This is a genomic window from Cohnella thailandensis (assembly GCF_014212135.1).
Taxonomy (GTDB): Bacteria; Bacillota; Bacilli; order Paenibacillales; family Paenibacillaceae; genus Cohnella; species Cohnella thailandensis.
Map to the genome: position 1 here is coordinate 1 of NZ_JACJVQ010000032.1, position 57065 is coordinate 57065.

The following is a 57065-nucleotide window of genomic DNA, read 5'->3' on the forward strand; positions in this document are numbered from 1 at the left end:
CACAATTATATGGACTCTACTTTTTTTGGAGGTCAATTCAGTTTTTATACATGAAATATCACCTACAGCAACGGAGTTAGCATGAAGTTAAAGACCTAAAAATGTAAATGTTACCTTAAATATCGAAACGGCCCTAGAAGAATTGCAATAGCCAATGTAAAATATAGGATAAAGTCTAGATCGTAAATAATCGAAATTTTGTAGGAAATATGTAGTTCGTAGAAAAGACGTTATGTGCAATTCGATTAATACTAAATAGGTTCCTAAGAAATGAGGATAATAATGGATTACTCTCACCTTCAGGAATGGTTCGAAAAAGAAAGAGAATTGAATGAATTTGAAATAGAAATATTAACATTATTATTAAGTAAACCTTTCAAAGGTAGAAACATACTAAAAGAACAGATAGTCAAAACAAAGGTTAATGGACGCTGTAAATGTGGGTGTTTAAGTATCAATCTTACTGTTCCACATGATATAAATAAGTTCCCACATCATATTCGAGTGCCAGTTGAAATTAATGTGAAAGAACGAAATGAACCAGTTATGATCCTGTTACACGTAGTTGATGGATATATTAACGAATTAGAGATATTAAGAGCTGATTCAGAGCCTATAATAGAAAAATTAGATATTACAAATTATGAATTGATTATTAGAAGGGAACTCGAAGAAGAATCGAACAGCACATAACATCATATCCACGCTTCGGAGCCTGGTGGCTCCTCGGTCCGCCCGAAGAAGAAAGGCATGGAAGTGGAATCTGGCGGACACATCCACACCGACAAACTGCGCAAGCGCAGCCGGCTCCTAACGGAGCCTTAAGTCGGTGGGACGTCGTGGATACAGGAATGTTATCTGAAACATCTGCAATTAAGTAAAAATAATAGTAAAGGATGATAACACATGAAAAAAAGAGTATTTATTAGTTTTGATATTGATAATGATGAAGGTACAAAGCGTATGTTAACTGGACAAGCTAACCTTCCAGATAGTCCTTTTGAATTCAAAGATAATTCAGTCAAGGCTCATTTAACAGGTGACTGGAAGGAGAAAGTTCGTCGTAGAATGGATAATGTTGATGTGGTTGTTGTACTTTGTGGAACAAAAACCCATACTGCTGATGGTGTTGCAGCAGAGTTGACAATCGCTAAAGAAAAGGGGAAACCGTATTTCCTTTTAGCAGCATATACAGATAAACCATGTTCAAAACCCAAGACAGCTACATCATCTGATAAACTTTATAGATGGACATGGGATAATCTAAAAAAACTAATTGCCGGACAACGTTGAGGAGAGTTCATTGTATGAAAATATTTGTTATCCATAGATTTGAAGATAATAAGAAGGCTAGAGAACTTATTAAGGAACTCTCTAGAAATGCAAAAATCAATCTTCAACCAGTGTTTTTAGATAGTTATAGAAATGGGAGTTGGAAAGCAAAGGCGATTGATGAAATATATAATTCGGAAATTGTTGTAGTATACAATTTACAACACTGTAAAGAATCACCCAATGCTTTATGGGAATTAAATAAAGCTGAGGAAGCCAAAAAAGAGATTATTGAACTTAGTGAAAAAAATAATGATGAAGCAATTTCAAGATTAATAACTGTATATAATATGAAAGATGAATTTGAAGACTGTTTTTCATCAAATACCGATAACACCATGGAATTATATAAGTTGATGGTGCAGTCTTCTGAACAATTAATTCAAAGAAGACAAGCAACGAACGCATTCTTTATTACTGTAATTGGAAGTCTCCTTGCAGTTGCAGGTTTATTTGCAAGTACGGGAACCCTGAATGGTGATTCCATATTTATATTGTATGGTTTTGCAGGTGTAGGGATTCTACTATGTAATTCATGGAAGAATTTAATAGAAAACTACGGAAAATTAAACAAAGCGAAATTTGACGTAATTCTAAGGTTAGAAAAAGCCTTAGGAGCACAAATATATTCTGCCGAATGGATTGCTTTAGGAAAAGGAATGAGAAAAGAAAAATACAAGTCATTTACAGCTACTGAAAAGAATGTCCCCTTTTTATTTATGCTTTTGATTATTGTTTTAACAATTGCAATAACTATTTGGATTATTTACAAAAATGATCTATTTTGAAACACAATGAATTTTGATAGTTTTTTCAAGAAGACAGATGCAACAGATAACACCGTTTTCACGCTGCGAGGCATTCGCCCCTTGGTCCGCCAGGAGTATTAGTCAGGGGAATCGATTCAGGCGGACACATCGATCCCCCTAAGATAGGAGCGATCTAGGGGGGATCGACGTCGTGAATACAAGGGACGTTATATGTAATTGGGGCAAAAGCGAAAAATGAATATTAACAATATATAGATAATTTGATAGGATATTCATATATAACACGTGGAGGTAATAATATGGCGGAGGAGACAAATCAAGAAGTTGTTGATGATTTCAGCAGGGAACAATCCTCGAAAGAAACAAAAGAAAAGAGAAAGGGCAAAGCATTTCCTCAGAGTGAACTTCCAAGAGTTACGTTAGAAGATACAATTCCGATAGCTCAGCAAATTTATGAGAATGTAGCAAATAGTTCAATTTCTTTTGAAGAATTAGCCAAACTTCTCGGGACAAGTGTTCATACAAAAAGCACTAAATATGGGATTTGGGGATCTGAAGCGTACGGATTACTTACAAAAAATGAAAAGGGAGACTATTTACTTTCTGAAACCGGAAGAAAAATCATAGTTCCAACATATGATGGAGAAGACCTTGAGGCGAAAATTAAAGCAATATTGACTCCGACAGTACTTAGTAAATTTTATCTGGAATATAATAAACATCCTATACCTCAAGACAATTATTTTTCTAATCTTCTTGAAACTAAACTTGGTGTCCCTAGAGATAGAATAGTAGAAGCAAAGGAAATAATTATAAAGAATGCTGAATATACTGGGATATTAAGGAAAGATTCTAAACTAGATAAAAATATAATAGATTTGGATGTTGCAACATCATTAAAAGTAAACAATGAAAAAGATGATGTAAAAATTCAAGAGATTAAAGAGGTAGAAATAACAAGTTATTCAACAAATATTCTTGAAAGTGACGAAAAGACTTGTTTTGTTATTTGCCCTATAGGTGAAGATAGTTCGCTTGAAAGAAAACATTCAGACTTAATATTGAAACACCTAATCCAACCTGTACTTGATTCATTTGGTTATAAGGTTGTAAGAGCGGATAAAATCGAAAAGTCTGGGTTAATAACACAACAGATTTTTGACAATCTAATTAAATCCCAGCTTTGTATAGCGGATCTTTCTTTTAATAATCCAAATGTATTTTATGAATTGGGAGTTAGACATATGAGTCAGCTGCCAACAGTTCAAATTATACGTAAGGGTGATAAAATTCCATTTGATGTGTCTCATGGAAGAACGATTGTTATAGACACGTCTGATGTATATACTGTATTTGATCGAATGGAATCGGCCAAGAAGGAATTAATAGAATATGTAAGAGCGATCGTTAGTAATATTAATAATGATATTAGCGAGGATAATCCTATCCGTGTTTATTTACCGAACATCAAAGTAATATTACCCAAATAATGGTTAGTCCGTGAATATACGGGCTTTCTTTATTGCTTTACTCTTCTACTTTGCGGTTTTTTTGCCCGATGAGAATGAATTTTGAATTACTTAGGCAGATCACAACCCTGAGAACTTACCCGCAATCGGTGTCTGCACCGTTTAGCTTAATAGTTGATGGGATTCTGGCAGAATGACTTACATAAGATAATTTGCTTGTATTTCGAAGATGGCCCCAACTTCATATAACATCATATTCACGCATCGGGCGTTGTGGCCCTCGGTCCGCGAGATGAAATCGGCAGGGAAGCAGATTCAGCGGACACATCCGCACCGACTAACCGCAACGCGGCCACTCCCGTTGGTCGCTTAAGTCGGTAGGACGTCGTGAATACGGGAACGTTATACGCAAGTTCGTTAAGATCAATAAATAGAATAACTATCAAAATCTAATTTAAGATTGAATTTACTGAAAAAATCGATACCTAAAATTGCATCGAATCCATATGGTATTCTTGTCATTCCGAGCTGGATTTCAAAATCATTTAACTGATAATCGTCAATGTATAAATCGGATACTGATTGTTGATAGCAAACTTCACTTTTTCCACCGACACCATACATTCTTACAGCACTACCGTTGCCAGATTGAATATAGAGACCTGTAGAATCTACAAGATCGGTATCAAAGATTGATATTAAGCATCCAGTATCAATTAAAACATGTTCTAATTTGATCGATCCTGATTTATACTTCAAGTTAATGGAAACAGTAGGGAGGCCACTATGCATTTGAATCTTCATGGTTTCCCTCTAAAACCGAGAAAGGGCTGTTCAATAACCTCTATTGATTCATTTCCAGTGAAGAAAATATAGAACTCTCTATCAGGCTCAGCTAAGTGAAATTTTTTATACTCTGTCCATGCTTGTCTTGAATCGGGGAAATCTGACATGACGGACATTTCTTCAATAATTCTACGACTATTAAGTGAGGAAGCTTCGATAGCTTCAACTAGCACCCATTTTTCTGGGTAATGTTCTCTGACTGTAGACCACTTCATAAATGAGACCTCCCGAAACAAGGACTATGATATTAATTTTACCACAAGAAAAGGGATTTGAATGCATTTCGAAGAAGAACGAACCGGCGTATAACACCATGTTCACGCTTCGGGCCATTCGACCCTCGGTCCAAAGAAGTTAGAAGTGGAATCGAAGAGGCATTTCAGTAGCAGGGAAGATTATTCAGCCGGACACACCTGCACTCCATAACCGCGTCGCGGCAGGTTCCTCCGGAACCTTAAGGGAGTGGGGCGTCGTGGATACAGGACCGTTATGTGCAATTGACGAAAAATCATATTGTATGAGGTGATTCCATTGAAGCGAATATATCTCATAAGACATTGTAAGGCCAATGGTCAAGAAGCAGGTGCCCAATTAACGATCGAAGGTCGTATACAAGCAAAACATTTAGCTGAGTTTCTGACTGAGAAACAAATTGATTATATAGTTTCAAGTTCATATGAACGAGCCATTTCTTCAATTCGACCACTGGCTAAGAAACTTAATTTAATGATACATATGGATAACCGGTTATGTGAGAGGGTATTGTCTACGGAAGAATTGGTAAATTGGATGGAGACTCTTAGAGAGTCCTATGAGGATTTAGATAGGAAGCTACCAGGCGGTGAATCATCACGAGATGCGATGACCCGTGGAGTTTCTGTCATTAATGAATTATACAGTCGGACAGAGAAGAACATCGCAGTTGTGACACATGGAAACCTAATGTCGTTGATATTAAAGTATTATAATAATAGTTATGGATTCAATGAATGGGAAAGGCTGACGAATCCAGATATATATGAACTTGTCAAACCCAAAAATGAAGAAGAAACAACATTAAACCGAATCTGGATGTAACTCGAGGAAGTCGGAAACAGCGCATAATATCGTATTGACATATCGGGACATTCGACCCATTGCAAGAAAGCTAGTCGGCAAAACGTTAGAAAAATATTAAACTCTATGTAGAAGATCAAGGATACAGAGGAAAGTATGATCAATACAAGGAGATTCATATGAGTCACGTAAGTATCGGATGGCCAGAGAAAATAAACCTGATAATAAGAGCAAGTTAAATATTGAATTGATTGTTGGAGGTAAGAAATGAAAGTCAAACGAATAGTCCCAAATATTGATACAAGGAATGTTGACGCGGCGAAATCATTTTATCAGGATGTGCTCGGGCTCGATTTATTGATGGACCATGGCTGGATTGCAACTTACGGATCAAGGGAAGAAACGAGTGTCCAAATTAGTTTTGCTTCACAGGGGGGATCGTCGACACCTACGCCTGATCTATCTATTGAAGTTGACAACGTAGATCTTTGTTTGGAACGCATGAAGAGCGCTGGATTTCGAATTGAATACGGTCCTGTAGATGAGCCTTGGGGGGTTCGGCGTTTTTTTGTCCGCGATCCGTTTGGCAAGCTTATAAATATTCTTGCCCATAAAGCGCATTAAGAAATAATTGGAATAGGGAGAACGTCAAGAATGTCAATTACGATCAGATTTGGAAATTCAGGCGATTCAAACGATGTACTAATAGGCGATCAACATATTCCGAAACATATTTTAAGTTGGAAGCTGCAAAACCAAGAAATTGTTCTGGCCAAAGACGATGAGGATTTAATCGGATATTTAAGGGTGGAATTCTTATGGTCGAAGTTCCCTTATATAGGGTTGATAATGGTTCATCCTGATTATAGAGGTAAAGGTCTGGGAAAAGGAATGTTACAGTATGTTGAAGAGCATTTAAAGAGTAAGGGCTTAAGAAAAATATATAGTTCGTCTCAAGTAAATGAAAGCCCCCCTCAAGAATGGCACAGGAAAATGGGATTTAAGGAATGCGGAATAATCAATGGAATAAACGAAGGTAATATCGGAGAAGTGTTTTTTGTTAAGGAACTATAGATAACGTTTTAATGGGTAGTTCAAGGTAAGTTATTTTGTGTAATGAATTTATTGCTGTCTCCCTTAAGGACAACAACAATGAATTTTTTGGTGGACTGAAAAAACATCAACGATTTCGGTTGAAGGCCCGGCTCGAGAAAGAAATAAACTTCTTTGACTAAGTCTGGATAGATAGCGGAAGATAACTTAACCGGCTTATCGAATTGGACGTGCAGGATTAGACCGGACTTAGGATTCATATCGATATTTCCGTAAATGGCGGGTGACGATTGAAGGAGTTGCATGATAGATTCCTGAAGATCGCTTGATAAAGGACTTTGCTTGATTACTTTCTCTTGCTTAACGTCAAAGATCTGAAGAGCTGCTTGGTTGGGGTTATGCGAATTTATACGGAGGGCCACAAGGGCGATTGAAATCATTTTGATAATCAAGTTGAGTCACCTCGTCGTAAGTATACCCGGAAGAAGGAAACTTCATTATTGTCTTTATTTTTGTAGGCATGTTCCTCATTCCTGTAAAAGCTTTTTTAAACCCGAAAAGGAGGCGGAATCATTGGATTTAACGGCTTACATCGGGCAATACATCAAAATCTTCACGCAAGAGCAAGATTGGTTTATCGGCGAGTTGCTTAAAGTCCATAAATATGATGATGGTCAACAGATGGAGTACGAGTTTAATTGTGTTATTTCGATTAAAGATCAAAATAGAAAAGCGAAATTCAAAGGAATATATTTACTGAAAACCGACGAGATCAAGGCAATAGAGGAGCTGGATCCGCAAGTTCAACAAGGAATCAGACTGACCGTCATCAATGCCCCTAAATTAATTGAGGCTCATCGTTCCATGATTAACGAAAACCTACCCAGCAGGGTCTCGTTCGGGAGAATAGAAAATCCTGAATAATAAGGCAAAAAGTATATCGGTCGGTCGCTTCGTACAAGCCATGAATAGGATCGCTGCCGTCGTGAGACTCTAACCGCAGGGTTAAACTCATCCAAAGGCAGGGATACTCATGAGAAAAAAAGTCGTAAGCGGAATTAGTGTAGCTGCTCTCTCCTTGATGCTCGCGGTACCGGCATACGCCTACACAGGCACGGCAAACGGAGGCAATGGCGGGCTAGGTAACGGAATGGGAACCACCACGCAAGGAATGACGGACGGCACGAGGATGTATAGTCAATCGGTCGACGGACGGGCAACGAATCGCGACGTCAGCGTCTACGGAACGGGTACGGGCACCCAATTTTTGAACGTAAACACGAACGCCACCGGAACAACTACCAACGACGGATATCGAGGACTCGGCACTACAACTACGACCGACGGATATCGAGGGTATAACACAAGAAATACGACCGACGGATTCCGGGGATACAGCACGACGAACACGAACGGCAGATATCGCGCGGCGGCAACGACCGCCAACAATGGCTCCAGATGGGGTTGGCTCGGGCTTCTCGGACTGCTTGGACTCTTCGGGATGCGCAGCCGCAATCCGGAGCGCGAGCGTTAAGAAAACCAAGTAAATTAACGTTAAGAATAACGATGCGGATCATGCTCGGGCAACGGGCGTGGTTTCGCATCGTTATTTTTGCTTCTTGGACATCCCGATGCCGACATACAATGAACCAGGTTGCCCGCCGCGATAACGGAGGGGAGGTGTAACCATGTGGGTAAAGCCGGCTTTTAAGATCATCGAGATTTGCGCCGAAGTAACCGCCTACGCTTATCGGAAGTAACCGCTTTTTGCCGGAGAAATCCGGCATCTCTTCTATAAAGGGGAGAGTCCATGATCATTAAAGTGTTAGGCTCCGCTGCGGGAGGAGGATTGCCGCAATGGAACTGCAATTGCGCCAACTGCAGACGAGCGAGATCCGGCGATCCGTCCGTTAGCGCCAGAAGCAATGATTCGCTAGCCGTTAGCCCGGACGGGATCCAATGGGCACTATTGAATGCAAGCCCGGATATCGGTTTTCAGTTGGCTGCGCATGACTGTCTTCGCCCGGGGCCTTCCTTACGGAGTTCTCCCGTTCAAGCCGTTCTTCTGACCGATGCGGAATTGGACCATACGACCGGACTTCTTCAGCTGCGGCAAGGCTCGTCCATGGAAGTATTCGCAACCGCTCCGGTTCTTCATGCGCTTGAGCACGGCTTACCGGTTCGGCGAATCGTTGAACCCTTTGCGAGCTTTCGGTGGCAAGAGGCGCACCCGGAGGAATCTTTTCCACTATTTGGGGGACAATTATCGGTATGTCCGTTTTATTTAGGCGACAAGCCCCCTCGATACGTCTATGGCGAACTACCTAAGAAACCGGATCAACAGAAGGAAGCTTGGGTGGTCGGCTATCGAATCACGGACCGGCTAACGGGCGGGACCGCCGTCTACGCGCCGGGAATCGAGGCTTGGACTCCGTCGCTGGAACGTCAACTGGAAGCCGCCGATTGCCTTTTTGTGGACGGTACCTTCTGGAAGGGCGACGAGCTTCGCTCGCTCGGCGTCTCCGAACTGGATGCTTCCGATATGGGGCATCTTCCCGTTGGCGGACCGAACGGAAGCGCTGAACGGCTTGCGCGTTTGCCGGCACGGCGCAAAGTTTATATTCACGTCAATAACACGAATCCGATGCTGGACGACGATTCCCCGGAACGCCGAATTCTGGCGGAGCTGGGCATTGAAATAGGTTTTGACGGAATGGAAATGGAGGTTTAAGGGTTGGACTCGTATTTGCTGTCGAACGAACAATTCACGTCGCGCCTGCGGCAAGTCGGAGAGGAACGCTATCACGACAAGCATCCTTACCATATCGCCATGCATGAAGGCAAGCTGTCTCCCGAGCAAGTTCGGGCTTGGATCGCCAACCGGTTCTACTACCAGAAGAATATTCCGGTCAAAGACGCGCTGATCCTGTCCAAGCTGCCGACTCGCGAGGAGCGCCGCGAATGGATTCAGCGGATTATCGATCACGACGGAAGGGAAGGAGGCGAAGGCGGAATCGAGGCGTGGATCCGTTTGGGCGAAGCCGCGGGCATTCCTAGAGAGGAAATGCTGGATGAGCGTCACGTGCTTCCAGCCGTCCGGTTTGCGGTCGACGCCTATGTGAATTTCTGCAGGCTGGAGCCGTGGCCGATTGCCGTAGCCTCCTCCTTGACGGAGCTGTTCGCGCCTACTCTCGTCTCCAAGCGGATCGGCGTATTCGAGCAGTTGTACCCATGGATTCGTCCAGAGGGTCTTGCGTATTTTCAAGCGCGGCTTTATCAGGCGCCGCGAGATGCGGATCACGGCTTAAGCCTAGTGCTGCGCGAATGCAGGGATCGAAGGGAGCAAGAACAAGCGATAGGCGCCTTGCGGTTCAAATGCGATGTCCTCTGGGCGCTGCTGGACGCGTTAAGCTTGGCGTATCCGATCGGAGAGAACGAGCGATGAGCTCGTGGGCGCTGTCGGAGAGGCCGCGGCTGCGAAGTCCGGGACGCCTGAAATACGACAAAGCCCGGCAGTCGGATCTGCTGCTGCTGCCGGAACGGGTCGTCGAGTTGAACGAGGCGGCGGGAGCGATCCTCTGGCTATGCGACGGGAATCGATCGATTGCGCAGCTGATCCAGGAGCTCGAGGCCAAATACGGCCAAACGGGACTCGCGGACGATATCGTCGACTTTCTCGCTTCCGCCGAGGAGAGGGGGTGGTTGGAGAGATGACGGCAAGCTTGCCGTATGCCTTGACCGCGGAACTGACGCATCGATGTCCGCTTCATTGCCCGTACTGCTCGAATCCGATCGAACTGCAGAAAAGGGAGAGCGAGCTGTCGACCGGCGAGTGGCTGAGCGTGTTGGAGCAGGCTAACGATCTAGGCGTCGCGCAGGTCCACTTTACCGGCGGAGAACCGCTTCTGCGCCCGGATCTGGAACGGCTCGTTCGCCGGGCCAGGGAATTAGGCCTCTATGTTAACCTCATCACGAGCGGAGTCGGATTGACGGATGAACGCATTAATCGTCTCGTGGAGGCCGGGATCGACAGCATCCAGCTGAGCGTGCAGGCCGCTTCGGCGGAGCTGGCCGATTCCATCGCCGGTTTCCGAGCCTACGAGCTGAAAAGGCAAGCCGCGCAGAGAATCCGCGAGCGCGGACTTCCTCTGCATATGAACGTCGTGCTCCATCGAGCCAATCTTCATCAGATCGAAGAGATTATCGAGCTTTGCGCGGATTGGGGAGCAGAACGTCTCGAGTTGGCCAATGCCCAATACTACGGTTGGGCTCTGCGCAACGTAAATGAATTGCTTCCGCGAAGGGAGCAGCTGCAGGCAGCCGAAGCCGCCTACAAGAGGGCGTTAGAACGCTTCGGACGCCGAATCGAACTGATATGGATCTTACCGGATTATTATGAAGATTTCCCGAAGCCCTGCATGGGCGGTTGGGGCCGGCTGTCGCTGACGATAGCGCCGGACGGGCGGGTTCTGCCTTGCACGGCTTCGTCGGATATACGGTCGCTGACCTTCGAGAATGTGAAGGAACGCGAGCTGGCTTGGATCTGGCACGATTCCCCTTCTTTTAATGCTTATCGAGGCTACGATTGGATGCCGGAGCCCTGCAGAAGCTGCGAGCGGCGCGAGCTGGATTACGGCGGCTGCCGCTGTCAAGCCTTTCAGTTAACCGGCGACGCCCGGGCGACGGATCCCGTATGCGTACGCTCCCCCCATCGCGGGATCGTCGCGGATCGGGTCGGTTCGGTCGAGCAAGGCAAGGCCGGAACACCCGACTATGCCTACCGCGGCAGGTGACAAGCGCATGAGAATATTCGACGCCCACTGCGACGTGCTCAGCAAGCTGCTGGAGAATCCCGATCTGGATTTCGCCCATGGCCGAGAGGGTCTGGACGTTACGTTGGATAGAATGCTGGCATCGGGCATCGCGGTGCAAAATTTCGCCGTGTATTTGCCGGAACGATGGTCCGACGATTTTAAGCATATCCTGGCAAGCATCGATCTGTTCCACGAGCGCATCCTAAACGAACCGCAAATGCGGTTTATTCGCACGAAAACCGATTTGCGGCTCGTCTCGAACGAGAAGCGGATCGGAGCGCTTCTATCCTTGGAAGGCGTAGACGCGCTTCACGGAAACTTGACTTATCTTCGCATTCTATACCGCCTCGGCGTAAGGAGCGTCGGCATCACCTGGAACCGCGCCAACTGGGCGGCGGACGGCGTCCTGGAGCCGAGAAACGGCGGCTTCTCCGAGGCGGGAAGGGGCTTGATCCGGGAATGCAACCGGCTGGGCTTGATCATGGACGTCTCCCATCTGTCCGAGAAAGGCTTCTGGGAACTAATGGAGGAGACCGACAAGCCCGTCATCGCCTCCCATTCCAATGCCAAAACGATCAGCCCCCGGTTAAGGAATCTGTCGGATGCCCAGATCGGCTCGCTCATCCGGACCGGAGGCGTAATGGGAATCACGTTCGTTCCTCCTTTCGTAAGCGAGGAGGAGCCGGTCCCGATGGATCGAATTCTGCATCACATCGATCACGTTTGCGCGTTAGGCGGCAAGCGCCATATCGGTTTCGGCTCCGACTTCGACGGAATTCGGGAATGGATCGTCGGATTGGAGCATGCGGGACATTACGACCGGTTGGTCAATCTTCTTCTTAAGCATTATCCGGAGGAGGACGTGGAACAATTTATTTACGGCAATTGGTTTCGATTTTACTCGGAGCAATTGCCGGATGAATAGACGAGGAGTCAAGACATCGTCGCTTCCACTCTCGGGTCTTGCTCGCGCGGCTGCACGAATCCGACGGGAAGCTCGTCTCCGCCCTTCAGGGCCTTGTCCTGCCCGATGAACTTCGTCAATTGAGTTTCGAAGAATAGGGGACTCTTCTCCCACGCGTCCTTCGGTACCGTCAGAACGAATCGGCCTTCCCGATCGGGTATCGAGACGGAGTAGGGAACATCGGAAGGGACGTCGAGTCCGGCCAGCAAGCCGTGGTAGGTCGCTCCCTCTGAGGTCGTGCAAACCAGCGTCGGAGGCTTGTCGTCGATCGTCGAGCCTTCCTTGGGCAACCGGATCCGAATGTCTACGCTCGTGTTCCGCGGAAGATTAAACACTTTGCCTTCGGGAAGCTCATATCGGCGCGTACCGACAATGACCGTAAGGTTCGTTTCCTCGTCCTCCGGCCAGTAATACATCTCGTATCTCCCGTCCTTGTCCGTAGGGGTCGATTTGGCGAAGCCTTCTCCTTTGTCCCGATCGATCCATACGACCGCATCCTTGATCGGATTGCCGTTATAGTCCGACACTTGGCCCGCTATCCGGTACTTGTCGATCCGGAAGAAGGCGATGTTGTCGTCTGCCGCGAGCTTGAAACGGGCGTGAACCCGGACTTTGCTCGCGTCTTCGGAAGGCTCTACGCGGCTTACCTCGATCGGGTGGTAGATAGTGACCGCGGAGGACGCCGATAGGACGCCGTCCGCTTCTTCGCTCCCGATCGGCTTGCCGTCGATCTTGGCTTCCTGGAAAGACGAGACGCGAACGGCCTTGTTTGCGATCAGGCTGCGGTCGACGGTCAGCTCAAAAGAGCCGTCTTCCCCGGTGGCGATGCTTCTTCCTTTGCCATCCATTTGCAAGAGGGCATTCGCAACCGGCCGTTCTCCGTATAATAACTTGCCCTTAACGTCGGCGAGGTGAGAGCCGTCGCTTCGCCACGACTTGGCGACAAAGGAACTCTGCTCGAGCTCGATTCGGCCCCGCGGGGCTTCCGTCCGCGCTTCTGCGTCGGTTAGAGCGGCTGTCCATAACGTTATTCCAACGGCTAAAAGCGCACAAAGTCCTGCTTTGGTCATTTTTTTCACGGAACGGTCTCCTTTACATAAGAAGGCCAAGACAGGACGTTATGCGTCCTGTCTTGACCGCCAGGGTCGAATCGTCGTCGTTAACCCGAGTGCGCGTTGCCCGTCTCGGCTTGTCCGGCTTGACCTTGCGTCTTGTCGCCGCCAAGCCCGAACACGTGAACCATCGGCTTCGTTCCGCCGGTGGTGAAGGCGATGTATTCCTTGCCGTCGACCGTGAAGATCGATGGCGCCGCCTGTACGCTATTTCCCGTCGTCTGGAATGTCCAGATCACCTTGCCCGCCTTGATATCGAGCGCGTTGATCTTGCCGTCCAGCTCGCCGAAGAACGCCAAGCCCGAATCCGTGCTCGTCAAGCCGCCTCGCTGTGCATCGGTCGTCTTGATCTGATAAGCTTTCTTGCCGGTAGCCACGTCGATCGCGGTTACCGTCCCGTATCCTTTAACGTCCGTCACCGCTTCGTACGAGGTGCCGAAGGCCGCCGCGCCCGGTGAATCCGGAGTGCTTGCTTCCGCTTCGGTCTTCGCCGATTTGTAAAGGGAAGGTTCTTCGATGCCCGGAATCAAGACATAATTCGTATTGGGGTCGTAAGTCTCGGGAGCGTAATTCTCGCCGCCGAGCACGCCGGGATAGCTGACCGTGCCTTCGGGCGTCGGATCCTTCTTATCGATCTTGGTGAAAGGAACCTTGTCCCACACCGTATCTCCCGTAGCGGCGTCCCAGGCGAACCATAATCCGGACTTGCCTCCTTGCACGACAAGTTTCTTCTTCGCTCCTTTGACCGTGGCGTTAATGATCATCGGAGAGGCTGCGGCGTCATAATCCCACATGTCGTGACTGACTTCCTGCTTGGCCCAAACGAGCTTGCCTGTCATCGCGTTCACGGCTACGACCGAGTCGGTGTACGGGTTGTCTCCCGGGCGATTCTCGCCATAGAAGTCCGGAGCCGGATTGCCCGTCGAGAAGTACATAATGTCGGTTTCTTCGTCGATCGCGACGGGATTCCACACCGTTCCGCCGCCTTGGAAGGCGCTCTTCGCCAGCCAATCCTGGCCTTTGGGCGGCACGGTCCAGAACGGAGAATCCCAAGCCGGCGTCAGGTCGCTCGCCTTGAACGCGGCTACGAAGCCGCGGACGCCGTTGTCGCTGCCGCTGCTTCCGATATAAACGTTGCCCTTGTAATATTGGGGGGCGGTCGTCTCGTAATATCCGTTCTCGATAGTGACCCCGTCGATATAATCGGATAGCTTGATCATCTTGATCAGCTCGCCGGTCTTCTGATCCAAGGAGACCAGCGAATTGTCGACCGCCAGCATAAATACTTTGCCTTCGCCTACCGCTACTCCCCGATTGGCGATGATCCCCGCTTTCGAGAAGTTGGCCGCCTGCTCGGCTTCCGGTTTCCAATGCCAGATCGTATTCCCTGTCGCCGCATCGAACGCGAATACCTGGTTGCCCGCCGTCGTTACATACATGATGCCGTCGACGACAACCGGATAAGACTGATTCCCGTTCTTGACATCCGCGTCCAGCGTCTTTAAGTCCGCAGACCAAATCACGCCCAGATCGTTCACGTTATCGGCGGTGATCTCCTTGAAGGGGACGTGCCGATTGTTGGCCAGCGTGTACCCGTAAGAACCCCAGTTTTCGAAGGACGTGCCGGTCGCGCCGGTCGCGGTCGGGCTGTTCGTCGCGGACGCAGTCCCCGTTGCGGTGGGCGAGGGGGACGCATTATTGGCGTTGTTGTTCGTGGCGCAGCTGCTAAGCACCAATAATAGGCTTAACGCCGTTCCGACTGTGGCATGTGTTTTCTTCACGGTTGTAACCTCCAAGATGGATGGGTGGTATGCGTCGTCTTCATACTTCTATGGAAGATCTCCCGATAGGTAATCTTCGTTGAATATGGTATTTCCAATCTGGCTTAATTTATGTAAAAAAAGCCCTCGCGCCTTCCTATTAGGAAGACGAAAGGGCAGAAGGGCATCTTGCTCGTAATTTAAGATAGGGTTCCTTGGTTCGCTGCGCCGTTCGCTTCGATAGCGCCGTTGGCTTCGATAGCGCCGGCGGTATCCTTAGCGTCCCTTTGGTCGTAGAGCTGCCCGAGCTTCCAGCCGATCGCGATATTCACGACCGCCATTGCCGAGAATAGAACGACGTCTCCCCAAGGCTCCGGAAGCAAGAAGTCGGCCAGGAGCCAACCGCCGGTCATGGAGATTCCCATCAACGCGCCTTTTACGGGCGATTTCAAGAATGCTCTAGCCATTCGCATACCTCCCGTGTTCGTTTAACCAATCCGAATGAATCTTGGTTCCCTCATCGGATTGTATGTCGAGGACAAGAGCGTTTATGCCGATCGGCGGCAGCAAACGAAACGGGCGTTAACGGCAGGAAATCCTGCTGCTAACGCCCGAGCGGTCGTTCGATCAAACCCGTTCGATTAATTCTCGATATTCGCCCAGATCTCGTCGTCGACCTCGAGGGTAATCTGAGAAGGGTAGGCGCGGATTTGGTATTCGTTCATGACATATCGCATAATCGATTCCTTCAGATTCGCCTCGATGAGGAAGCGGCTGCGCCCTTGCACCCAGACCTCGGCGGAGAAGCCTTGTTCTTCGTCCCATAGGAGCTCGACCTCGACGGCGGAGACGGGAACCTCGTGCCGTTCCGCCATATGAAGGCATACGGCGTTGACGATCTCGTCCATCGTAATTCTCATGGGGATTACCAGCGACGAGCGTCGTTAGGGCGTTGCGGCTGTTGGTCGCGCTTGCGTCGGATCGAGACGAACACGGCGCGGATAACGGCAATCAGAGCGAAGATCGCGAGCAGGTTAATGATCAAGCCAAGGAAGTCTCCGAAGAAGCCCATTCCGCTGAACATCGTGCCGAAGAGCAAGCCCGCGATACCGCCGATCATAAGGCCCTTCATCAAGCTGCCGCCGCTGAAGAAGCCGCGATTCGCGTTGGTCGTGCCGGCCGTGCTTCCCGTCTTGGTGCTTGTGCCGCTATTGCTTTTCGACACGTTATCTTGAGCCTTGGATGGCGTTTGGGAGAACGATTTTTTGCCGGAGCTGAACGATTTCCTAGCGGCGTCCGCCGAGTCGGCCGGAACGCTAACGGCCACAAACAGCGCGAACAAGCTGAAGATTAGCAATGCTTTTTTCCACATGGTGAATAACTCCTCCTGATTAATGCTTCATTTTTTATTTGTCTTCGAGGGTATATACGAGCGGACAGGCAGTCGGTTTCAGGAAAAGGATGCCGATCTCAAAAGAATCGGTTATGCTGTAAATACCGTCGACGGGGAAGCGGCGGAGAATGACCGAGGAGTTCGATGACTTTGACGATAACGCCTTATCCGGAAGCTTTGGTGGATTATTTGGCGGAATATTACGGATCTCGGGATTTCTTCGAATGCCACGAGATCATGGAGCATCATTGGAAGGAAGAGAAAGGCTCGCGTTATGAGGAGTGCTGGCTCGTGCTGATTCGAATTGCCGTTTTCCAGTATCATGCCCGAAGGGGCAACGGGGAAGGCGCTTTTAAACTGCTGCATAAAGCCGCTCGGGAGATCGATCCGGACAGGATGAACGAGATCGGTCTGAATGGGTTAATGCTTAAGGCTCAGCTTGATTCGCTGAAGCGGCGTTGGGTCGATCCGTCCGGCGTTGCCTATGAGGAGCTCGATATTCCCGTTCGGAACCAAGACCTATTAAAGCTCGCCCAAGAACGCTGCTTCCTGAGAGGGTGGAAGTGGGGAACGCCGCTGGAGGAATTGGACATCTCCATCATCGATCGGCATTTGCTCCGAGACCGTACGGAAGTCATTGAAGAAAGAGAGCGGTCGGCGAAGAGAAAGGCGGAGCGGCAGGGCGAAGAGAAGGAGGAAGGGTTATGAAGAGGATCTATGAATACGGGCAAACGGAGATCGATCATCTCTCCACGGCGGATCCGGTCCTGGGAGCGGCCATTCGTCGGATTGGAAAAGTAGAGCGTCAAGTCATCCCCGATCCCTTTGTCTCCCTGGTCGATTCGATCGTCTCCCAACTGATCTCGAACAAGGCAGCCGAAGCGATCTGGAATCGGTTGATCGCCCATTTCGGGGAGCTTACGCCCCAGACGCTCGCCGAAGCGTCGCCGGAACAGCTGCGCGCTTGCGGAACGACCACGAAGAAGGCGGAAGCGATCGTCGGCATCGCCCGGAAAATCGTGGCGGGAGAGCTTCGGATCGATCGTCTTCGAGAGATGGCCGACGAGGAAGTCGTCGATTACTTAATGGCTCTGAAAGGCGTCGGGAGATGGACCGCGGAGATGGTGCTGATCTTCTCGCTTGCGCGGCCGAACGTCGTCAGCTGGGGAGATGTCGCCATTCGGCGAGGAGTGATGAAGCTGCATGGGCTCGATTCCTTGACCCGGGAGCAATTCGACGAGCTGACGAGCCCGTATTCGCCGTATGGAACGGTGGCTTCGCTGTATCTGTGGGCGATCGCCCATCTCCCGGAGTCGGAATTCAGGGAGCAAGGAATGACGTAAGGGGCTTATAATGGAAGAAAGACCGTTCCGCCTCGGTCGGGCGAACGGTCTTTTTGAATTATGGCGCATTAAATAGCCGGTTCTTCTTGCTTCAAATATTCGTATCCGTCGACAACCCATTCCAGGGCTCCCGTCTTCGGATCGATGATCATGCCGTGAACCGGCGTTCCGGGAGGCAAAAGCGGGTGCTTGCGAACGATATCGACGCTTTTCTCCACGCTCGCCTGAACGTTCTCGAAACCGGTCAGCCACTTGTCGAAGTCGAATCCGGAATGGTGCAGGGTCTTGATCGTTTGGGACGGAATGCCTCGTTCGACCATATGGCCGACGACCGTCTTCGGGTCGATCCCCGTCATCCCGCAATCGTGGTGGCCGCAGATGACGACTTCGTTCGCGTTCAGCTCGTAGAGCGCGACGATTACGCTTCGCATGATGTTGCCGAAAGGAGCGGTAATGATGGCGCCGGCATTCTTGATGACCTTCGCGTCGCCGTCGTGGATGTTGAATGCTTTGGGAAGCAGCTCCGTCAAACGGGCGTCCATGCATGTAACGATCACAAGGCGCTTATCGAGAGGCTTTTTCGGCCAATACTGCTCGTACTCTCCGTTCTCCACGAAAGCTCGGTTATGGGCTAGAATCTCGTCAATTCTTCTCATAATTACCTCCTGAATTCGATTGCGCGGCCGTCTTAAGGCTTATCTGGCGGCTTGCGAAAGTCTCATGTCTCGTACGGCCAGCCGGTTCGTGTAAATCTGACTGTCGCTCGCCAAAGCGAATGTACGGTATTGCTCGTTATAAGCGATGCGCATACGCTCATCGAAGAAGATCGCGTGTCTAGGCTCGTACCATACCGCAAACGGTTCGCTAACCGCTTGAACGTCCTCTTTCTCCGGGGCGTCTACCGCCCACAGAACGGGCACCCCGCTAACCGAGCAGCCGCAGCCCTCGGAATCCGACACCAGCTTGTAGATCGCGTTCGAATCGCCGAATCTGGCCGCGAGAGCATGAACGGCTTCTTGGCTCCATTCTATGATCATAGCGCACATCCTCTCCTTAGACGAGCCTTTTAGCCGCGTCCGTCCATTATGTTGATTATAAATTTCGCGAAAGGTATGATCAAGAGGAAACGGATTTTCGTTGGGGAAGGATGGGAATAAAATGAGCGACATCAAGGACGCGTCGGACCCGAAGCTGGAACGCTTCCGCGAGCTGACGAAGCAAATCAAACAATACGAAGAGATTCTGGCCGCGATTTATTGGGATATGAGGACAGGCGCTCCGCGCAAGGGAATCGGGCTCCGTTCGGAAGCCTACGGCACGCTGTCCGCCGAGACGTTCCGCCTCTCCACGTCGGCCGAGATGGGAGAATTGCTCGATCATCTCTCGCAACCGGAAGCGATAGGCGCGTTAGGGGCGATCGACCGCAAGCAAGTGGAGGAGACTCGCAAGGACTACGAACGAAACCGCAAGCTGCCTCCGGAGTTGTACCGGGAATACGTCGTCCTGACCTCGCAAGCGGAATCGGCGTGGGAGGAAGCGAAGCGGCGCGACGATTATCCGGGCTTCGAGCCTTACTTGGAGAAGATAATCGACTTTAATCGCAAGTTCATCGAATTGTGGGGAGTCAAGGGGACGCCTTACGACACGCTGCTCGATATATACGAGCCGGGGATGACGACCTCGGAGCTGGACCGGCTGTTCGGCGAATTGAGAGCAAGGCTCGTTCCGCTTGCGGACGCGATCGCTTCCCGCGGGGATAAGCCGGATACGAGCTTCCTCCGAGGCACCTTCGATATCGCCGCGCAGAAGAGGTTCAGCAAGTTCATTCTGACTCGGATGGGCTTCGACTTCGAAGCGGGACGGCTGGACGAGAGCGTTCACCCGTTCGCGACGGGTCTCAATCCCGGCGACGTGCGGATCACGACCCGATACCTGGCCGACGATCTCACCAGCGCGCTGTTCGGATCCATCCATGAGGGCGGCCACGCGCTCTATGAGCAGAATATAGCACCGGAGCTGGCGGGAACGCTGCTCTGCACCGGCACCTCGATGGGGATCCACGAGTCGCAGTCCCGGCTGTGGGAGAACATGGTCGGCAGAAGCCTAAGCTTCTGGAAGCAATTTTATCCCGAGCTGCAGAAGCAGTTCCCGGGACAGCTCGACAACGTCGGCGTGGAGCAATTCTATCGCGGCATCAACGTGGTCGAGCCTTCCCTGATTCGGATCGAAGCCGATGAGCTCACCTACAACCTGCACATCATGATCCGTTACGAGATCGAGAAGATGATCTTCAATGAGGGCTTGTCCGCCAAGGAGCTTCCCGAAGTATGGAACGCCAAGTACAAAGAGGCTCTAGGCATCGTTCCGGGAAGCGACGCCGAAGGCGTCCTGCAGGACGTTCACTGGTCGGGCGGCTCGTTCGGCTATTTCCCATCGTATTCGCTTGGGAATATGTACGCGGCACAAATCATGAACAAAGCGAAGACGCTGCGCCCGGATCTCGAAGAGAGAATCGCCGCGGGCGAGTTGGCTCCTCTCAAGGAGTGGCTGACGGAGGGCGTATACCGTCACGGCAAGATGAAGAATCCGTCAGAGATTATCGAGAGCATAACCGGCGAATCGCTGAAGTCGGCTTTCCTGTGCGATTATCTGGAGACCAAGTATCGCGAGATCTATCGATTGGGCTGAGGAAATAAGTTCGGAAGAGGGAATAAGACGCCGCCCGCCCGAATATTCTTCCACCGAAAGGCTTCGCGCGAGCCAGGCTGAGGAGGATGAGGGCGGATCCGCCGGTCCGGCGATTACCGAAATGCAATCTTTAGTCATCTTCTAAGCAACAAGTCATAGAATGGAAGGGAAAAGCTTGTGCACGGAGACATTTTAGTCACTCTAGACGAATGTCCTGCATAGACTTAATTGACTTGATTGTATGGAGGAGGTCTACCGAATGGCTATTGCGGATAAACGGCTGCAACGCAGGGAAATCATCACGAAAGCGGTTTGCGGCAAAGGCCGGAAATTCTCGACGATTACCCACACCGTGACGCCGCCGCACCATCCTTCCAGCATTCTGGGAGCATGGATCATCAATCACCAATACGAAGCGGCAAAATCGGGGGGCGGAATCGAGGTAATCGGGTCTTATGATATCAACATCTGGTATTCTTACGACAAGAACTCGCAGACCGACGTAGCCAAGGAAACGATCTCCTACGTTGAGCTCGTGCCCCTGTCTTATGTAGATCCGAGGCACCGCGCATCCACGGAGGAAGTGTCGGCGGAAGCCACGCAAGAACCGAACTGCGTCGAAGCGACCATCAGCTCCGGCGGAAGCTCCGTGCTCATCCGCGTCGAGCGCGAGTATGCCGTCGAGATGGTAGCCGAGACGAAGGTCATGGTCATCGTCGACCCGACCGGCTTCGACGACGATGCCAAGGATGCCGACTTCGGGCTGGAAGACGGCGATTACGAAGATCTCGACTCGGACCTGCTGGAAGACGATCTGTAAGCGGCCCGTGGCACGGTCGGTACTTAAGCTTATGCCGGTGCGGGAGAACGCGCGAGGGCGAGTGCCCTGTCGTATCATCGAAAATAGCCTATTCTTCACGGTGCGGACGCATAGCCGCACCGGAGCGCAAATCGGGAAGGGTCATTCGGCTTCGGCGCCTATACGCCGGCGGGACGGCCCTTCCCGTATTTTTCCTGCGGAGGAGGCGGCCTGTGGCTGGACGCGTGTGGCTTCTTAGGGACGAGAGCGGACGATTGGACACGGCGGCGGGAATAGCCGGCGTCATGGATGGAACGCCCGGGCCCGAGGAGAGTCTCCGAGGGGATGTCCTCATTCGGCTGGGAAGAGGCGATCTTCCGTCGAGCCTTCGTCTCGGACAAGCGGCCGAGGCATGGATCTGGAACGAGAGGGCGGAACATGTCGCTTCGCTGGGTAACGAAGAAACGGCGAGACGCCTTCGGCGGGAGGGCTTCGTAACGGCGCTGCCGGCAGGTCGACCGTCGGAAGGCAGGGCGACAGCAAGCGGAACGAATACGGGCCGAACCTTTACAAACAGAACCGTAATCGGCAGGGGAACGGCAAGCTGGCCGAGCGCAGCATACGAAAGGGAAACCCGGAGAGATCGGGACCGTGCTCCTCGCTCTTCCGTTCTTGGAGGCGGCTTCGATCCGATCGGAAGCTCCGGCTTCTTTCGCGTCTGCGTCTTTGGGCTGGATACCGCTCTCGTCGATCCTTTGCCGGTAGATTTCAGGAGGCCTCTGGAGCTGGAGAGAAGGCTTGCCCGCGCGTCGGCCCGGGCTCTGTACGCGCTGGGCTTGGATAGCGGAACCGTCGGCTGGCGAGTCGGACGCGGAGGCAGATTAGGCGCCATCGTCAGCCTTTCTCCATGGATCGAAGAGAGAGGCGAGGAATGGCCGGAGCTGCTTCGCGAGAGGCTGAAGAGGTTCGCGGATTCTTGGAGCAGGGAGGCCCGGCAGCCGGTACGGGTTCGGCTCGGGGCGGACCCGGAATTCGTGCTTCTGTCCCCGGCCGGCAAGGTCGTCCCGGCATCGAGGTATCTGCCGAAGCGCGGCTCCGCGGGCTGCGACGCGATGCGGGTCGGGGGCACGCTGCGCTGGCCGCTCGCGGAGCTGAGGCCGGAGCCGGCCGAAGAGCCGAGGGAGCTGGCGACTTCGATCCGCCGCCTGCTCGCGCTTGCGGCCGGCCGGACGGCCGGGGCGGCCGTGCGCTTCCGCGCCGGGGCGGCTCCGGTGCGCGGGCTGCCGCTCGGCGGCCATCTCCACGTGAGCGGAGCGGCGCTCACAGGGGAGCGATTGCGCGCGCTCGACAACGCCGTCGCGCTTCCGCTTCGGCTGCTGGAGCCGCCGGAGGCGAACCGGCGTCGTCCGCGCTACGGCTCGCTGGGCGATTACCGCTCGAAGAGCCACGGGGGCTTCGAGTACCGCACGCCGCCGAGCTGGCTCGTGTCCCCGACGTTAACCAGGGGGACGCTAGCTCTCGCCAAGCTGGCGTCGGAGCATTCCCGCGAGCTGGCCGCGGACCGCCCTCTGGATGACGACAGGATGCGGGACGCCTTCTATGGAGGAGACCGGAGATCGCTTCTGGAAGGAGCGGAACGCGTCTATCGCTTGATTCGCTCGACATCTTCTTACTCGCTCTACCAAGAGGATATCGATCCGATCTTCAAAGCGATTCGCGAGAATCGGCATTGGGACGAGACGACCGACCTGCGCAAGAAGTGGCGCATTCCGTACGCGGCAGGTCCCGATTAAGGCCGCTTCGGCCCGGACGAGGAGTTGGTACTTTCGGTCCGTTGTGGTACCCTTGGAAGATAGAACGACTCGCTCTGCGGCAGGAAGACAGGCATGCGGCGGATAGCGGAACGAATGGGTGAAACGTATGGACGACAGGAACAAGGCCGAACCGGGAACGGGAGACACGGGGCGCCGCAAGAACGAGCACATCGAGATAAGCTTGAAGGAGGACGTGAACAGCCGTTTGACATCGGGCGGGTTCGACCGCTATCGCTTCCGCCATCAAGCATTGCCGGAAGTCAGCTTCGAGAGAATCGACACCTCCGCCTCCTTCCTCGGCAGAAGATTGGCCTTCCCGCTGCTTATCAGCTCAATGACGGGAGGCACGGAGGAGGCGGCCCGGATCAACCGGCATTTGGCCGAAGTCGCCGAGAAGAGGGGATGGGCGCTGGCGCTCGGATCCGGAAGGGCGGCATTGGAGAAGGAGGAAGCCATTCCTTCGTTCCAAATGAGACGGCTGGCGCCGTCCGTTCCGATCCTGGCGAACCTCGGCGCCGTTCAGCTCAGCCTCGGCTATGACGCAGACGATTGCCGCAGGCTCGTGGAACTTGCGGGAGCGGACGGATTGGTCCTACATCTAAACGGACTGCAAGAAATCTTTCAGCCGGAAGGCGACACCGACTTCAGCGGATTGCTTCGCCGCATCGAGAAGATTTGCCGCGAGGCCGAATTCCCCGTCGGAGTGAAGGAAGTCGGCTGGGGAATCGACGGCGGCAACGCGAGACGCTTGCTGGAGGCGGGTGTCCGGTTCATCGATGTCGCGGGCGCCGGAGGCACCTCCTGGAGCCAAGTGGAGAAAATGCGTCTGCGGGACGAGGTAAGGAGATTGGCCGCCGACTCCTTCGCGGATTGGGGAATCCCGACGGCGGAGTGCATTGTCGAAGCGCGAAGGGCCGCTCCTTCCTCCTGCCTGATCGGAAGCGGGGGGGTGAAGAGCGGGATCGACGCGGCCAAGGCGCTCGCGCTGGGAGCCGATCTGGCCGGGTTCGGGCGATCGCTGCTCGCCCACGCCGTCGATTCCGCGGACAGCCTGGATCTGCGGCTTTCCGTGATCGAATTCGAGCTGAGAGCGGCGATGTTCGGCATCGGAGCCCCCGATCTGTCCGCTCTGCGAACCACCGATCGTCTGACGGCAATAGGTTAACGTTAAGGATAAAGCTCGGACTTCGAAACTCTCCGTTCTTCTGGCTTCTTCTTCGGAAACGGACGAGACGCAGGCCGAGCTTTTTTGCTATAATAGTAGGATGTTAGAGTATTGATTCATTACTGTCATCGCGAGCCGATCGACGGCGAATGACGAACGGATTGCAACCGTAGGAGGATATCGATGGCCGGTTATACGCCGATGATGCAGCAGTACCTCTCCGTTAAAGCGGATGCGCAGGATGCGCTGCTTTTTTTTCGTTTGGGAGATTTTTATGAGATGTTTTTCGAGGATGCCGTCACGGCGGCCCGCGAGCTCGAGATCACGTTAACGGGGCGCGACGCCGGCCAAGAGGAACGGATTCCAATGTGCGGGGTGCCGTATCATTCCGCGGAAGGATACATAGCAAGACTGGTGGAAAAGGGCTACAAAGTCGCGATCTGCGAGCAAGTCGAGGATCCGGCCACGGCGAAGGGAGTGGTCCGGCGCGAGATCGTCCGTATCGTGACTCCCGGCACCGTCATGGAGACGAAGAGCCTGGGCGAAGGCTCGAACAACTTTATCGTCGCGGCGGCGGAGCAGGGCGGCCGCTTTGGCCTCGCGGCCTGCGACCTGACGACGGGCGAGCTGTACGCGACCTCGTTCCCGGTCTCGAAGGAGACCCTGCTGAACGAGCTCAACGTCTATCGCCCTTCCGAGGCGGTAGGAGACGTCGCTTCCCTTGCCAGACTGAGGGACGAGGCCGCCCGTACCGGCCAAACTCTGCTCTGCACGGAGCGGGAGCGCGTCGAGGATCCGGACGCGCGGCTGGCGGCGCAATTCCCGAAGGAGCATTGGGCCGCGCAGGAGAACGTCCGCAAGCTGGCGATCGCCCGTCTGATCGCCTACCTCGGCGAGACGCAGAAGCGTTCGCTCGGCCATCTTCAGACAGTGAAGTTCTACGATCCGAAGCAGTACATGGCGCTCGACGCTTACACCCGCCGGAACCTGGAGCTGACGGAGACCGTTCGCGACCGCTCCTGGAAGGGCTCGCTGCTCTGGCTGCTCGACAAGACGAAGACGGCGATGGGCACCCGGCTATTGAAGCGGTGGATCGACCAGCCGCTGCTCGACCGCGGCTCCATCGAGGAGCGGCTCGATGCCGTTGAAGCGCTGCATGGCCGCTGGATGGAGCGGGAGGAGCTTCGCGAAGAGCTCAAGGAAGTGTACGACCTGGAGCGGCTCGTCGGCCGAATCGCCTACGGAACGGCGAACGCCCGCGACTTGAACGCGCTTAAGGCGTCGCTGCAGCGCATTCCGGCCATCCGGGCCCTCTGCGAACGGCTGGATTCCGCGCCGCTCGCGAAGCTGGCCGGCGGGTTGGACGATTGTTCCGATCTGGCGGGCGCGATCGATGCCGCCATCGCCGACGATCCGCCGGTGTCGGTCCGCGAAGGCGGAATCATCCGGACCGGCTACGACGCGAAGCTCGACGAGCTTCATATCGCGAGCAGGAATGGGAAGACCTGGATCGCGGAGCTGGAGAGGCAGGAGCGCGAAGCGACCGGAATCAAGTCGCTGAAGATCGGCTTCAACAAGGTATTCGGCTATTATCTCGAAGTCACGAGGGCGAATCTCTCGGCCCTTCCCGAGGGCCGGTACGAACGCAAGCAGACCCTGGCGAACGCGGAACGGTTCGTCACCCCCGAGCTCAAGGAGAAGGAAGCTCTCATTCTCGAAGCCGAGGATCGGATGGTCGATCTCGAGTATTCCTTGTTCGCCGAGCTGCGGGACCGGATCGCGTCCCAGATTCCGAGGCTGCAGACGCTTGCGGAGCAGATCGCGTCGCTGGACGTTCTTCAGTCGTTCGCAGAGGTCGGCTCCGAGAAGAGATATACCCGGCCTAGATTCGATTCCGGCTACGGCCTCACGGTGAAGGAAGGACGGCATCCGGTCGTCGAAGCCGTGTCGGAGGGAGTGGCGTTCATTCACAACGACACCTCTCTCTCGAAGGAGGACGGTTCGATTCTCCTTATCACCGGCCCGAACATGGCCGGGAAGAGCACTTATATGCGCCAGGTGGCGATGATCTCGATCATGGCCCAGATCGGCTGCTTCGTTCCGGCGAAGCAGGCGGAGCTTCCGCTGATCGACCGCATCTTCACCCGGATCGGCGCGGCCGACGACCTGGTCGGCGGCCAGAGCACGTTCATGGTCGAGATGAAGGACATTCAAGTCATGACGGAGCAGGCGACGGAACGAAGCCTGATCATCATCGACGAGCTGGGACGCGGAACGTCGACGGACGAAGGAATGGCCATCGCCCAAGCCGTCATCGAATACGTACACGATGTAATCGGCTGCAAGGCGCTCGTCTCCACGCACTTCCATGAGCTCGCCAGGCTCGAGGAGACGCTGCCGTCGCTGCGCAACGGATGCATGGCCGTGAAGGAGAGCGCGGATGGCGTGACCTTCCTGCGCAAGCTGGTGGCCGGAGCGGCGGATTCCAGCTACGGGATTTATTGCGCCCAGCTGGCCGGATTGCCGCAATCGATCGTCTCCAGAGCCTACCATCTTCTGGAGAGCGCGGCGGCGATCGAGCACGTCGAGAACGTCGCGCCGCCGAGGATGAATCCGCCTGCGATCCGCGAAGGCGAAGCGGTCTATCAAGCTCGGCCGGACGACGCGCCTCCGATCGCCGCGGCTCCGGTTCCGGAGCCGGGAATCGTTCAACTGTCGATTTTCGAAGAGCCCGTTAAGCAAGAGAAAGGGAGAAAGGCATCGCCCGCCGCGGACAAGCTGGCCGATAAGCTTCGCAAGCTGGACATCATGCGAATGACTCCGCTGCAAGCCTTGGAGTGGTTGAACGACGCGCGCAATCAACTTATCGAGAACGGAGAGCCTTTATGAATAGTAAAAAACTTCGCCCCGCGCTCCTTTTGCTTACCTTGACCGGCATGCTGGCGAGCGCTGCGCCTTCGGCAACGGCCGCGACGGCCCAGCAAGTCGAGGACGTCAAGCAGATGCTCGAGCAGTACCATCTCGTTTCTCCGTCGGAAGAAGCGCTCAACGATGCCGCCATTCAAGGAATGGTCGATTCGCTGCAGGATCCTTATACGCAATATTTCTCGGAGGAAGAATGGACCTCTTTTAACAGCAGCCTCGAACAGGAATATGTCGGAATCGGGGTCGTGCTCCAGCAGGACCAGAATCAGATCTTCATCGAGAACGTGATAGACGGAAGCCCGGCCGCCAAAGCGGGCTTGAAGCCGGGTGACGCTCTTCTCTCGGTAAACAACGTGTCCGTTCAAGGCAAGTCGGTCGGCGACGCGATTACCAGCTTATCGGGGCTGGAAGGGAGCACGGTCCGGGTCGTCGTGGGACGCAACGGCGCTTCCGTCACGGCCGTCTTAACCAGAAGCAGCTTCCAATACCCGCTGGTCGTCTCGCAGTCGCTCGGCCAGAACGTTCAATATCTACAATTGACCCAATTCTCGACCGGCGCCGCGAATAAATTTAAGGAAGAGCTGACGAAGCTGGAGAATTCCGGCATCTCTTCTCTGATTATCGATCTTCGCGATAACAGCGGAGGATACCTGAACGAAGCGCAGGGCATCGCGGCGAATTTTATCAAGGAGGGCGTCCTCGCGCACCTGGTCGACAGCCAGGGAGCCGACGTGCCTCTCGAGATCGAGGGAACGGAGAAGTCCTATCCGGTCTACGTCCTGATCAACGGCTATTCGGCTAGCGCCTCCGAGCTGCTGTCCGGAGCCTTGAGGGATTACGGCGTCGCGAAGCTGATCGGTTCCCGGACTTACGGCAAGGGCGTCGTGCAGCAGCTTCTGCAGGTGCCGTCCGGCGGTTATCTGAAGGTGACGAACGAAGAGTATTACACGCCCAAAGGAATTCAAGTCGACAAGAAGGGATTGACTCCGGATATCGCGGTAGACGGCGAGGTTCAGCAGCTGATCGCGGCCTTCCGTCAAGCGGGCGGAACGAAGCTGACGCTGACGGCCGGCAAAGGCGCGGTCGTCGTCAACGGAGTCCGGACGTCCTATTCCGACTCGGTCGTCCGCAAGAACGGAACGGCTTTCCTCGATTTGAAGCTTGCCGCCGCCCTCTCCGGAGCGACGTTCGGCTACGAGAAATCGACGCAATCCATCGTTTTTAAGCGCAATAATCAGACCGTCCGCGTGAAATCGAATAAAGCGGGACTTTATATCGCGAACGGAACGACCTACGTAAGCCCGGCGCTGCTGGCTCAATGGGTTCCGGGGCTTCAATCCTCCGATTCGAACGGGCTGCTGAAGCTTAGCTTGTAGGGGATATCGAAATGCCAGCCGCGCGCTAAGAAAGGAGGAACAGGGATGGGAATCATCAAACTGCTGGATGAGCATCTGGCCAACCAGATCGCAGCCGGAGAGGTCGTGGAGAGACCGGCTTCCGTTCTCAAAGAATTGATCGAGAACGCCGTCGACGCCGGAGCCACGACCGTTGACGTGACGGCGGAGGATGGAGGCTTGACGCTGCTTCGAATCGTCGACAACGGTCGCGGCATCGAACCGGACGACCTGCGCACCGCCTTTCAGCGGCACGCCACGAGCAAAATCTCGTCCGGCAAGGATCTGTTCCAGATCGTCACGCTCGGCTTCCGCGGCGAAGCGCTGCCCAGCATCGCGGCCGTCGCCAAAGTCCGCTGCGTCAGCTCGATAGACGACAGCGGATTGGGCAGGGCGATCGAGATCGAGGGCGGCGCTATCAAGAAGGAAGAAGACGCCGCCGCGACGAGAGGAACCGACATGACGGTGCGGGAGCTGTTCTTCAACACGCCCGCCCGCCTCAAATACATGAGAACGGTGCAGACCGAGCTCGGCCATCTGTCCGACGTGATGTACCGGCAAGCTCTGTCCCGGCCGGATATCGCTTTTACGTTCAGCCATAACGGCTCGACGCTTCTGCGGACGACGGGCAACGGGGACTTGCGGCAAGTGGTAGCGGCCATCTACGGAACCGCTGCCGCCAAGGCGATGGTCGAGGTGAAGTCGGAGCACCTGGACTACAGCCTGACCGGCTTGACGGCCATGCCGCTGGAGACTCGCTCCAATCGGAACGCCATTACCATTCTCGTGAACGGAAGGTACGTGCGAAGCCCGGCGGTCGTGCAGCCTATGCTGCAAGCGTACCATACTCTGCTTCCGATCAATCGATTTCCGCTCTCGGTGCTGAACCTTCGCATGCACCCTACGCTTGTCGACGTTAACGTGCACCCGGCCAAGCTTGAGGTTCGCTTCAGCAAGGAGACCGAGCTTCGAGCCTTCATCGAGGAAGCGGTGCGCAAGGCGCTCGGGGAACAGACGTACATTCCTTCCGGCGCCGCCGTTCGCGCGCCGAAGACGCCATCCTGGGTGCAGGAGCAGATTCGCTTCCAAGTGAATCCGGAGAAGGATGCGGCCGCCGAACTCCCGAACGACGCAGCCAAGCCCATTCCTTCCGCTTACGATCGTCCGAGTGCTTCGGCTCCGGCATCGTCTTCATTGGAGGACCTCGTGCTTAAAGAAGCCCCGGCTCCGTCCCGCTATTCGGGCGAACCGAAGCCTCAGGAGCAGGGAGAGGCCGCGCGTCCGGCTCCAAGCTACAATCGTCCGGGCCCGGCAGCGCCGAATACGCCGTCCGGCGGTTCCTCCGTCCAGGCCTATTCGACTTACCGGACTTCCGCGGATCGCCAGAACGCCGAAGCGAAGATTCCGGAGAAGGTGTGGCAAGCGGCGTTCTCCGCGCCGGAGAAGGAAGCGAAGCAGGCTCAATTCCCCGAGCTGTATTGGGTCGGCCAAGCGCACGGAACTTATATCGTGGCGCAGAACGAGACCGGGCTCTACCTCATCGACCAGCACGCGGCCCATGAGCGGATTCATTACGAATATTTCTACGAGAAGTTCGGACGCCCCGAGGAGGCAAGCCAGGAGCTGCTGCTTCCGGTGACGCTCGGCTTCGCGCCCGACGAATACGAGGCCATTCGAACCAGAATAAAGTTATTCGAACAAGTCGGCGTATATCTGGAAGAGTTCGGGGGCAATACCTTTATTATCCGGGCGGTGCCCCATTGGCTTCCGGAAGGAGACGAAGCGGATATCGTGCGGGAGATGGCGGAGTGGGTCATCAAGGAGCGGGGAGTCGACCTGTTCAAGATTCGCGAGAAGGCGTCCATCCTGTGCTCTTGCAAAGCCTCCATCAAAGCGAACCAAGCGTTGTCCAGGGAAGCCGGCGAGATTCTGATCAAGCGGCTTGGCGCTTGCAGGCAGCCGTTTACCTGCCCGCATGGCCGTCCGATCGTCATCAGCTTCAGCACATACGAGCTGGAGAAAATGTTCAAGCGGGTGATGTAATGATCGTCACGACGATGGAGAAACCGCCCGCGGAAGTGATCGAACGCGCCAAGGGGCTCGCGGAAGAGCTAAGCAGCCGTTACGTTCCGAGAAGACGCGAAACCATACGAGGATTGGAGCGGGCCAAAGCCGACGCCCATGACGGGGTTCTTGTCGTCGGCCCGCAGGAGCTGAGGTTCGTTCATGGCGAAGAGCCGCCTTTGTTCTTCCATCCGAGCATGGCACTCATTCGAGTGAAAAGGCTGCGCGAAGGGGATACGGACTCGCTTCTCCGCGCAGCCCGGCCAAGTCCGGGAGATGTCGTTCTGGACGGCACGGCCGGTCTCGCATCGGATGCGTTGGTTCTGTCTTATGCGGTGGGCGAGTCCGGCAGAGTTATCGCGTTGGAAGCGTCGAAGGTGCTTCATACGGTCGTTCGCGAAGGGCTTCGCACCTATGACACCGGGATGGATGACGTTAACCGGGCCATGCGCAGAATCGAAGCCGTGCACGCCGAGCATTTGGCTTACTTAAAAGCGTTGCCGGATCGAAGCGTCGATATCGTCTTCTTCGATCCGATGTTCTCGAGGCCCGTGATGGAGTCGACCTCGATCCTGCCGCTTCGGACGGTAGCTCGCGACGAACGGCTGACTCCGGAGACGGTATCGGAAGCCTTGCGAGTCGCGCGCAAGCGCGTCGTGCTGAAGGAGCATCGGGACAGCAAGGAATTCGGAAGATTGGGCTTCGCGAAGAGCCGGCGAACGGCATCTTCGGTCGCTTACGGAGTGATGGAAGTTAATGATGTTAAATAATTCGGACGAGATTGTTAAACCTGATTCATTCGAAGCGGATGAAAGGCCGCCGCTCCTGGTGCTGGTCGGTCCGACGGCCGTCGGCAAGACCGCGCTCAGCTTAAAGCTGGCGAAGGCGCTAAACGCCGAGATCATAAGCGGGGATTCGATGCAGGTGTACCGGGGAATGGATATCGGAACCGCGAAGCTTCCTATCGAAGAGCGGGAAGGCATCCCCCATCACCTGATTGACATATGCGAGCCGTCGGAGACGTTCTCCGCGGCGGACTTCCAAGCCAAGTGCGCAGAGACGATCCGAGACATCCATTCGCGCGGCAAGCTTCCTTTTATCGTAGGGGGAACCGGCCTCTATGTGGAAGCGGTCTGCTACGGCTATCGGTTCCAAGAATACGGAAGCGACGAGGCCTTCCGGCAGCGCATGAGCGAATACGCGAAGCGATTCGGGGCGGAGGCTCTCCACGCGAAGCTCGCGGCCGTCGATCCGGCCTCCGCGGAGAAGCTTCACCCGAACGACGAAAGAAGGGTCATTCGCGCTCTCGAGGTGTTCGAGACGACGGGCCAGCCGCTATCCGAGCTCCAAAGCCAGAGCCGGGGCGACGCCAAGCGTTCTCCGTACAAGCTGTGCCTGATCGGCCTGACGATGGAGCGGGAGAGGCTGTACGACCGCATCAACGAACGCGTCGACCAGATGCTGGAGCAAGGGCTCGTGGAAGAAGTGAAAACCCTGATGTCCCAAGGAGTTCCCGTCTCCTCGGTTGCCCTTCAAGCTCTCGGGTACAAGGAGATCGTCGCCTATCTGACGGGAGAGCTCGATTACGAGTCGGCGGTTACGCTCCTCAAGAGAGACACCAGGCACTTCGCCAAGCGGCAGTTGTCGTGGTTCCGCCACATGAGAGAATTGCAGTGGGTCGATCTCGATACTCTTCCAAAAAACACCGAACTTTTCAAAGAGATCTGTGGTATAATAGCAGGAAAGTTTCCTTTCGATCTTGAATATACTTGTTCATAATCCATATGGCGATGGGGGTTACCAGTAATGAATAAATCCATAAACATCCAGGATACGTTCCTGAATCAACTGCGCAAAGACAGTGTCCCTGTCACCGTGTATTTGACGAACGGCTTCCAAATCAGAGGAGTTCTGCGCGCCTTCGATAACTTCACGATTATCGTCGACAGCGAAGGACGCCAGCAAATGATTTACAAGCACGCGATCAGCACCTTCATGCCTCAGCGCAGCATTTCTCTTCAGCAGCAGGATTCCGGTTCGGACGCCTAAACCGCGCCTGCTCCAGAGGAATAATGAAACTTTTCACCCCTTGATTGCGTCTAACAGAATAGACCGGCCACTCGAACAACCCTTCGAAGGGTTGTTCTTCTTTATGGCGGGGTAGAGAGAGAACAAAAGAGACATCCTGGAGTAAAGGGGAGATTTCATGAAATCCGCAGATCAGACACCCGGTAAACGAAGCAAATCGAACTCGCCCAAGCAAGCAGCCGGCAAAAAGAAGAAGAAACGCGGCAAGGTATGGCTTTGGCTCTTCTTCGTAGCGCTGCTAGGAGTCGTCTGTGCCGTCGTCGGATATTTGCTTGTCATTCTGAACGGGGAGAGAATCCTCAGCAGCAACGTCGACAAGCTTAACGATATGGATCAAGCATCGGTCATCGTCGATTCTTCCGGGACGGAGCTGTCCAAGCTGTACGTGTCGGGAGGCAACCGCGAGTACGTCATGATCAAGGACATTCCCGAGAAAGTGAGAGAAGCGTTCGTAGCGGTCGAGGACAAACGGTTCTACGAGCACAGCGGCATCGACCTCTGGGGCATCGGCCGGGCGCTCGTGAAGGATATTATCGCCCGCAGCGCGGTAGAAGGCGCAAGCACGATCACGCAGCAGGTGGCGAAGAATATCTTCCTGACCGCGGATAAGACTTTATTCCGGAAAGGGACAGAAGCGTCCATCGCCCTGGCGCTCGAGAATCATAAATCCAAGGACGAGATTCTGGAGCTTTATTTGAACCGAATTTACTTCGGGAAGGGACAATGGGGCATCAAGACGGCGGCGAAGTATTACTTCGACGTGGATGACCTTAACGATCTGAAGACTTGGCAGATCGCGACGCTCGTCGGCATTCCGAAGGGACCGAACGTCTACAATCCGATCAACAACCCGGAGAAGTCGCTTGAGCGCAGAGGCGTCGTTCTGTCGTTGATGGAGGAGCAAGGCCTCATCACCGAAGCGGAGAAGCAGGAGGCGATGGCGACCGAATACGTCCGCCCGGCTTCGGCGACAAGCAACTCGGAATATACGACCTATATCGATTATGTCGTCGACGAGGCGCAGGAAGTGACCGGTTGGGATGAAGAGAAGCTGCTGACCGGCGGCTATACGATCGTAACGACGATCAACACGGCCGCGCAGAAGGCGATGGAGAAGGAATTCGCGGACGATTCCAACTTCGAGAAGAGCGATGACGAGACGAAAATCCAAGGCGCGATGGTCATCATGGACCAGCACGACGGCTCGCTTGTCGCCATGGTCGGCGGAAGGGACTACGAGCAGAAAGGCTGGAACCGGGTGACGAAGGCCCGGCAGCCGGGATCGTCCTTCAAGCCGATCGTCTCCTACGGTCCCGCCATCGAGACCGGCGATTACTTCCCATGGTCTATCCTTCGGGACGATAAGACCTGTTACAACAACGGCAAGTACTGCCCGACCGATTCGAACGCGAAGAAATATATCGGAGCGGTCTCGATGGCCGACGCGATCAAGGAATCGCGCAACCAGCCGGCCGTCTGGCTGTTGAACGAGATCGGGGTGAAGACGGGCGTGAACTTCGCGGCCAAGCTCGGCATCGAGCTCGGTTCGGAAGACCGCAACCTCGCGATCGCGCTCGGCGGCTTGACGAACGGGGTTTCGCCGCTGCAGATGGTTACGGCCTACAGCACCTTCGCTAACGGAGGACAGCTGCAGAAGGCGCACAGCATCTCCAAGATCACGGATTCTACCGGCGAGACGGTCTACGAATTCAAGTCCAATGCCAAGCAAGTCATCAAGGAGACGACCGCTTATTACGTCACGGACATCATGAAGGGCGTCGTCTCCGGAGGCACCGGCACGAAGGCGAAGATCAGCGGACGGACGGTAGCGGGCAAGACGGGAACCACCCAGCTCGGCCTTCCGGGCGTATCCTCCAGCGGCAACCGCGATGTCTGGTTCGTCGGCTACACGCCGGAATGGACGGCGGCGGTCTGGATGGGGTACGACAAGACGGATGAGAAGCATTACGTGAAGAAGAGCAGCGGCCAAGCCGCCGCCTTGTTCTCGAAGGTGATGTCGGCCGGCCTCAAGAACGTGAAGAAGCAGACGTTCCCGACACCTTCCGAAGTTCAGAAGGAGGAACCGACGGCGCCGAACGCGATCCTGGGCCTTGTCGGCGAGTATAACAGCCAGGACGTGTCCGTCGAGCTGAATTGGACGGCCGTCGCCGGAGAAGGAATCACCTATAAGATTTACCGCAAGGACGACGCGGGAGCGGACTTCGCGCAGCTCGGCGAGTCGGCCGAACCTTCGTTTACCGACCTGGCGATTCTTCCGGAAGTTACGTATACGTACTACGTGACGGCCTACGACGCGAAGGAGAAGCTGGAGAGCGAGCCGTCCTCCCAGGTGACGGTCACGGTTACGACGGAGCTCGAATCGTCGCCGCCTCCGGAAGAGAGCCCTCCTCCGAGCGAGGAGCCTTCCGAGCCGCCGGTCGAGCAGCCGACGGAGTCGCCGGGAACGAACCCCGGCGATGGCGGCGTTAATCCCGGCGATGGCGGGGTCAATCCGGTTGAACCGGGCGGCTCGGATACTCCGAGCGAAACTCCGCCTCCAAGCGAATCTCCGTCCCTGCCGGCCAACGGCGGGGATGCCGGAACCGGGAACAACGGGAACGGCATTGGCAACGGGAATGGAAATGGAAATAGCAATGGGAACGGCAATAACGGAAGCGGAGCTGCAACGGGGGTCACGGCCACCGTCGTAACTCCATGATGAAGCCGAGGGGCAAGCGTACAGCTTGTCCCTTTGCTGTTGTTATCTCTATAATAGGTTGAGATCGACAAGGAGGAATAACGATGAATTGCGCAAGGATCACTACGGAAGAACAGTTGAAGCAAGCTCAATACGTGCGCAACGAAGTGTTCGTGAAGGAGCAGCAAGTGGACCCGGAGCTGGAATGGGACGAATACGACGCGTCTCCGGCAGCGTGCCGCCATTATTTGGCGACGGACGAGGACGGAACGCCGATCGGGGCGTCGCGTTGGAAAGAATACGAGCCGGGTATCGCCAAGCTGCAGAGAATCGCGGTGCTGAAGCCGTATCGCGGCCGCTCGGTCGGTCGATTGCTCGTGGAAGCGATGGAAGAAGGCGCTCGCCGGGAAGGGTATTCCGGCGCCGTTCTGGACGCCCAATGCTCCGCGGAAGCTTTTTATCATAAGCTCGGCTATAAAACCCTCTCTCCGGACATCTTCCTGGATGCGGGTATTCCGCATGTCCGAATGGGCAAGAACTGGGAGATATAACTCTAAGTAACCTGCGTTCTGACAGATTAGCCTGTCGTTCACTGGTGAGTTAAGGGAACTTGTGGTAAGCTTTGTGTAAATCATTTTCCGGAGACGAAATCAGTCATGAAACGTAAATTTTCAGATAGGGCGAATTGGCGCCGAATTCTCAAGAAGAGCTATGCCTGTATCCCGTACGAAGAGCCGGGCTTCAAGGGCTTTGTCACGTTATACAGAATCCATGAGCTGCGCGACCCCTTATGGAAAGAATACAACGGGCGTAGAATGTGTCTCGCGGATAAAGGTTATTTGTGGATGCAGCATTTTCCCAGAGGCGAGCATTTCGTGGTCACGACGATGTTCGATGACAAAGGCAGAGTCGTGCAATGGTATATTGACATCTGCAAGACGCAAGGGCTGACCGATCAGCAGGTTCCTTGGTTCGACGACCTATACCTCGATATTGTCGTTCTTCCCACGGGGGAGACGCTGCTCTTGGACGAGGACGAGCTGGAAGAAGCTCTGGACGACGGCCACATCACGGCTAGGGATTCCGCCATGGCCCAGAAGACGGCGGGGCGGCTGCTCTCCCTGATCCGGCAGAAGCGATTCCCGTTCTTCGAGATGAGCCTGCACCATCGTAAGATGTTCTTGGAGCAGCTCGGCTGGGAGCAAGGGTCGAGATGATCCTGAATATCGGCATGCAGAAGCCGTCTGCCCGTCCCCGGGGCAGAAAATACCTGAAGCGGGCCATAGGAATCGCGGCGGCAGGGGCGGCTGCGCTCGTCATCTGGTGCTTATCGTTGTTTATGATCATAAACCGGTACGAAGGCCTTCCGAAGTCGGGAACCGTGCAACCTGCGGATGTCGGAATCGTTCTTGGGGCGAAGCTGTGGCAGGACAAGCCCAGCCCGGCTCTCGAGGAAAGGTTGAATCTTGCGCTGGAGCTTTATCGCACCGGAGCGTTCGATCGTTTGATCATGTCCGGCGGCCTCGACGTGGAGGGAGACGCAACGTTGACGGAAGCGGAGGGAATGCGCGATTACCTGGTGAGCAAGGGAGTGCCCGAGGAGGCGATCCGATTGGACTCCGAATCGCACAGCACGTACGAGAACCTGCTCTTCAGCGGAAGGATCATGAAGGAAGAAGGCTGGAACCGAGCGGTAATCATTACGCATCAGTACCACGGCTCCAGAGCTCAGGATATCGCCGAGTTCCTCGATTACGAAGACGTCCAGGTTCAAGTGGCCGATAGCAAGGTGCTCAACATGGCTTACCACCGGACAAGAGAAGTGCTCGCTTATACGAAATGGCTCGGAGAGAAGTGGTTGTTGCATGGAGGCAAGAATCCCGGAATAGATTGAGGTAGCGGCATGGAGCAAGCAAGCGTCGGCCGACTTCAGCTAGGGCGGGGTGATGGCGTTGAACGTTGGCGCGAGATATTCCGAGAACGGGAACCGGGCGGAAGCCCGGCCTTCCAGGCAAATTAACGTCGTACTTAGAAATAACGATGCGGTCGGCGCTTCGGCGGCGGCCTCTTCGGAAACGGCATCGAGATCCATACCGGCGACGGGGCCATGGCTGGAATGGCAGCGGGAGCTAGACAAGATGACGGGGCTCGACAATGTCAAAGCCCTGGTCTACGAGATCTACGCGCTGCTGCAGATCGCTCAATTCCGCAACGATGCGGGGCTGGCGAGCCAAGCTCACGTCTATCATATGATTTTCAAGGGGAATCCGGGAACCGGCAAAACGACCGTGGCGAGGCTGCTCGCGCGGCTGTTTCAAGGAATGGGGCTGCTGAGCAAAGGGCATCTTGTCGAGGTGGAGAGGGCGGATCTGGTCGGAGAGTATATCGGACACACCGCCCAGAAGACGAGGGATTTGGTCAAACGGTCGCTCGGAGGCGTGCTGTTCATCGACGAGGCTTACAGTCTCGCGAGGGGCGGGGAGAAGGACTTCGGGAAGGAAGCGATCGATACTCTCGTCAAGGCGATGGAAGACTATAAGAATCAATTCGTTCTTATCCTCGCAGGCTACACGATGGAGATCGATTTCTTCCTGATGACGAACCCCGGCTTGCCTTCGAGATTCCCGATCCAGATGGAATTTCCGGATTACACGCCCGACCAGCTGATCCAGATCGCCGAAGGGATGGCGAGAGACCGGGAATATACCTGGCTTCCTCAATCCCTGCAGCGGATCCGGCAGTTGATCGTCCAGGAGCGCAACGATTCTCCGTTCCATTTCAGCAATGCCCGATTCGTGCGCAATCTTCTCGAGAGAGCGATACGGAATCAGGCGGTGCGCCTTCTGACGCAGTATCCGGAATCGTCGCCGGGACGCCACGAGCTGATGAGCTTGAAGCCGGAGGATCTGACGGCCGACGAGAAGCGCGGATAAACGAAGCAAGCAAGACGCAAAACGCAGGACGCCGGTCTCGGCGATCCATTCCACCCCATATTGGAGGCAAAGAATCGAGCGATGAGAGGCTACACATACGATACCGGCGCGGAGATTCAAGAACGGGCATTGTTGGTCAGCTTGGTGACCGACGAGACCCGCCGATCGGGCGCCGATCCGCAGCAATCGCTTGAAGAGCTTGTACAGCTCGCCGAGACGGCAGGCGTCGAGGTCGCGGGAACCGTCATGCAGAATAGGGACGTCCCCGATACCAAGTGGTTTGTCGGGAAGGGCAAGGCAATGGAGCTTAAGGAGATCGTCCTGGGGCAGGAGCTTACGACGGTCATCTTCGACCAGGAGCTGTCCGGCGCCCAGGTGCGCAACCTGGAAGAAGCCCTTGACGCGAAGATAATCGACCGTACGCAGCTCATCCTCGACATCTTCGCCGGCAGGGCGAAGACGCGCGAAGGGATTCTGCAGGTAGAGCTCGCCCAGCTTACCTATTTGCTGCCCCGATTGTCCGGTCAGGGGAAGAATCTCTCCCGTCTCGGGGGAGGAATCGGAACGAGAGGTCCCGGAGAGACGAAGCTGGAGACCGATCGAAGGCACATTCGCAACCGGATTAGCGAGCTGAAGCGCCAGCTCGAGGGCGTTTTGGCTCACCGCAACTTACATAGGGAACGCAGGCGCAAGACCGGAGCCGTCCAAATCGCGCTTGTCGGCTATACGAATGCCGGCAAGTCGACGCTCCTGCGCCAACTGACGAAGGCGGACGTGCTGGCCGAGAACAAGCTGTTCGCGACGCTCGATCCGACCTCTCGCCAGCTTAAGTTGCCCAGCGGCAAAGAAGTGATGTTGACCGACACGGTCGGCTTTATTCAGAACCTTCCTCACGATCTGGTCGCCGCTTTCCGGGCGACGCTGGAGGAGGCGAACGAGGCCGATCTGCTTCTCCATGTCATGGATGCTTCTTCGCCGATGCGCGATCGCCAGAGAGAAGTCGTGGAAGAGGTTCTCGGGGAGCTCGGAGCTTCCGGCAAGCCGACTCTGATGGTTTACAACAAAATCGATATATGCTCGCCGGCCGATTTGGGACTGCTGTCGGGCGGGCCGGACGCGATGCGCGTCAGCGCGTTCGATCCGAACGACATGGAGAGGCTGCTCCAGCGCATAGAGGATAAGCTTCTAGGCAGCGTGGCCGATCTTCGCATCCCGGCTTCCCGCGGCGATCTGGCCGCACTCGCTTATCGCGTCGGCGATGTGATCTCGCAGGAGACCGAGGACGATTGGCTGCTCCTGACCGTTCGATTAAACGAGAATGATATGGGCAAATGGGGAAGGCCTTTGATGCCGTATTTTACGGATAGCCATCACCCGCAAGGGTCTGAATAGAGGGAAACGAGGATTGACCTGACGATGAGTAACTGGAATGGGAATTGGGAAAGCTTCGCGAGAGATGCCGAGCTCGCGGCGAAGGAACGGCTGAACGAGGTCGATCGAATCTCGGAGAGCAATCAATGGAAAGTCATCAAGGCGTTCCAGAAGCATAGGGTGAGCGACTTCCACTTTAATTCCTCGACGGGCTATGGATATAACGACCGAGGCCGCGAGGTGCTGGACGAGGTTTACGCGGAGGTGTTCGGGGCGGAATCGGCGATCGTTCGGCCGCATTTCGTGTCCGGAACGCATACGATCGGAATCGCTTTGTTCGGAGTGCTGAGACCGGGCGACGAGATCGTGTTCGTGACGGGCAAGCCCTACGATACCCTTCACAAGGTTCTCGGACACCCCGGGGACGGTACGGGTTCGCTCGCGGATTGGGGTGTCGGGTTTACGTTCGTGCCTCTGCTCGGGAACGGTCAAGTGGATTGGGAAGGCGTGAAAGCCGCGGTCACCCCTCGAACGAAAGTTTTCGCCATTCAGCGTTCGCGCGGATACGATTGGCGCCCTTCGTTCACGATCCAGGACATCGAGGAGATGGTCGGCAAGCTTCGATCGATCAAGGACGACGCCGTTATTTTCGCGGACAACTGCTATGGCGAATTCACGGAGGAGCGGGAACCGACGGAGATTGGCGTGGACCTGATTGCGGGCTCGCTGATCAAGAACCCGGGAGGCGGCATCGCCGCAAGCGGAGGGTACATAGCGGGCCGTAGGGATCTCGTCGAGCTGGCCGCTTATCGACTGACGGCTCCCGGCATCGGAGGCGAGGTCGGGGCGATGCTCGGCACGACTCGCTCCATCTACCAAGGCCTGTATCTGGCGCCGCTTCTCGTCGGACAAGCGGTTAAGGGCAGCGTATTCGCGGCTTCGGCTTTCGAACGGCTTGGCTTCGAGACCCATCCGACATGGAACGATCCGCGAACCGACCTGATCCAAGCGATTCGATTCCGCTCGGCGGAACATTTGATCACATTCGTCCAAGCGGTCCAACGGGCTGCCGCCGTGGATTCTCACGTCGTGCCGGAACCTTGGGACATGCCGGGGTACGAGAACCCTGTCATCATGGCCGCCGGGACGTTCATTCAGGGGGGGAGTCTCGAGCTGTCCGCGGACGCTCCGATTCGCGAACCTTACATTGCCTTTATGCAAGGCGGCCTTACCTACGCTCATGTTAAATTAGCGGTACGTCAAGTGATAGAGGACATGCATAGTCGAAATCTACTGTAACGAAAGACGACAAGAGATCGACGGATATCGGCATCGAATTCCGTAATTAAACCTTACATTCATTGACACGTTTGTGGAATGAAGTTACAATGGAAGTGGTTACAAATTAAAGTGTCATAATGGAAGGTTGATACGTATGGCTGGCGATGAGATAAGAAGGAATATGGCGTTATTCCCAATTGGAATCGTCATGAAGCTGACGGACCTGACAGCGCGGCAAATTCGTTACTATGAGCAGCATGAGCTTATCCAACCGGCCCGGACGGCGGGGAACCAACGTATGTTCTCATTCAACGATGTAGAGCGGCTGTTGGAGATCAAAGCTTTAATCGAGAAGGGCGTTAATATCGCAGGCATCAAGCAGGTGATGAATCCGGTCGGCGAAGGCGAAGAGAATGGGACGATCATCAGCGAGCAGTCCGAGGTCAAGCGCCGCGAGATGACGGATTCGCAGCTCCATCGACTGCTGAAGCAGCAGCTGATGGCTGGCAACAAGCGACCGGGACAGGTCTCGCTCATCCAAGGCGAGCTCTCGCGCTTTTTTAAGAACAAATAATCCGGGTTCCGCCTAAACCAAGGAGGATGTCATGAGCAATTACACTCGCGAAGATATTATGAGAATAGCCAAGGAACAGAACGTTCGCTTCGTCCGTCTTCAGTTCACGGACCTGATGGGCATTATCAAGAACGTGGAGATTCCGGTCAGCCAGCTGCCCAAAGCGCTGGACAACAAGATGATGTTCGACGGCTCTTCGATCGAAGGGTACGTGCGCATCGAAGAATCCGATATGTACCTGTATCCGGACTTGGACACGTGGGTCGTATTCCCTTGGGTGACCGAGGACCGCGTCGCCAGATTGATCTGCGATATCTACATGCCGGACGGCACGCCTTTCGCGGGCGACCCGCGCGGCATTCTGAAGCGCGCCCTGCAGGAAGCGGAAGAGATGGGCTTCAGCACGATGAACGTCGGTCCGGAGCCGGAATTCTTCCTGTTCCAGACGGACGACAAGGGCAATCCGACGATGGAGCTGAACGACCAAGGCGGTTATTTCGATCTTGCGCCTACGGACCTCGGCGAGAACTGCCGTCGCGATATCGTTCTGATGCTGGAAGAGATGGGCTTCGAAATCGAAGCTTCCCACCACGAAGTCGCTCCCGGCCAACACGAGATCGACTTCAAGTACGCGGACGCTATTCGGGCCGCCGACCAGATTCAAACGTTCAAGCTCGTCGTCAAGACGATCGCCAGGCAGCACGGCCTTCATGCCACCTTCATGCCGAAGCCATTGTTCGGCGTGAACGGCTCCGGCATGCACTGCCACCTGTCGCTGTTCCGCGGCAACGAGAACGCGTTCTACGATCAGGCCGATAAACTCGGCCTGAGCCAAGTCGGACGCCAATTCATGGCGGGCATTCTGAAGCATGCGCGCGGCATGGCGGCGATCACCAACCCGACGATCAACTCCTACAAGCGTCTCGTTCCCGGCTATGAAGCGCCTGTATACGTTGCTTGGTCCGCAAGCAACCGCAGCCCGATGATCCGCATTCCGGCTTCCCGCGGGCTCAGCACGCGCGTCGAAGTCCGCAACCCGGACCCCGCCGCGAACCCTTATCTCGCTCTGGCCGTCATGCTGAAAGCCGGCTTGGACGGAATCCAGAAGAAGGCTCCGCTGCCGGCTCCGGTCGACCGCAACATCTACGTGATGACGGAAGAGGAGCGCGAAGAGGCGGGCATCCCGAGCCTTCCGGGCGATCTTCACGAGGCTCTCGGCGACCTGCTCCGCGACGAAGTGGTCTGCGAAGCGCTCGGCGATCATGCGCTTAGCCACTTCTACGAGATGAAGGAGATCGAGTGGGACATTTATCGCACCCAGATTCACCAATGGGAACGCGATCAGTACATGACGACTTACTAATCGGCATGAATGAAAGACGGCTCCAAGCGGTCAACGTAACGTTGACTCTTGGGGCTTTTTTTGCAAAGCGGACTCAATAGTCGAGGAACGCTCGGACTAGTGGGGGATAGAGGAACCATACTTAAACTGACGAAACAAACGGCGTCGAATAAAAACGGGACGTTGGCAGAAGATATCTGCCAACGTCCCGTTCTTGTTGTTACCGGATGCTGCGGATGAGGCCGATGACCTTGCCCAGGATGCTCACCTTGGTGAGACGGAGGGGCTCCATGCTGCTGTTCTCCGGTTGGAGACGAATATGGTCGCGTTCCTTGTAGAAGGTCTTGACGGTCGCTTCGTCGTCTTCCGTCATCGCGACGACGATGTCGCCGTTGTTGGCGGCTTGCTGCTGCCGGACGATCACGAAGTCGCCGTTGTGGATGCCTGCTTCGATCATGCTGTCCCCCTGAACGGAGAGCATGAACACGTTCTGGTCGCCGACCATGCTGGCCGGAAGCGGGTAGTACTCCTCGATGTTCTCCGTGGCCGTGATCGGAACCCCGGCCGTTACCTTGCCGACGAGAGGCACTCGGCGTACGGAGTAGTTGATCTGGACGATGTTCTCGTCCTCTTCGTCGAGAATCTCGATCGCGCGAGGCTTCGTCGGGTCTCGGCGAATGAGTCCTTTCTTCTCCAAGCGGTCCAGATGACCGTGTACGGTCGAGCTGGAGGCTAGTCCAACGGCTTCGCCGATCTCGCGCACGGAAGGGGGATATCCCTTCTCGCGAACCTCGCTCTTAATGAATTCCAGTATCGCAGTCTGGCGATTGGACATCTTCGACACGCCGCCGACCTCCTATAGGATAAGTACATGATGACAAATTATAACACAGAACCGGAGTTCGCACAAACACTCGTTCTCGGGGAACAAATGTTCTAAATTATGGTTGATTCAAACGTATGTTCGTGTTATGATCATACCAGAACAAATGTTTGGAGCGTGAAGAACATGGTACATGTGTGGGAATTGGGTTCAGGCACTCAAACGCAAGCGAATCGGAGGGCGAACGCCGCGAAGGCGCCTTCGTCCGATCGGCATTACATAAGAAGTACGAACATCTCCAGCACTTCTTTCTTTACCGGCTGGAAGATGGCGAGATCGTTATTTGTCGTCGCCGCATTCCTCCTATTATTCGTTGGGTTCTCGTTTATGAGATCTTTCGCGGATGAGCCGGTATCGACGGTTCCGGCTGCCAACGAGACGATCGTGATTGCGGATGCCGGAGATACGCTTTGGAGTATTGCTTCGGACGTCAAGCGAGACGGGATGGACACGAGACAAGCCGTTCATCGTATTATGGAACGCAACGGTCTGTCCGAATCGCAGATCGATATCGGAGCGCGTCTCATCATACCCGCTGGGGTGGGAGCGGACGAGGGATCTTGAGGTTGTGTTCATTGCGGCAGCACCTAGCTATATATCTTGCGACAGTGGACTTCCTTCTTTTATATAGAAGGGAGTCTGTTCTATTTTTTTTGAATCATTTACGGCGCCCGGACGTATTAAGGCAAGGAGACCGAAGCGGTTGTTCGCGGATGGAAGGCTTCTTGACAACGCCCAGAGGTTAATGTCAAAGTAGAAGAGGATTTGTTCAGGAAGGGGAGTGAATACACAACAATGGATAAACTGATAGAGAGAATCAACGAACTCGCCCATAAACATAAAACCGTAGGGCTCACCGAGGAGGAGCAGGCGGAACGCGCCAAGCTTCGCCAGCAATACCTCGAACGGTTCCGGCAAGCCTTCCGTCAACAGCTCGATAATATCGAGATCGTCGACGAACCGCCGACTCCGGGAATCGCTCATTAACCCGACCAATTGATACGAATTAGAGGAGGCTCCATTCATGTCGCGTTCCTGGGAGCGAATGGTAGAAAAGAATCAGAAACAAATCAATGCCAGGCGCAAGAAGGAAGGCAAAGGCCGAATCTCTGCGCCTGCTCAGCAGGTTGACCGATTCAAGGGACGCAGTTATATCGTGCCGATCCTTCTTATCCTTCTGATGGTGTTCTTCGTAACGGTATCCCAGCCGTGGCAGGAAGACTTCGGCCAGAACCAATCCCTGTTCTGGATTACGGTAGGCTGTTACTTTCTTCTTGCAATTTTCTACTACCTTCGCCGGCCGTACTTGTCGGTCTCGAAGGATACGCTGGAGACTCGCCGTTTCTCCGGTTACAAGAGATTGAAACCGGCGGAGATTCGGAAGATCGTCGTTCAGCCCGGCTACGTGACGATCGAGACGGTGAAGGGAACCAACTGGGTGTTCTCTAGGTTCATGAATTTGTATCCGATCGAAGCGATGGGCGAGCGCCTTGAAGCGTTCGCGACGGTTAACCACATCGAGTGGGAAAAGAAAAGCAAATAAACGAAACGCGACAGAAGCGAAGAGGAGTACGGGATGACGATCAAGGCGGTATTATTTGACTTGGACGATACTCTGCTGTGGGACGACCGCAGCATCAAGGAAGCCTTCCGCGACACGTGCAAAGTCGCTGCCGAAGCGACGGGCTTGAACGAAGAGGCGCTCGAAGAAGCCGTTCGCCGGGAAGCGAGGGCGCTCTACGAGAGCTATGAGACGTATACCTTCACCCAGATGATCGGAATCAATCCGTTCGAAGGACTTTGGGGCAACTTCACGAAGGGCGAGCATCCGATGTTCCGCAAGATGGAAGCCATCGTGCCGGAATACAGGCGCAATGCTTGGACGAACGGCCTGGCGGCGCTCGGAGTGGACGATCCGGAGCTGGGCCGGAAGCTTGCCCAGTGGTTTCCCGCTCAGCGAAGAAAGCTGCCTTACGTGTACGACGAGACTTTCGCCGTGTTGGACGAGCTGAGCGGCTCGTACCGCCTGCTGCTGTTGACGAACGGTTCACCCGACCTTCAGCAAGAGAAGCTGGACGGGGTTCCGACGCTCATTCCGTACTTCGACGAGATCGTCATCTCCGGCGATTTCGGCGAGGGCAAGCCTTCCCCGCGCCTGTTCGCTCATGCGCTGGAACGCCTGGGCGTCTCGGCCGATGAAGCCGTCATGGTCGGGGACAAGCTCACGACCGACATCCTGGGGGCGAACGGGGCCGGTATCGTGTCGGTATGGGTGAATCGCCACGGAGCGGTCCGCAACGACGAGATCGTGCCAAAGCATGAGATCTCCGATCTGCGGGAGCTTATTCCCCTCTTAAATAAACTCAATGGGTAAAAAAATCCCCGGTTCAAGAACGTCGATGCGCTCTTGAACCGGGGATTTCGCTATTGGCGCTTATTTCGAGAATGCAGGATCCGCGAACGGATGAGCGACCCAGCCTTCGGTCTCGATGAACAGACGAACCGCTACGACCTTGCGAACGTCCGTCAGCGTAAAGAAGTGAGGGTTGCCTTCCGGAACCGAGATCACGTCGCCGGGGGAGAGGATAACGTCGAAGTAGCCGACTTCGTCGTTGCCCTTGATGACGAAGATGCCTTCGCCCGCAGTGATCGCGCGAACTTCGTCTTCCGTATGCGTATGAACGTTCTCGAACTTCTTCAGCAGTTCTTCGATGTTCGGAGTAGCGTCGGACAGAACGACGATGTCCCACGTCCGGTAGCCGCGGCGAGCGGCAAGATCCTTAATCTCGGCCTCGTAGGCGTCGAGAATTTCTTGCTTGTTCTCGTCGCTCAAGCTGAAGTTCTCCACCAGGTGAGCGGGGAGCTTGCTCGTATCCCAGTGTTCGTAGAGAACTTCGAACGAATTCAGGAACGACCGGACGTTCTCTTCGCCGGTGATCAATTCGCCGGTATTGCGAACTCGAATTTGAGCCATGATATTATTCCTTCTTTCCCAATATGGATTAGTGACTTTATTATAGACCACTTTTCGCCAGATGTCGACCGTTCCCCTTGTGACACCTTTTCGTAAATACTTGATTCTGGTAGTATAGAGGTTAACGATTTTGCAGACGAAAGATGAGGCCTCTAAAATGACTTTAACGTATACGAAACCGTCTTTGCAAGGGGAGCTTAAGAAGCGCATTCTGTTCCTGGACGGCGCGATGGGCACCATGATCCAGCAAGCCAACCTGACGGCCGAGGACTTCGGCGGGGAGGAGCTGGAGGGCTGCAACGAAATGCTGGTCCTGACCCGTCCGGACGTGATCTCGGGCATTCATTCCGCTTATTTGGAAGCGGGATCCGATATTATAGAGACGAATACTTTCGGCGCGACGGCGGTCGTTCTGGCGGAATACGACATTCCGGAGAAGGCTCGCGAGATCAACCTGGCGGCCGCGAAGCTGGCTAGGGAAGCCTGCGACAAGTATTCGACGCCGGAGAAGCCGCGATACGTTGCCGGCGCTCTGGGACCGACGACGAAGACGCTATCCGTTACGGGCGGAGTGACGTTCGAGCAGCTCATCCGCGATTATTACGAACAGACGGTCGCTCTTATCGAGGGAGGCGTGGATGCGATTCTGATCGAGACGTGCCAGGACACGCTTAACGTGAAGGCGGCCGGCATCGGCGTCAGACAAGCTTTCGAGAGCACGGGCGTCGAGCTGCCCGTCATGATCAGCGGAACGATCGAGCCGATGGGAACGACGCTTGCCGGCCAGAACATCGAATCGTTCTATGTCTCGCTTGAGCACCTTAAGCCGATCTCCGTGGGTCTAAATTGCGCGACGGGGCCGGAATTTATGCGGGATCATATCCGCACCTTGTCCGGCATAGCGGACGTGGCGGTAAGCTGTTATCCGAATGCGGGGCTGCCGGACGAGAACGGTCATTACCACGAATCGCCGGATTCGCTGGCGAAGAAGCTGAAAGCGTTCGCCGATCAGGGCTGGCTCAATATAGCAGGCGGCTGCTGCGGAACGACGCCTGCCCATATCAAAGCGATGGCGGAGGCGATGAAGGACGTCGCCCCGCGCAAGCCGGAAGGCACGCATCCTCCAGCCGTATCCGGAATCGACACGGTTTACATCGAGAACGATGGCCGCCCTTACATGGTAGGCGAGAGAACGAACGTTCTCGGTTCGCGCAAGTTCAAGAGATTGATCGCCGAAGGCAAGTACGAAGAAGCTTCGGAGATCGCCCGCGCTCAAGTGAAGACGGGCGCTCACGTCATCGACGTCTGCGTGCAGGACCCGGACCGGGACGAGGCGGAGGACATGAAGCAATTCCTCGAATTCGTTACCAAGAAGGTCAAAGCGCCGCTCATGATCGACACGACGGACCCGTCCGTCATCGAATTGGCGCTCAAATATATTCAAGGCAAGTCGATTATTAACTCCATTAACCTTGAGGATGGAGAAGAGAAGTTCGAGAGAGTCGTTCCGATCATTCATCGCTACGGAGCGGCCGTCGTCGTCGGAACGATCGACGAGCGCGGCCAAGCGATCTCCAGAGAAGACAAGCTGGAGGTGGCGCTTCGTTCTCACGATTTGCTGGTAAACAAATACGGTTTGAAGTCGGAGGACATCATTTTCGACGCGCTCGTGTTCCCGGTCGGCACGGGGGACGAGCAGTACATCGGTTCCGCCAAGGAGACGATCGAAGGCATCCGCTTGATCAAGCAGGCGCTGCCGAAGTGCCAGCAGATTCTCGGCGTCTCCAACATTTCCTTCGGTCTGCCTCCGGCGGGCCGCGAGGTGCTGAACTCCGTCTTCCTGTACGAGTGCACGAAGGCGGGTTTGGACTACGCCATCGTCAACACGGAGAAGCTGGAACGCTACGCTTCCATACCGGAGCATGAGCGCAAGCTGGCGGAAGACCTGCTGTACGAGACGAACGACGCGACTCTCGCGGCTTTCGTGGCCGCTTTCCGCGACAAGAAGGTCGAGAAGAAGGTCAAGGCCGACAACCTGACCCTGGAGCAGCGCCTGGCCAACTACGTGGTCGAAGGAAGCAAGGACGGCTTGCTTCCGGATCTGGACGAAGCGCTGACCAAGTACGCTCCGCTCGACATTATCAACGGTCCCCTCATGGAAGGGATGAGCGAAGTCGGCCGCTTGTTCAACAACAACGAGCTTATCGTCGCCGAAGTGCTGCAGAGCGCGGAGGTCATGAAGGCGTCCGTAGCCCATCTCGAGCCGCACATGGAGAAGGCGGATTCCGCGGTGAAGGGCAAGATCATGCTGGCTACCGTTAAGGGCGACGTTCACGACATCGGCAAGAACCTGGTCGAGATCATTCTCTCGAACAACGGATACAAGATCGTGAACCTCGGCATCAAGGTTCCGCCGGATCAGCTGATCGAGGCGTATCGTGCGGAGAAGCCGGACGCGATCGGCCTCTCGGGCTTGCTCGTGAAGTCCGCCCAGCAGATGGTGCTGACCGCCCAGGACTTGCGCAGCGCGGGCATCGACGCGCCGATTCTCGTCGGCGGAGCCGCCCTGACGCGCAAATTCACGAAGACGCGGATCGCGCCGGAATACGACGGCGTCGTCCTCTACGCGAAGGATGCGATGGACGGCCTAGATATCGCGAACAGGCTGAGCGATCCCGTTCAGCGCGAGGCCATCGAACAGGAGCATCGAGCCGCGCTTGCGACGCTAGTGGCCGAAGGCGAGCAGAAGAAGGAGCTCCCGGAGCTGACCAGGGCAAGGCGTTCCAACATTTCCCAGGACGCGCCGGTATTTACGCCGCCGGATTACGAACGTCACGTGCTGAGGGATTATCCTCTCGCTCATGTCATGCCGTACGTGAACATGCAGATGCTGCTCGGTCATCACCTAGGCGTCAAGGGCAAGGTGGAAGAGCTGATCGCCGCGGGCGACGAGAAGACCGTTCATCTGAAGGAGACGGTCGAGGGCATCATGCGGGAGGCGCAGCAGACCGGGTGGCTGAAGCCGCAAGCGATGTACCGGTTCTTCCCGGCGCAATCGGAAGGCAACGATATTCTCGTTTACGATCCGCAGGACACGTCCAAGGTGCTGAAGCGGTTCTCGTTCCCGCGCCAGCAGGTCGAGCCGTTCCTGTGCCTCGCGGACTTCCTGAAATCCGTGGACAGCGGAATCATGGATACGGTCGGCTTCCTGGTGGTAACGGCGGGTCAAGGCGCCCGCGAGCAGGCGGACAAGTGGAAGGAGAGCGGAGATTACCTGCGCTCCCATGCGCTCTTGTCGACCGCCCTGGAAGTGGCGGAAGGGATGGCGGAGCGGGTTCACCAGATCATGCGCGACAACTGGGGCTTCCCGGATCCCGCGGAGATGACGATGAAGCAGCGGTTCGGAGCCCGTTATCAAGGCATCCGCGTGTCGTTCGGCTATCCGGCGTGTCCGGATCTCGAGGACCAAGGGCCGCTGTTCGATCTGATGAAGCCCGAAGACATCGGAGTCACGCTCACCGAAGGCTTCATGATGGAGCCGGAGGCTTCGGTGTCGGCGATGGTGTTCGCCCATCCGGAAGCCCAGTACTTTAACGTCGATAAGAGTTAAACTTATACAAGCCCTGGAAATCGCAGGATTGGGCGGGAGAATTCGAGCATAGAAGTAAGTGGTGCCGATTCCCGTTGCAACCCGAGATTTCCGGAGCCCCTTCCGGCGCATAAGGCCGGTAACGGAGAAAGCGGGCCGAGACGGCCCGCTTTTTTCGCGCGTGTTGACCCGAACGGATTCCGGTCGGCAAGCTTATTCTTCTTCGGCGAACTCGGTCTCGTCGGCTATTTCTTCCTCGAACCCTTCAACGGCCTGGCGACGGCGAGCGTTCTTTCTCTTAAGCTGCGAGGTTTCCGTCGCGGAGATCTCGTCGGCATGCTCGTCCAAGTAGTCATTGGTTTCGTTGAGGTTGTCCAGCGTATTCGATTTGGCTTCTTGAAGCTTGCGCGCGTTATCGGAACGATCGTCTGGCTTGCTCATTATTCATCCTCCTGATCATTGTAAGATCTTATCCGAAAAGGAACGCCGGATTCCTTTCCGTCCTCTAGGTTGGCGGAAAATCCGGATTCTATCCCTCCGGGCGGCTTCGACGATTTATTCGTGCGTTTATCCGATGCTAACAGAAAGGGGTGCAGCATGGATACCGGGTCTCACCTGCTATTCGGCCTGTCGCTCGCGGGCCTGGCTCATCTGAATCCCGCCGTCCAAGGAGACGCCATGTTGTCCGGAGCGATCGTCTGTGCGACGATGATCGGCTCGCACGCGCCGGACTTCGACGCGGCGTACCGGCTCCGCGGCATGGATAAATACGTCAAGCATCACAGGGGCTGGAGCCATTCGATTCCCGCGTTGTTCCTATGGCCGGCGGCGGTCGGAGCCCTGACGGCATGGGGATGGGGGCAAGGGGACCATCTGGTTCTCCTCCTGCTATGGTCGCTGATCTCGGTCGTTCTGCATGTCGCGCTGGATTTGACCAATGCTTACGGAGTACGGTGTCTGCTGCCTTTTCGCCGGGAGTGGCTGCATCTCGATTCGCTCTGCTTGACGGATCCGTTTCTGCTGCTCGTGCATCTGATCGCATCGGCCCTATGGCTGACCGGTCTTCTCTGGGCGTCCGAACCCGGCTTCCTCTTCGTCGCCGCATGGTCGCTATCCGCGCTTTATATCGTATGGCGGATCGTTCACCACAGCCTGGCCGTTCGCTTGGTCAAGAACTCTTTTCCGGATTGGAGGGCCGTTCACGTTCTACCGGATTTGCGCTGGTTCCGCTGGCATTATATCGTTCAGACCGACACGGACTTCTGCATGGGCAGACTCCAAGGAAGTCGGATTGAGCGCTCGGGAGCGCTGCCTAATGAAATCGATCAATCCCACGACTGCGTCAGGGCTTCCATGTCGTTGTCCTACGTGCAAGTGCTGCTGAACTTCGCCAAACGCGCTTACGTGAAGTGGCAGAGGCAGCCCGAGGGAGGCTATCTCGTGACCTGGACCGATTTGAGGTTCTGGAGGGAGAAGGACTGGCCGTTTCGCGTAGAGGTCCGCATGGACGAACAGCTCAATCTCATCGAGCAGAAGGTAGGATGGCACAAGAAAGCTTGGGAGCCGCCGTACGTTTGATAGAACCGGTTGGCCGACGGCCGCGCGTCAGCCTCTTGCGAAGAGGCGATGCGCGGCTTATCTTTTCCCGGGAAAGCGCAGGGATCGACAGGCTCGTGGCAACATCTGTCAATGACGTTCGAAATCGGGATCCCCTTCCCGACAAACGTCGCTCCTTGGCACACTCGCTCTAGTCAATCGAACAGATATTCGCTAAACTGAGATATATGTAAAGAGGAGACATGGGCATATATGATCAAGAAAAGAACATTGCCCGAGCTGATCGCGGAGCTTCGGACGAATGAAAATATCGTGAATTGGTACGAAATGCAGCCGGAGGAGGCGAGAACGAGGCCCTTCCCCGAAAGCGTGGATTCGCGAATAACGGCCGCCCTGGAGAGGCGAGGGATCGCCCGGCTGTACACCCACCAGGAGGAGGCTTACCGGCTGGCAGCGGGCGGGGAGAATATCGTGGCGGTGACGCCGACCGCCTCCGGCAAAACGTTATGCTACAACCTGCCCGTGTTGCAGGCGATAGCCAAGGACGATACGAGCCGGGCGCTCTATTTGTTCCCGACCAAGGCGCTCGCGCAGGATCAAATGAGCGAGCTCAACGAGATCATCAAGGAAATGGGCATCGACATCAAGAGCTTCACTTATGACGGCGACACGTCGCCCACGATTCGGCAGATCGTCCGGAAAGCCGGGCACATCGTCATCACCAACCCCGACATGCTGCATTCCGCGATTCTGCCTCACCATACGAAGTGGGTCAGCCTTTTCGAGAACCTGAAATACATCGTCGTCGACGAGCTGCACACTTATCGGGGCGTGTTCGGAAGCCATGTGGCCAACGTCATTCGCAGGCTGCGAAGAATATGCCGCTTCTACGGGAGCAATCCGGTCTTTATCTGCACGTCGGCGACGATCGCGAACCCGAAGGAATTGGCGGAGCAGCTGACCGGCAGTCCCATGCGGCTTATCGACAACAACGGGGCTCCGCGAGGAAGGAAGCATTTCGTCTTCTACAACCCGCCGATCGTGAACGTTCCTCTCAATATCCGGAAGAGCGCGACGGTCGAGGTCAACCACCTTGCGAAGGAGTTTCTCCGCAACAAAATCCAAACGATTGTTTTCGCGAGAAGCCGGGTAAGGGTCGAAATCATCTTGAGCCATATCCAAGAGCTGGTGAAGAACGAGATCGGCTCGAAGTCCATTCGAGGATACCGGGGCGGCTACCTTCCCAAGCAGCGGCGAGAGATCGAGAGAGGGCTTAGGGACGGGGAGATTCTCGGCGTCGTGAGCACGAACGCGTTGGAGCTGGGCGTCGACATCGGGCAGCTCCAGGTGTGCGTGATGACCGGCTACCCGGGCAGCATCGCGAGCACGTGGCAGCAAGCCGGGCGAGCCGGACGGCGTCACGGGGAAGCGCTGATCATCATGGTGGCCAGCTCCACTCCGATCGATCAGTACATCGTTCAGAACCCGGAGTATTTCTTCGACCGCACCCCCGAATCCGCGCGGATCAACCCGGAGAATCTGATCATCTTGGTGGACCACTTAAGATGCGCGGCGTACGAGCTGCCGTTCAAGGAGACCGAAGAGTTCGGGCCGCTCGACGTGACCGATATTTTGGAATACCTGCAAGAAGAAAGAGTGCTTCACCGCAACGGGGATACGTTCTATTGGGCCAACCAGTCTTTTCCGGCCAGCGAGATCAGCCTTCGGTCGGCTTCCCAGGAGAACGTCGTGATCGTGGACCAGTCGAACGTTGCCGCGGTCAAGATCATCGGGGAGATGGACCGGTTCAGCGCGATGACCCTTCTGCATGACGAAGCCATCTATTTGCACGAAGGGGTGCAGTACCAGGTCGAGAAGCTCGACTGGGAGCACAAGAAAGCGTACGTGCGGGAGGTCGACGTGGAATATTACACCGACGCCAACCTGGCCGTGAACCTGAAGGTGCTGGAGATCGACCGGACGCGAAGCCGGGGGCGGACCGCCGTTCATTACGGCGACGTCGCCGTCAACATGATCCCGACGATCTTCAAGAAAATCAAGCTGACCACGTTCGAAAATATCGGATCGGGTCCGATCCACTTGCCGGAGGAGGAGCTGCACACGAGCGCGACTTGGCTGGAGCTCACGGAACCGGATCCGGAGCTCGGAACGAAGACGCTGGAGCAGCTGCTGCTCGGAATCGCGAACGTGATGCAGCACATCGTTCCCGTTCTCGTCATGTGCGACCGCAACGACATCCACGTGGCGGCTCAGATCAAGGCGGCCCAGAGCGGGCTTCCGACGATCTTTATTTACGATCATTACCCCGGCGGGATCGGGCTTGCCGAGGACGTGTTCAAACGCTTCGACGAAGTCAAGGACGCGGCCCGGCGCTTGATCCAAAAATGCCCTTGCAAGGATGGATGCCCATCATGTATCGGAACCGAAATCGAAGGAATCGACGGCAAGCGGAAAAGCGTTCAGCTCCTGTCGCTTCTATGACGCGGACGAGGCGGACGATCGAGGCGGGGGTTGCCCCATGAGCAGCCTGAGAGAAAAGCTGTCCCGGCTCAAAGGGTTGTCCTCGGGCGCGGAGAAGGAAGCTCGGCCGGTTGAGGAGGCGCCAGCCGCGCCTCCGGCGCTCGAATCGTCCGAACCCGAGGACGGCGGAGCGGCGCTCGAGACGGCCGTCCAAGCGGCCGCCGCGGCAATCTCCGAAACAACCGTTCAAGCGACCTCCCAGCTTACCGACCAAGCGGCCGCTCAAGCAACCGACCAAGCAACTGATCAAGCAAACGCCAATGCAGACACTCCGGCCGTATCCGGGGTTGCGCCCGACGGTTTCTTGCACCCCGCGTTTAAGAAACTGGGGATCGTCGAAGAGTCGAATGCGTTCGGCGCGTTCTTACTGAGACGGATCGAATATCCTCTGGAGCACCGGCACGGAATTTATCCACTTGGTGCCCTAGTCGATTATGCCGCCTGCTTGAAGCCCGTCGCGTACAGGCAGAATCAAGCCCGTCTTGACTCGGAAGGCCAAGAAAGAATGACGCCCCGAAAAAAGAAAAAGCTAAGCGTGAAGGACGCGTACAGGCTTCCTTTGCCGGAACCGGAGGATACGGGCAAGGAGCCTGGCGCCATCGAGCCCGGCCGCCTTCTGTTCTTCGACACGGAGACGACGGGGCTGGGAGTCGGCGTCGGCAACGTTCCGTTCATGATCGGCTTCGGGTATTACGACGAGGGGCGCGCCCGGATCGTCGTCGAGCAGACGCTCATTCGCCACCAGGGCGAAGAGAAGGCGATGCTGCAATATTTGCTGGAGCGGATGAACGGAAGAACTCATCTGGTCACCTATAACGGGCGCACGTTCGACTGGCCGGTGCTGACGAGCCGGTTTATCCTGAACGGCTGGAGACCGAACGGGACCGAGCCTTATCATCTGGACTTCCTGCACCCGTCGCGGGCGCTGTGGCGCAATACGCTGGAATCGTGCAAGCTTAGCCGGATCGAAGCGGAGCGCCTCGGCATCGAGCGCCATGAGGACGTGCCGGGTTCGCTCGCGCCCGAGCTCTACGTCCGTTACCTGAACGACGGGGATGCCTCGCATCTGGAAGGCGTCTATCTTCACAACGAACAGGACGTGCTGACGCTCGTTACGCTGGCCGCTCATTTCGGAGCGCTGCTTGCCGACGACCCTGCGAATGAGATCGCCGTGCCTCAGGCGGCGGAGGAGCTTTATCGGACGGCCGCGTGGCTGGAGCTCCATGGCCGGACCGAGAAGTCGGAGCGCCTGTTCTCGGAGCTGGCGAAGCGCGGCGACGCGCATGCGGAGAGATGGCTGCTGCCCGCGGCCGACCGCTACAAGAAGCTCGGACGCTACGAGCAAGCGGTGGAGCTTTGGGAGCGGGCGGCGCGGAAGGCGGAGGACGCCGTCGTGCCGTCGATTGCCGCTCATGTCGAGCTGGCGATGCATTACGAGCATAGGAACCGAAACTATCGGCTCGCGGCCGATTATGCGGAGAGAGCGCTGGAGCTGACGTGCCGGCTCCCCGTCTTCGGAAGAGAGAATCCGAAGCGAAGGGAAGAGCGGGACGCATTGGAGCACCGATTGAATCGCTTGAGGCGAAAGTCCGAGCGAGGCTAGCTGGCCCCCCGAAGGCCGCTCGATGATTTAATGGCCTTAAATGCTTGCCTTACGAGTAGGAAAAAGGTATTGTGGGAAGCAGCGGGCATGCGTTAAGAGCCCGCAAGGCAACGAAGAAGGCGAGTGGAACACATGACGAATCAACCTTTGTCCTCTCCGCCTCGACTGCGCAAGCCAAAGGCTTTGATGTTCGATCTGGACGGGACTTTATATCGGGGGGACGAGCGGATTCCGGGAGCGGATCGGCTTATCTCGGAGCTGGAATCGCTCGGGCTTCCTTGCTGGTACTTAACGAACAATTCGACCCGAACGCCGTCACAAGTCGCGGAGCACCTGAATAGAATGGGCATTCACGCGGATGCGGCAAGGGTCATCACTTCGGCCTCGGCGGCGGCTCATTACGCGAGAGAGAATTACGATGGCCGCTCGGCGTATGTCGTCGGCGAATACGGACTTCGCCAAGCGTTGGCGGAAGCGGGATTCCGGCTGGCGGAGGATAGCGAGGAGAAGGTCGGCCTCGTCGTTCAAGGAATCGACCGGGAGCTGACTTTCGCCAAGATCAAGACGGCCGTAAGGCACTTGTTCTCCGGGGCGGACTATCTGCTGACGAATCCCGATCTGCAGCTGCCCGTCGAGGGCGGCGTACTACCCGGGGCGGGGAGCCTCTCCGCGATGCTTCAAGCCGCGACCGGCGTCGAACCGGTCGTGATCGGCAAGCCGTCGACGATCCTGACGAACTACGCGCTCGACAAGGCGGGCGTCTCCGCCGAAGAGGCTTGGGTCATCGGGGACAATCCGCTGACGGATATCGCCGCCGGCGCAGCGGCGGGCTGTCCGGCGCTGCTGGTGCTCACGGGCGTCTGCACGGAA

At 55.4% G+C, this 57065-nt stretch carries 58 protein-coding genes (1 of these 58 running past the window's edge); 45 read left to right on the forward strand and 13 right to left on the reverse strand.

Annotated features, from left to right (window positions below; translation table 11 throughout):
* The first annotated feature begins 282 nt into the window (after positions 1-282).
* The 4 genes from H7B67_RS29520 (at position 283) to H7B67_RS29535 (ending at position 3592) form a co-directional block, all read left to right on the forward strand.
* Entirely contained in the window at positions 283-693 is a 411-nt protein-coding gene (locus H7B67_RS29520; protein WP_185123497.1) for a hypothetical protein, read from the forward strand.
* A gap of 213 nt (positions 694-906) precedes the next feature.
* A complete protein-coding gene (locus H7B67_RS29525) occupies positions 907-1293 on the forward strand; it encodes a TIR domain-containing protein (protein ID WP_185123498.1) in 387 nt (128 codons plus the stop codon).
* Between the two features lie 14 nt (positions 1294-1307).
* Positions 1308-2120 (forward strand): RipA family octameric membrane protein, encoded by an 813-nt coding sequence (locus H7B67_RS29530; RefSeq protein ID WP_185123499.1) that lies wholly within the window; start codon positions 1308-1310, stop codon positions 2118-2120.
* Between the two features lie 281 nt (positions 2121-2401).
* Positions 2402-3592 (forward strand): hypothetical protein, encoded by a 1191-nt coding sequence (locus H7B67_RS29535; protein ID WP_185123500.1) that lies wholly within the window; start codon positions 2402-2404, stop codon positions 3590-3592.
* Between the two features lie 402 nt (positions 3593-3994).
* On the opposite strand, the gene H7B67_RS29540 is transcribed toward H7B67_RS29535, so the two are convergent.
* Both H7B67_RS29540 and H7B67_RS29545 read right to left on the reverse strand, forming a co-directional pair.
* Complete coding sequence (locus tag H7B67_RS29540; RefSeq protein WP_185123501.1) at positions 3995-4375, reverse strand: pepsin/retropepsin-like aspartic protease family protein; 381 nt, start codon at positions 4373-4375, stop codon at positions 3995-3997.
* Complete coding sequence (locus H7B67_RS29545; protein ID WP_185123502.1) at positions 4372-4632, reverse strand: hypothetical protein; 261 nt, start codon at positions 4630-4632, stop codon at positions 4372-4374. The genes H7B67_RS29540 and H7B67_RS29545 overlap by 4 nt, the downstream gene beginning before the upstream one ends.
* 307 nt (positions 4633-4939) lie before the next feature.
* Here H7B67_RS29545 and H7B67_RS29550 point away from each other — a divergent pair, with 307 nt between their 5' ends.
* The 3 genes from H7B67_RS29550 (at position 4940) to H7B67_RS29560 (ending at position 6547) form a co-directional block, all read left to right on the forward strand.
* On the forward strand, positions 4940-5494 hold the full coding sequence (locus H7B67_RS29550) for a histidine phosphatase family protein (RefSeq protein ID WP_343069215.1): 555 nt from the start codon (positions 4940-4942) through the stop codon (positions 5492-5494).
* Positions 5495-5740: 246 nt separating this feature from the next.
* Entirely contained in the window at positions 5741-6097 is a 357-nt protein-coding gene (locus tag H7B67_RS29555; protein WP_185123504.1) for a VOC family protein, read from the forward strand.
* Positions 6098-6127: 30 nt separating this feature from the next.
* The gene (locus H7B67_RS29560; RefSeq protein WP_185123505.1) at positions 6128-6547 is read left to right on the forward strand and encodes a GNAT family N-acetyltransferase; all 420 of its coding nucleotides are present in this window, start codon (positions 6128-6130) and stop codon (positions 6545-6547) included.
* 20 nt (positions 6548-6567) lie between these two features.
* Here the strand turns inward: H7B67_RS29560 and H7B67_RS29565 are convergent, their stop codons facing one another.
* A complete protein-coding gene (locus tag H7B67_RS29565) occupies positions 6568-6978 on the reverse strand; it encodes a hypothetical protein (protein WP_185123506.1) in 411 nt (136 codons plus the stop codon).
* Positions 6979-7099: 121 nt separating this feature from the next.
* Between H7B67_RS29565 and H7B67_RS29570 the strand changes: the two genes are divergently transcribed.
* The 8 genes from H7B67_RS29570 to H7B67_RS29605 all read left to right on the forward strand — a co-directional run bounded on the left by H7B67_RS29570 (position 7100) and on the right by H7B67_RS29605 (position 12265).
* Positions 7100-7450, forward strand: a complete 351-nt coding sequence (locus H7B67_RS29570) for a hypothetical protein (RefSeq protein WP_185123507.1) — start codon at positions 7100-7102, stop codon at positions 7448-7450.
* A gap of 109 nt (positions 7451-7559) precedes the next feature.
* Positions 7560-8060: a WGxxGxxG family protein gene (locus H7B67_RS29575; protein ID WP_245364081.1), complete on the forward strand. Its 501-nt coding sequence runs from the start codon at positions 7560-7562 to the stop codon at positions 8058-8060.
* A 154-nt stretch (positions 8061-8214) separates the two neighbouring features.
* Positions 8215-8286, forward strand: coding sequence for a pyrroloquinoline quinone precursor peptide PqqA (pqqA, locus tag H7B67_RS31520; RefSeq protein ID WP_185123647.1), 72 nt, complete (start codon positions 8215-8217; stop codon positions 8284-8286).
* A gap of 50 nt (positions 8287-8336) precedes the next feature.
* A complete protein-coding gene (pqqB, locus tag H7B67_RS29585) occupies positions 8337-9257 on the forward strand; it encodes a pyrroloquinoline quinone biosynthesis protein PqqB (protein ID WP_185123508.1) in 921 nt (306 codons plus the stop codon).
* Between the two features lie 3 nt (positions 9258-9260).
* Positions 9261-9971: a pyrroloquinoline-quinone synthase PqqC gene (gene pqqC / locus H7B67_RS29590; protein WP_209649235.1), complete on the forward strand. Its 711-nt coding sequence runs from the start codon at positions 9261-9263 to the stop codon at positions 9969-9971.
* On the forward strand, positions 9968-10240 hold the full coding sequence (gene pqqD / locus H7B67_RS29595) for a pyrroloquinoline quinone biosynthesis peptide chaperone PqqD (RefSeq protein ID WP_185123509.1): 273 nt from the start codon (positions 9968-9970) through the stop codon (positions 10238-10240). The genes pqqC and pqqD overlap by 4 nt, the downstream gene beginning before the upstream one ends.
* Positions 10237-11319 carry a pyrroloquinoline quinone biosynthesis protein PqqE gene (gene pqqE, locus H7B67_RS29600; protein ID WP_185123510.1) on the forward strand — a complete coding sequence of 361 codons (1083 nt, stop codon included), beginning with the start codon at positions 10237-10239 and terminating at the stop codon, positions 11317-11319. Before pqqD ends, pqqE begins: the two co-directional genes overlap by 4 nt.
* 7 nt (positions 11320-11326) lie before the next feature.
* Positions 11327-12265 (forward strand): dipeptidase, encoded by a 939-nt coding sequence (locus H7B67_RS29605; RefSeq protein ID WP_185123511.1) that lies wholly within the window; start codon positions 11327-11329, stop codon positions 12263-12265.
* Between the two features lie 8 nt (positions 12266-12273).
* Here the strand turns inward: H7B67_RS29605 and H7B67_RS29610 are convergent, their stop codons facing one another.
* The 5 genes from H7B67_RS29610 to H7B67_RS29630 all read right to left on the reverse strand — a co-directional run bounded on the left by H7B67_RS29610 (position 12274) and on the right by H7B67_RS29630 (position 16548).
* Entirely contained in the window at positions 12274-13383 is a 1110-nt protein-coding gene (locus tag H7B67_RS29610) for a carboxypeptidase-like regulatory domain-containing protein (RefSeq protein WP_185123512.1), read from the reverse strand.
* Positions 13384-13463: 80 nt separating this feature from the next.
* Complete coding sequence (locus tag H7B67_RS29615) at positions 13464-15197, reverse strand: outer membrane protein assembly factor BamB family protein (protein ID WP_185123513.1); 1734 nt, start codon at positions 15195-15197, stop codon at positions 13464-13466.
* Positions 15198-15376: 179 nt separating this feature from the next.
* Positions 15377-15643, reverse strand: a complete 267-nt coding sequence (locus H7B67_RS29620; protein ID WP_185123514.1) for a hypothetical protein — start codon at positions 15641-15643, stop codon at positions 15377-15379.
* Between the two features lie 174 nt (positions 15644-15817).
* Entirely contained in the window at positions 15818-16096 is a 279-nt protein-coding gene (locus H7B67_RS29625) for a DUF2653 family protein (RefSeq protein WP_185123515.1), read from the reverse strand.
* A 5-nt stretch (positions 16097-16101) separates the two neighbouring features.
* Positions 16102-16548 (reverse strand): hypothetical protein, encoded by a 447-nt coding sequence (locus H7B67_RS29630; RefSeq protein WP_185123516.1) that lies wholly within the window; start codon positions 16546-16548, stop codon positions 16102-16104.
* A gap of 165 nt (positions 16549-16713) precedes the next feature.
* Between H7B67_RS29630 and H7B67_RS29635 the strand changes: the two genes are divergently transcribed.
* Both H7B67_RS29635 and H7B67_RS29640 read left to right on the forward strand, forming a co-directional pair.
* Entirely contained in the window at positions 16714-17277 is a 564-nt protein-coding gene (locus H7B67_RS29635) for a DUF309 domain-containing protein (RefSeq protein ID WP_185123517.1), read from the forward strand.
* Positions 17274-17912, forward strand: a complete 639-nt coding sequence (locus tag H7B67_RS29640; RefSeq protein WP_185123518.1) for a DNA-3-methyladenine glycosylase family protein — start codon at positions 17274-17276, stop codon at positions 17910-17912. Before H7B67_RS29635 ends, H7B67_RS29640 begins: the two co-directional genes overlap by 4 nt.
* A gap of 68 nt (positions 17913-17980) precedes the next feature.
* Here H7B67_RS29640 and H7B67_RS29645 read toward each other — a convergent pair whose 3' ends face one another.
* Together H7B67_RS29645 and H7B67_RS29650 are read right to left on the reverse strand one after the other, a co-directional pair.
* Complete coding sequence (locus H7B67_RS29645; protein WP_185123519.1) at positions 17981-18568, reverse strand: beta-class carbonic anhydrase; 588 nt, start codon at positions 18566-18568, stop codon at positions 17981-17983.
* 39 nt (positions 18569-18607) lie between these two features.
* Positions 18608-18949, reverse strand: a complete 342-nt coding sequence (locus H7B67_RS29650; protein WP_185123520.1) for an iron-sulfur cluster biosynthesis family protein — start codon at positions 18947-18949, stop codon at positions 18608-18610.
* Between the two features lie 121 nt (positions 18950-19070).
* On the opposite strand from H7B67_RS29650, the gene H7B67_RS29655 reads away from it, so the two are divergent.
* From H7B67_RS29655 to glnA, 19 genes are all read left to right on the forward strand, one after another.
* On the forward strand, positions 19071-20600 hold the full coding sequence (locus H7B67_RS29655; RefSeq protein WP_185123521.1) for a carboxypeptidase M32: 1530 nt from the start codon (positions 19071-19073) through the stop codon (positions 20598-20600).
* Between the two features lie 259 nt (positions 20601-20859).
* A complete protein-coding gene (locus H7B67_RS29660) occupies positions 20860-21420 on the forward strand; it encodes an outer spore coat protein CotE (protein ID WP_185123522.1) in 561 nt (186 codons plus the stop codon).
* A gap of 212 nt (positions 21421-21632) precedes the next feature.
* Entirely contained in the window at positions 21633-23192 is a 1560-nt protein-coding gene (locus H7B67_RS29665) for a putative amidoligase domain-containing protein (protein ID WP_185123523.1), read from the forward strand.
* Positions 23193-23319: 127 nt separating this feature from the next.
* Complete coding sequence (gene fni, locus H7B67_RS29670) at positions 23320-24378, forward strand: type 2 isopentenyl-diphosphate Delta-isomerase (RefSeq protein ID WP_185123524.1); 1059 nt, start codon at positions 23320-23322, stop codon at positions 24376-24378.
* A 183-nt stretch (positions 24379-24561) separates the two neighbouring features.
* On the forward strand, positions 24562-27267 hold the full coding sequence (mutS, locus tag H7B67_RS29675) for a DNA mismatch repair protein MutS (RefSeq protein ID WP_185123525.1): 2706 nt from the start codon (positions 24562-24564) through the stop codon (positions 27265-27267).
* Positions 27264-28679 (forward strand): S41 family peptidase, encoded by a 1416-nt coding sequence (locus H7B67_RS29680; protein ID WP_185123526.1) that lies wholly within the window; start codon positions 27264-27266, stop codon positions 28677-28679. Before mutS ends, H7B67_RS29680 begins: the two co-directional genes overlap by 4 nt.
* A gap of 45 nt (positions 28680-28724) precedes the next feature.
* Positions 28725-30740: a DNA mismatch repair endonuclease MutL gene (gene mutL / locus H7B67_RS29685; RefSeq protein ID WP_185123527.1), complete on the forward strand. Its 2016-nt coding sequence runs from the start codon at positions 28725-28727 to the stop codon at positions 30738-30740.
* The gene (locus H7B67_RS29690) at positions 30740-31531 is read left to right on the forward strand and encodes a class I SAM-dependent methyltransferase (protein WP_185123528.1); all 792 of its coding nucleotides are present in this window, start codon (positions 30740-30742) and stop codon (positions 31529-31531) included. Before mutL ends, H7B67_RS29690 begins: the two co-directional genes overlap by 1 nt.
* A complete protein-coding gene (gene miaA, locus H7B67_RS29695; RefSeq protein WP_425353923.1) occupies positions 31518-32540 on the forward strand; it encodes a tRNA (adenosine(37)-N6)-dimethylallyltransferase MiaA in 1023 nt (340 codons plus the stop codon). The genes H7B67_RS29690 and miaA overlap by 14 nt, the downstream gene beginning before the upstream one ends.
* A 27-nt stretch (positions 32541-32567) precedes the next feature.
* Positions 32568-32810, forward strand: coding sequence for an RNA chaperone Hfq (gene hfq / locus H7B67_RS29700; RefSeq protein WP_185123529.1), 243 nt, complete (start codon positions 32568-32570; stop codon positions 32808-32810).
* Positions 32811-32967: 157 nt separating this feature from the next.
* The gene (locus H7B67_RS29705) at positions 32968-35568 is read left to right on the forward strand and encodes a transglycosylase domain-containing protein (RefSeq protein ID WP_185123530.1); all 2601 of its coding nucleotides are present in this window, start codon (positions 32968-32970) and stop codon (positions 35566-35568) included.
* Positions 35569-35651: 83 nt separating this feature from the next.
* Positions 35652-36098, forward strand: coding sequence for a GNAT family N-acetyltransferase (locus tag H7B67_RS29710; RefSeq protein WP_185123531.1), 447 nt, complete (start codon positions 35652-35654; stop codon positions 36096-36098).
* A gap of 105 nt (positions 36099-36203) precedes the next feature.
* Positions 36204-36764: a ribonuclease FAU-1 family protein gene (locus H7B67_RS29715; protein ID WP_185123532.1), complete on the forward strand. Its 561-nt coding sequence runs from the start codon at positions 36204-36206 to the stop codon at positions 36762-36764.
* Entirely contained in the window at positions 36761-37441 is a 681-nt protein-coding gene (locus tag H7B67_RS29720) for a YdcF family protein (RefSeq protein ID WP_245364080.1), read from the forward strand. Before H7B67_RS29715 ends, H7B67_RS29720 begins: the two co-directional genes overlap by 4 nt.
* A 52-nt stretch (positions 37442-37493) precedes the next feature.
* Complete coding sequence (locus H7B67_RS29725) at positions 37494-38480, forward strand: AAA family ATPase (protein WP_185123533.1); 987 nt, start codon at positions 37494-37496, stop codon at positions 38478-38480.
* 81 nt (positions 38481-38561) lie between these two features.
* Positions 38562-39872 (forward strand): GTPase HflX, encoded by a 1311-nt coding sequence (gene hflX / locus H7B67_RS29730; protein WP_185123534.1) that lies wholly within the window; start codon positions 38562-38564, stop codon positions 39870-39872.
* 24 nt (positions 39873-39896) lie between these two features.
* Positions 39897-41150: a methionine gamma-lyase family protein gene (locus H7B67_RS29735; protein WP_185123535.1), complete on the forward strand. Its 1254-nt coding sequence runs from the start codon at positions 39897-39899 to the stop codon at positions 41148-41150.
* Between the two features lie 136 nt (positions 41151-41286).
* On the forward strand, positions 41287-41706 hold the full coding sequence (locus tag H7B67_RS29740; protein WP_185123536.1) for a MerR family transcriptional regulator: 420 nt from the start codon (positions 41287-41289) through the stop codon (positions 41704-41706).
* Between the two features lie 31 nt (positions 41707-41737).
* Positions 41738-43069, forward strand: coding sequence for a type I glutamate--ammonia ligase (gene glnA / locus H7B67_RS29745; RefSeq protein WP_185123537.1), 1332 nt, complete (start codon positions 41738-41740; stop codon positions 43067-43069).
* A 199-nt stretch (positions 43070-43268) separates the two neighbouring features.
* On the opposite strand, the gene lexA is transcribed toward glnA, so the two are convergent.
* Positions 43269-43892: a transcriptional repressor LexA gene (gene lexA, locus H7B67_RS29750; RefSeq protein ID WP_185123538.1), complete on the reverse strand. Its 624-nt coding sequence runs from the start codon at positions 43890-43892 to the stop codon at positions 43269-43271.
* A gap of 165 nt (positions 43893-44057) precedes the next feature.
* Here lexA and H7B67_RS29755 point away from each other — a divergent pair, with 165 nt between their 5' ends.
* The 4 genes from H7B67_RS29755 (at position 44058) to H7B67_RS29770 (ending at position 46305) form a co-directional block, all read left to right on the forward strand.
* Entirely contained in the window at positions 44058-44495 is a 438-nt protein-coding gene (locus H7B67_RS29755) for a LysM peptidoglycan-binding domain-containing protein (protein ID WP_185123539.1), read from the forward strand.
* Between the two features lie 231 nt (positions 44496-44726).
* The gene (locus H7B67_RS29760) at positions 44727-44918 is read left to right on the forward strand and encodes a DUF896 domain-containing protein (RefSeq protein WP_185123540.1); all 192 of its coding nucleotides are present in this window, start codon (positions 44727-44729) and stop codon (positions 44916-44918) included.
* A 37-nt stretch (positions 44919-44955) separates the two neighbouring features.
* Positions 44956-45474 carry a hypothetical protein gene (locus H7B67_RS29765; protein WP_185123541.1) on the forward strand — a complete coding sequence of 173 codons (519 nt, stop codon included), beginning with the start codon at positions 44956-44958 and terminating at the stop codon, positions 45472-45474.
* Positions 45475-45507: 33 nt separating this feature from the next.
* Positions 45508-46305, forward strand: a complete 798-nt coding sequence (locus H7B67_RS29770) for an HAD family hydrolase (RefSeq protein ID WP_185123542.1) — start codon at positions 45508-45510, stop codon at positions 46303-46305.
* Between the two features lie 60 nt (positions 46306-46365).
* Here the strand turns inward: H7B67_RS29770 and H7B67_RS29775 are convergent, their stop codons facing one another.
* On the reverse strand, positions 46366-46905 hold the full coding sequence (locus H7B67_RS29775) for a 1,2-dihydroxy-3-keto-5-methylthiopentene dioxygenase (RefSeq protein WP_185123543.1): 540 nt from the start codon (positions 46903-46905) through the stop codon (positions 46366-46368).
* Positions 46906-47062: 157 nt separating this feature from the next.
* Between H7B67_RS29775 and metH the strand changes: the two genes are divergently transcribed.
* The gene (metH, locus tag H7B67_RS29780) at positions 47063-50515 is read left to right on the forward strand and encodes a methionine synthase (RefSeq protein WP_185123544.1); all 3453 of its coding nucleotides are present in this window, start codon (positions 47063-47065) and stop codon (positions 50513-50515) included.
* A 192-nt stretch (positions 50516-50707) separates the two neighbouring features.
* Here the strand turns inward: metH and tlp are convergent, their stop codons facing one another.
* Positions 50708-50935: a small acid-soluble spore protein Tlp gene (gene tlp, locus H7B67_RS29785; protein ID WP_185123545.1), complete on the reverse strand. Its 228-nt coding sequence runs from the start codon at positions 50933-50935 to the stop codon at positions 50708-50710.
* Between the two features lie 156 nt (positions 50936-51091).
* Here tlp and H7B67_RS29790 point away from each other — a divergent pair, with 156 nt between their 5' ends.
* The 4 genes from H7B67_RS29790 to H7B67_RS29805 all read left to right on the forward strand — a co-directional run.
* Complete coding sequence (locus H7B67_RS29790; protein ID WP_185123546.1) at positions 51092-52072, forward strand: metal-dependent hydrolase; 981 nt, start codon at positions 51092-51094, stop codon at positions 52070-52072.
* A 234-nt stretch (positions 52073-52306) separates the two neighbouring features.
* Entirely contained in the window at positions 52307-54553 is a 2247-nt protein-coding gene (locus H7B67_RS29795; RefSeq protein WP_185123651.1) for a DEAD/DEAH box helicase, read from the forward strand.
* Positions 54554-54590: 37 nt separating this feature from the next.
* Complete coding sequence (locus H7B67_RS29800) at positions 54591-56195, forward strand: ribonuclease H-like domain-containing protein (protein ID WP_185123547.1); 1605 nt, start codon at positions 54591-54593, stop codon at positions 56193-56195.
* 132 nt (positions 56196-56327) lie between these two features.
* On the forward strand, positions 56328-57065 hold the 5' portion of the coding sequence (locus H7B67_RS29805) for an HAD-IIA family hydrolase (RefSeq protein ID WP_245364079.1). It continues 111 nt past the right edge of the window; 738 of the gene's 849 nt are visible here — the first part of the coding sequence; its start codon is at positions 56328-56330; its stop codon lies beyond the right edge, outside the window.

Excerpts from the sequence above, each read along its gene's own strand:
- H7B67_RS29520 (WP_185123497.1), top strand. The coding sequence starts at position 283 with ATGGATTACTCTCACCTTCAGGAATGGTTCGAAAAAGAAAGAGAATTG.
- H7B67_RS29525 (WP_185123498.1), top strand. The coding sequence starts at position 907 with ATGAAAAAAAGAGTATTTATTAGTTTTGATATTGATAATGATGAAGGT.
- H7B67_RS29530 (WP_185123499.1), top strand. The coding sequence starts at position 1,308 with ATGAAAATATTTGTTATCCATAGATTTGAAGATAATAAGAAGGCTAGA.
- H7B67_RS29535 (WP_185123500.1), top strand. The coding sequence starts at position 2,402 with ATGGCGGAGGAGACAAATCAAGAAGTTGTTGATGATTTCAGCAGGGAA.
- H7B67_RS29540 (WP_185123501.1), bottom strand. The coding sequence starts at position 4,375 with ATGAAGATTCAAATGCATAGTGGCCTCCCTACTGTTTCCATTAACTTG.
- H7B67_RS29545 (WP_185123502.1), bottom strand. The coding sequence starts at position 4,632 with ATGAAGTGGTCTACAGTCAGAGAACATTACCCAGAAAAATGGGTGCTA.
- H7B67_RS29555 (WP_185123504.1), top strand. The coding sequence starts at position 5,741 with ATGAAAGTCAAACGAATAGTCCCAAATATTGATACAAGGAATGTTGAC.
- H7B67_RS29560 (WP_185123505.1), top strand. The coding sequence starts at position 6,128 with ATGTCAATTACGATCAGATTTGGAAATTCAGGCGATTCAAACGATGTA.
- H7B67_RS29575 (WP_245364081.1), top strand. The coding sequence starts at position 7,560 with ATGAGAAAAAAAGTCGTAAGCGGAATTAGTGTAGCTGCTCTCTCCTTG.
- pqqB (WP_185123508.1), top strand. The coding sequence starts at position 8,337 with ATGATCATTAAAGTGTTAGGCTCCGCTGCGGGAGGAGGATTGCCGCAA.
- pqqD (WP_185123509.1), top strand. The coding sequence starts at position 9,968 with ATGAGCTCGTGGGCGCTGTCGGAGAGGCCGCGGCTGCGAAGTCCGGGA.
- pqqE (WP_185123510.1), top strand. The coding sequence starts at position 10,237 with ATGACGGCAAGCTTGCCGTATGCCTTGACCGCGGAACTGACGCATCGA.
- H7B67_RS29605 (WP_185123511.1), top strand. The coding sequence starts at position 11,327 with ATGAGAATATTCGACGCCCACTGCGACGTGCTCAGCAAGCTGCTGGAG.
- H7B67_RS29620 (WP_185123514.1), bottom strand. The coding sequence starts at position 15,643 with ATGGCTAGAGCATTCTTGAAATCGCCCGTAAAAGGCGCGTTGATGGGA.
- H7B67_RS29625 (WP_185123515.1), bottom strand. The coding sequence starts at position 16,096 with ATGAGAATTACGATGGACGAGATCGTCAACGCCGTATGCCTTCATATG.
- H7B67_RS29630 (WP_185123516.1), bottom strand. The coding sequence starts at position 16,548 with ATGTGGAAAAAAGCATTGCTAATCTTCAGCTTGTTCGCGCTGTTTGTG.
- H7B67_RS29635 (WP_185123517.1), top strand. The coding sequence starts at position 16,714 with ATGACTTTGACGATAACGCCTTATCCGGAAGCTTTGGTGGATTATTTG.
- H7B67_RS29640 (WP_185123518.1), top strand. The coding sequence starts at position 17,274 with ATGAAGAGGATCTATGAATACGGGCAAACGGAGATCGATCATCTCTCC.
- H7B67_RS29645 (WP_185123519.1), bottom strand. The coding sequence starts at position 18,568 with ATGAGAAGAATTGACGAGATTCTAGCCCATAACCGAGCTTTCGTGGAG.
- H7B67_RS29650 (WP_185123520.1), bottom strand. The coding sequence starts at position 18,949 with ATGATCATAGAATGGAGCCAAGAAGCCGTTCATGCTCTCGCGGCCAGA.
- H7B67_RS29655 (WP_185123521.1), top strand. The coding sequence starts at position 19,071 with ATGAGCGACATCAAGGACGCGTCGGACCCGAAGCTGGAACGCTTCCGC.
- H7B67_RS29660 (WP_185123522.1), top strand. The coding sequence starts at position 20,860 with ATGGCTATTGCGGATAAACGGCTGCAACGCAGGGAAATCATCACGAAA.
- fni (WP_185123524.1), top strand. The coding sequence starts at position 23,320 with ATGGACGACAGGAACAAGGCCGAACCGGGAACGGGAGACACGGGGCGC.
- mutS (WP_185123525.1), top strand. The coding sequence starts at position 24,562 with ATGGCCGGTTATACGCCGATGATGCAGCAGTACCTCTCCGTTAAAGCG.
- H7B67_RS29680 (WP_185123526.1), top strand. The coding sequence starts at position 27,264 with ATGAATAGTAAAAAACTTCGCCCCGCGCTCCTTTTGCTTACCTTGACC.
- mutL (WP_185123527.1), top strand. The coding sequence starts at position 28,725 with ATGGGAATCATCAAACTGCTGGATGAGCATCTGGCCAACCAGATCGCA.
- H7B67_RS29690 (WP_185123528.1), top strand. The coding sequence starts at position 30,740 with ATGATCGTCACGACGATGGAGAAACCGCCCGCGGAAGTGATCGAACGC.
- miaA (WP_425353923.1), top strand. The coding sequence starts at position 31,518 with ATGATGTTAAATAATTCGGACGAGATTGTTAAACCTGATTCATTCGAA.
- hfq (WP_185123529.1), top strand. The coding sequence starts at position 32,568 with ATGAATAAATCCATAAACATCCAGGATACGTTCCTGAATCAACTGCGC.
- H7B67_RS29705 (WP_185123530.1), top strand. The coding sequence starts at position 32,968 with ATGAAATCCGCAGATCAGACACCCGGTAAACGAAGCAAATCGAACTCG.
- H7B67_RS29710 (WP_185123531.1), top strand. The coding sequence starts at position 35,652 with ATGAATTGCGCAAGGATCACTACGGAAGAACAGTTGAAGCAAGCTCAA.
- H7B67_RS29715 (WP_185123532.1), top strand. The coding sequence starts at position 36,204 with ATGAAACGTAAATTTTCAGATAGGGCGAATTGGCGCCGAATTCTCAAG.
- H7B67_RS29720 (WP_245364080.1), top strand. The coding sequence starts at position 36,761 with ATGATCCTGAATATCGGCATGCAGAAGCCGTCTGCCCGTCCCCGGGGC.
- H7B67_RS29725 (WP_185123533.1), top strand. The coding sequence starts at position 37,494 with ATGGCGTTGAACGTTGGCGCGAGATATTCCGAGAACGGGAACCGGGCG.
- hflX (WP_185123534.1), top strand. The coding sequence starts at position 38,562 with ATGAGAGGCTACACATACGATACCGGCGCGGAGATTCAAGAACGGGCA.
- H7B67_RS29735 (WP_185123535.1), top strand. The coding sequence starts at position 39,897 with ATGAGTAACTGGAATGGGAATTGGGAAAGCTTCGCGAGAGATGCCGAG.
- H7B67_RS29740 (WP_185123536.1), top strand. The coding sequence starts at position 41,287 with ATGGCTGGCGATGAGATAAGAAGGAATATGGCGTTATTCCCAATTGGA.
- glnA (WP_185123537.1), top strand. The coding sequence starts at position 41,738 with ATGAGCAATTACACTCGCGAAGATATTATGAGAATAGCCAAGGAACAG.
- H7B67_RS29755 (WP_185123539.1), top strand. The coding sequence starts at position 44,058 with ATGGTACATGTGTGGGAATTGGGTTCAGGCACTCAAACGCAAGCGAAT.
- H7B67_RS29760 (WP_185123540.1), top strand. The coding sequence starts at position 44,727 with ATGGATAAACTGATAGAGAGAATCAACGAACTCGCCCATAAACATAAA.
- H7B67_RS29765 (WP_185123541.1), top strand. The coding sequence starts at position 44,956 with ATGTCGCGTTCCTGGGAGCGAATGGTAGAAAAGAATCAGAAACAAATC.
- H7B67_RS29770 (WP_185123542.1), top strand. The coding sequence starts at position 45,508 with ATGACGATCAAGGCGGTATTATTTGACTTGGACGATACTCTGCTGTGG.
- H7B67_RS29775 (WP_185123543.1), bottom strand. The coding sequence starts at position 46,905 with ATGGCTCAAATTCGAGTTCGCAATACCGGCGAATTGATCACCGGCGAA.
- metH (WP_185123544.1), top strand. The coding sequence starts at position 47,063 with ATGACTTTAACGTATACGAAACCGTCTTTGCAAGGGGAGCTTAAGAAG.
- tlp (WP_185123545.1), bottom strand. The coding sequence starts at position 50,935 with ATGAGCAAGCCAGACGATCGTTCCGATAACGCGCGCAAGCTTCAAGAA.
- H7B67_RS29790 (WP_185123546.1), top strand. The coding sequence starts at position 51,092 with ATGGATACCGGGTCTCACCTGCTATTCGGCCTGTCGCTCGCGGGCCTG.
- H7B67_RS29800 (WP_185123547.1), top strand. The coding sequence starts at position 54,591 with ATGAGCAGCCTGAGAGAAAAGCTGTCCCGGCTCAAAGGGTTGTCCTCG.